The sequence below is a fragment of the Trichormus variabilis 0441 genome (assembly GCF_009856605.1).
GTDB lineage: Bacteria > Cyanobacteriota > Cyanobacteriia > Cyanobacteriales > Nostocaceae > Trichormus > Trichormus variabilis.
Genome location: NZ_CP047243.1, coordinates 173014 through 230684, shown reverse-complemented (window position 1 = coordinate 230684; position 57671 = coordinate 173014). Strand labels below are relative to the sequence as shown.

At 40.3% G+C, this 57671-nt stretch carries 52 protein-coding genes, 2 pseudogenes and 1 riboswitch (2 of these 55 only partly in view); of the genes and pseudogenes, 29 read left to right on the top strand and 25 right to left on the bottom strand.

From position 1 onward, the window contains the following. The 5 genes from GSQ19_RS27450 to GSQ19_RS27430 form a co-directional block, all read left to right on the top strand. Positions 1–136, top strand: partial view of a hypothetical protein gene (locus tag GSQ19_RS27450; RefSeq protein ID WP_011316496.1) — the end only. It extends 197 nt beyond the left edge of the window; 136 of the gene's 333 nt are visible here — the last part of the coding sequence; its start codon lies off the left edge, out of view; it ends in the stop codon at positions 134–136. Positions 137–184: 48 nt separating this feature from the next. Beyond that, positions 185–1786, top strand: coding sequence for an iron uptake porin (locus GSQ19_RS27445; RefSeq protein WP_011316495.1), 1602 nt, complete (start codon positions 185–187; stop codon positions 1784–1786). Between the two features lie 37 nt (positions 1787–1823). Then, on the top strand, positions 1824–3284 hold the full coding sequence (locus GSQ19_RS27440; protein WP_011316494.1) for a hypothetical protein: 1461 nt from the start codon (positions 1824–1826) through the stop codon (positions 3282–3284). A gap of 706 nt (positions 3285–3990) precedes the next feature. Further along, positions 3991–4260, top strand: a complete 270-nt coding sequence (locus tag GSQ19_RS27435) for a DUF7219 family protein (protein ID WP_011316493.1) — start codon at positions 3991–3993, stop codon at positions 4258–4260. Between the two features lie 143 nt (positions 4261–4403). Further along, positions 4404–5594: a histidine kinase gene (locus tag GSQ19_RS27430; RefSeq protein WP_011316492.1), complete on the top strand. Its 1191-nt coding sequence runs from the start codon at positions 4404–4406 to the stop codon at positions 5592–5594. A 72-nt stretch (positions 5595–5666) separates the two neighbouring features. Here GSQ19_RS27430 and GSQ19_RS27425 read toward each other — a convergent pair whose 3' ends face one another. Beyond that, complete coding sequence (locus GSQ19_RS27425) at positions 5667–5990, bottom strand: YnfA family protein (RefSeq protein WP_011316491.1); 324 nt, start codon at positions 5988–5990, stop codon at positions 5667–5669. 547 nt (positions 5991–6537) lie between these two features. On the opposite strand from GSQ19_RS27425, the gene GSQ19_RS27420 reads away from it, so the two are divergent. The 13 genes from GSQ19_RS27420 (at position 6538) to GSQ19_RS27365 (ending at position 18964) form a co-directional block, all read left to right on the top strand. Further along, positions 6538–6867 (top strand): TrkA C-terminal domain-containing protein, encoded by a 330-nt coding sequence (locus GSQ19_RS27420; RefSeq protein ID WP_011316490.1) that lies wholly within the window; start codon positions 6538–6540, stop codon positions 6865–6867. A 5-nt stretch (positions 6868–6872) separates the two neighbouring features. Next, complete coding sequence (locus GSQ19_RS27415; protein WP_011316489.1) at positions 6873–7418, top strand: hypothetical protein; 546 nt, start codon at positions 6873–6875, stop codon at positions 7416–7418. 15 nt (positions 7419–7433) lie between these two features. After that, entirely contained in the window at positions 7434–7808 is a 375-nt protein-coding gene (locus tag GSQ19_RS27410) for a hypothetical protein (protein ID WP_011316488.1), read from the top strand. Between the two features lie 59 nt (positions 7809–7867). Continuing rightward, entirely contained in the window at positions 7868–8413 is a 546-nt protein-coding gene (locus tag GSQ19_RS27405; RefSeq protein WP_011316487.1) for a pentapeptide repeat-containing protein, read from the top strand. A gap of 136 nt (positions 8414–8549) precedes the next feature. Continuing rightward, positions 8550–10109 carry an ATP-binding response regulator gene (locus GSQ19_RS27400; RefSeq protein ID WP_011316486.1) on the top strand — a complete coding sequence of 520 codons (1560 nt, stop codon included), beginning with the start codon at positions 8550–8552 and terminating at the stop codon, positions 10107–10109. Between the two features lie 292 nt (positions 10110–10401). Continuing rightward, positions 10402–11523 (top strand): sensor protein KdpD, encoded by a 1122-nt coding sequence (locus GSQ19_RS27395; protein WP_011316485.1) that lies wholly within the window; start codon positions 10402–10404, stop codon positions 11521–11523. A 214-nt stretch (positions 11524–11737) separates the two neighbouring features. Then, entirely contained in the window at positions 11738–12769 is a 1032-nt protein-coding gene (locus GSQ19_RS27390) for a tyrosine-type recombinase/integrase (protein ID WP_011316484.1), read from the top strand. Positions 12770–12772: 3 nt separating this feature from the next. Further along, complete coding sequence (locus GSQ19_RS27385) at positions 12773–13240, top strand: hypothetical protein (RefSeq protein ID WP_011316483.1); 468 nt, start codon at positions 12773–12775, stop codon at positions 13238–13240. Further along, positions 13237–13911, top strand: a complete 675-nt coding sequence (locus tag GSQ19_RS27380) for a hypothetical protein (protein WP_011316482.1) — start codon at positions 13237–13239, stop codon at positions 13909–13911. The genes GSQ19_RS27385 and GSQ19_RS27380 overlap by 4 nt, the downstream gene beginning before the upstream one ends. A 90-nt stretch (positions 13912–14001) precedes the next feature. Next, positions 14002–14256: a hypothetical protein gene (locus GSQ19_RS27375; RefSeq protein WP_104010082.1), complete on the top strand. Its 255-nt coding sequence runs from the start codon at positions 14002–14004 to the stop codon at positions 14254–14256. A gap of 534 nt (positions 14257–14790) precedes the next feature. Next, positions 14791–14925 carry a hypothetical protein gene (locus GSQ19_RS30355; RefSeq protein WP_255449115.1) on the top strand — a complete coding sequence of 45 codons (135 nt, stop codon included), beginning with the start codon at positions 14791–14793 and terminating at the stop codon, positions 14923–14925. A 226-nt stretch (positions 14926–15151) separates the two neighbouring features. Then, complete coding sequence (locus GSQ19_RS27370; protein ID WP_011316480.1) at positions 15152–17707, top strand: TonB-dependent receptor domain-containing protein; 2556 nt, start codon at positions 15152–15154, stop codon at positions 17705–17707. A 66-nt stretch (positions 17708–17773) separates the two neighbouring features. Continuing rightward, complete coding sequence (locus GSQ19_RS27365) at positions 17774–18964, top strand: MFS transporter (protein ID WP_011316479.1); 1191 nt, start codon at positions 17774–17776, stop codon at positions 18962–18964. A gap of 49 nt (positions 18965–19013) precedes the next feature. Here the strand turns inward: GSQ19_RS27365 and GSQ19_RS27360 are convergent, their stop codons facing one another. Both GSQ19_RS27360 and GSQ19_RS27355 read right to left on the bottom strand, forming a co-directional pair. Beyond that, entirely contained in the window at positions 19014–19859 is an 846-nt protein-coding gene (locus tag GSQ19_RS27360) for a M56 family metallopeptidase (RefSeq protein WP_011316478.1), read from the bottom strand. Beyond that, positions 19859–20278, bottom strand: coding sequence for a BlaI/MecI/CopY family transcriptional regulator (locus GSQ19_RS27355; RefSeq protein WP_011316477.1), 420 nt, complete (start codon positions 20276–20278; stop codon positions 19859–19861). The genes GSQ19_RS27360 and GSQ19_RS27355 overlap by 1 nt, the downstream gene beginning before the upstream one ends. Before the next feature lie 688 nt (positions 20279–20966). On the opposite strand from GSQ19_RS27355, the gene GSQ19_RS27350 reads away from it, so the two are divergent. The 8 genes from GSQ19_RS27350 (at position 20967) to cydB (GSQ19_RS27315) (ending at position 29709) form a co-directional block, all read left to right on the top strand. After that, positions 20967–21467: a DUF2231 domain-containing protein gene (locus GSQ19_RS27350; protein WP_011316476.1), complete on the top strand. Its 501-nt coding sequence runs from the start codon at positions 20967–20969 to the stop codon at positions 21465–21467. Next, positions 21464–22069: a DUF2231 domain-containing protein gene (locus tag GSQ19_RS27345; RefSeq protein ID WP_011316475.1), complete on the top strand. Its 606-nt coding sequence runs from the start codon at positions 21464–21466 to the stop codon at positions 22067–22069. Before GSQ19_RS27350 ends, GSQ19_RS27345 begins: the two co-directional genes overlap by 4 nt. Next, positions 22066–22962 (top strand): cytochrome c oxidase subunit II, encoded by an 897-nt coding sequence (locus GSQ19_RS27340; protein WP_011316474.1) that lies wholly within the window; start codon positions 22066–22068, stop codon positions 22960–22962. The genes GSQ19_RS27345 and GSQ19_RS27340 overlap by 4 nt, the downstream gene beginning before the upstream one ends. Before the next feature lie 32 nt (positions 22963–22994). Then, positions 22995–24674, top strand: coding sequence for a cytochrome c oxidase subunit I (gene ctaD, locus GSQ19_RS27335; protein WP_011316473.1), 1680 nt, complete (start codon positions 22995–22997; stop codon positions 24672–24674). Between the two features lie 121 nt (positions 24675–24795). Further along, on the top strand, positions 24796–25416 hold the full coding sequence (locus tag GSQ19_RS27330; protein ID WP_011316472.1) for a cytochrome c oxidase subunit 3: 621 nt from the start codon (positions 24796–24798) through the stop codon (positions 25414–25416). Between the two features lie 103 nt (positions 25417–25519). Further along, complete coding sequence (locus GSQ19_RS27325; RefSeq protein WP_011316471.1) at positions 25520–27070, top strand: GMC oxidoreductase; 1551 nt, start codon at positions 25520–25522, stop codon at positions 27068–27070. Between the two features lie 174 nt (positions 27071–27244). Beyond that, positions 27245–28687, top strand: coding sequence for a cytochrome ubiquinol oxidase subunit I (locus GSQ19_RS27320; protein WP_011316470.1), 1443 nt, complete (start codon positions 27245–27247; stop codon positions 28685–28687). An 8-nt stretch (positions 28688–28695) separates the two neighbouring features. Continuing rightward, positions 28696–29709: a cytochrome d ubiquinol oxidase subunit II gene (gene cydB, locus GSQ19_RS27315; RefSeq protein WP_011316469.1), complete on the top strand. Its 1014-nt coding sequence runs from the start codon at positions 28696–28698 to the stop codon at positions 29707–29709. Positions 29710–30124: 415 nt separating this feature from the next. Here the strand turns inward: cydB (GSQ19_RS27315) and cydB (GSQ19_RS27310) are convergent, their stop codons facing one another. Both cydB (GSQ19_RS27310) and GSQ19_RS27305 read right to left on the bottom strand, forming a co-directional pair. After that, on the bottom strand, positions 30125–31138 hold the full coding sequence (gene cydB / locus GSQ19_RS27310; RefSeq protein WP_011316468.1) for a cytochrome d ubiquinol oxidase subunit II: 1014 nt from the start codon (positions 31136–31138) through the stop codon (positions 30125–30127). Beyond that, the gene (locus GSQ19_RS27305; protein WP_011316467.1) at positions 31138–32568 is read right to left on the bottom strand and encodes a cytochrome ubiquinol oxidase subunit I; all 1431 of its coding nucleotides are present in this window, start codon (positions 32566–32568) and stop codon (positions 31138–31140) included. Before GSQ19_RS27305 ends, cydB (GSQ19_RS27310) begins: the two co-directional genes overlap by 1 nt. 410 nt (positions 32569–32978) lie before the next feature. Between GSQ19_RS27305 and hypB the strand changes: the two genes are divergently transcribed. Further along, positions 32979–33890: a hydrogenase nickel incorporation protein HypB gene (hypB, locus tag GSQ19_RS27300; RefSeq protein ID WP_011316466.1), complete on the top strand. Its 912-nt coding sequence runs from the start codon at positions 32979–32981 to the stop codon at positions 33888–33890. A gap of 119 nt (positions 33891–34009) precedes the next feature. Here the strand turns inward: hypB and GSQ19_RS27295 are convergent, their stop codons facing one another. The 13 genes and pseudogenes from GSQ19_RS27295 to GSQ19_RS27235 form a co-directional block, all read right to left on the bottom strand. Beyond that, on the bottom strand, positions 34010–34237 hold the full coding sequence (locus tag GSQ19_RS27295; protein WP_011316465.1) for a FeoC-like transcriptional regulator: 228 nt from the start codon (positions 34235–34237) through the stop codon (positions 34010–34012). Positions 34238–34265: 28 nt separating this feature from the next. Then, positions 34266–36602, bottom strand: coding sequence for a Fe(2+) transporter permease subunit FeoB (gene feoB / locus GSQ19_RS27290; RefSeq protein WP_011316464.1), 2337 nt, complete (start codon positions 36600–36602; stop codon positions 34266–34268). After that, positions 36599–36802 (bottom strand): annotated as a pseudogene (locus tag GSQ19_RS27285) (FeoA family protein); the annotation flags it as partial. The gene feoB and the pseudogene GSQ19_RS27285, both read right to left, overlap by 4 nt. A gap of 327 nt (positions 36803–37129) precedes the next feature. Beyond that, positions 37130–37501, bottom strand: a complete 372-nt coding sequence (locus GSQ19_RS27280; RefSeq protein WP_011316462.1) for a FeoA family protein — start codon at positions 37499–37501, stop codon at positions 37130–37132. Positions 37502–38006: 505 nt separating this feature from the next. Continuing rightward, the gene (locus tag GSQ19_RS27275) at positions 38007–39050 is read right to left on the bottom strand and encodes a 1,9-bis(guanidino)-5-aza-nonane synthase (protein WP_011316461.1); all 1044 of its coding nucleotides are present in this window, start codon (positions 39048–39050) and stop codon (positions 38007–38009) included. A 256-nt stretch (positions 39051–39306) separates the two neighbouring features. Then, positions 39307–40554, bottom strand: coding sequence for an ornithine--oxo-acid transaminase (gene rocD, locus GSQ19_RS27270; protein ID WP_011316460.1), 1248 nt, complete (start codon positions 40552–40554; stop codon positions 39307–39309). Positions 40555–41261: 707 nt separating this feature from the next. Then, on the bottom strand, positions 41262–41483 hold the full coding sequence (gene psb35, locus GSQ19_RS27265) for a photosystem II assembly protein Psb35 (protein ID WP_011316459.1): 222 nt from the start codon (positions 41481–41483) through the stop codon (positions 41262–41264). Positions 41484–41935: 452 nt separating this feature from the next. Continuing rightward, positions 41936–42937 (bottom strand): ABC transporter ATP-binding protein, encoded by a 1002-nt coding sequence (locus GSQ19_RS27260; RefSeq protein ID WP_011316458.1) that lies wholly within the window; start codon positions 42935–42937, stop codon positions 41936–41938. Between the two features lie 51 nt (positions 42938–42988). Next, the gene (locus GSQ19_RS27255; protein WP_011316457.1) at positions 42989–44068 is read right to left on the bottom strand and encodes an iron ABC transporter permease; all 1080 of its coding nucleotides are present in this window, start codon (positions 44066–44068) and stop codon (positions 42989–42991) included. After that, positions 44068–45270 carry an ABC transporter substrate-binding protein gene (locus GSQ19_RS27250; protein WP_011316456.1) on the bottom strand — a complete coding sequence of 401 codons (1203 nt, stop codon included), beginning with the start codon at positions 45268–45270 and terminating at the stop codon, positions 44068–44070. The genes GSQ19_RS27255 and GSQ19_RS27250 overlap by 1 nt, the downstream gene beginning before the upstream one ends. 114 nt (positions 45271–45384) lie before the next feature. Beyond that, positions 45385–46257: a (2Fe-2S) ferredoxin domain-containing protein gene (locus GSQ19_RS27245; RefSeq protein WP_011316455.1), complete on the bottom strand. Its 873-nt coding sequence runs from the start codon at positions 46255–46257 to the stop codon at positions 45385–45387. 39 nt (positions 46258–46296) lie between these two features. Next, positions 46297–48426, bottom strand: coding sequence for a TonB-dependent receptor plug domain-containing protein (locus GSQ19_RS27240; RefSeq protein ID WP_011316454.1), 2130 nt, complete (start codon positions 48424–48426; stop codon positions 46297–46299). 211 nt (positions 48427–48637) lie between these two features. Continuing rightward, entirely contained in the window at positions 48638–49048 is a 411-nt protein-coding gene (locus tag GSQ19_RS27235; protein WP_011316453.1) for a DUF1636 family protein, read from the bottom strand. A gap of 396 nt (positions 49049–49444) precedes the next feature. Further along, a riboswitch (cobalamin riboswitch) is annotated at positions 49445–49587 on the bottom strand. A gap of 155 nt (positions 49588–49742) precedes the next feature. Between GSQ19_RS27235 and GSQ19_RS27230 the strand changes: the two genes are divergently transcribed. Further along, positions 49743–50831 carry an IS630-like element ISAva6 family transposase gene (locus GSQ19_RS27230; protein WP_011316452.1) on the top strand — a complete coding sequence of 363 codons (1089 nt, stop codon included), beginning with the start codon at positions 49743–49745 and terminating at the stop codon, positions 50829–50831. A gap of 131 nt (positions 50832–50962) precedes the next feature. Here the strand turns inward: GSQ19_RS27230 and GSQ19_RS27225 are convergent, their stop codons facing one another. The 3 genes and pseudogenes from GSQ19_RS27225 to GSQ19_RS27215 all read right to left on the bottom strand — a co-directional run. Then, positions 50963–51202: a hypothetical protein gene (locus GSQ19_RS27225; protein WP_011316451.1), complete on the bottom strand. Its 240-nt coding sequence runs from the start codon at positions 51200–51202 to the stop codon at positions 50963–50965. 62 nt (positions 51203–51264) lie between these two features. After that, positions 51265–51477 (bottom strand): chlorophyll a/b-binding protein, encoded by a 213-nt coding sequence (locus GSQ19_RS27220; protein WP_026101665.1) that lies wholly within the window; start codon positions 51475–51477, stop codon positions 51265–51267. Positions 51478–51611: 134 nt separating this feature from the next. Then, positions 51612–51875: pseudogene (locus GSQ19_RS27215) on the bottom strand (hypothetical protein); the annotation flags it as partial. On the opposite strand from GSQ19_RS27215, the gene GSQ19_RS27210 reads away from it, so the two are divergent. Further along, positions 51874–52203, top strand: a complete 330-nt coding sequence (locus tag GSQ19_RS27210; RefSeq protein WP_011316449.1) for a hypothetical protein — start codon at positions 51874–51876, stop codon at positions 52201–52203. The pseudogene GSQ19_RS27215 and the gene GSQ19_RS27210 overlap by 2 nt on opposite strands. A 6-nt stretch (positions 52204–52209) precedes the next feature. Here the strand turns inward: GSQ19_RS27210 and GSQ19_RS27205 are convergent, their stop codons facing one another. From GSQ19_RS27205 to GSQ19_RS27190, 4 genes are all read right to left on the bottom strand, one after another. Further along, the gene (locus GSQ19_RS27205) at positions 52210–52992 is read right to left on the bottom strand and encodes an ABC transporter ATP-binding protein (RefSeq protein WP_011316448.1); all 783 of its coding nucleotides are present in this window, start codon (positions 52990–52992) and stop codon (positions 52210–52212) included. Then, positions 52989–54044: a FecCD family ABC transporter permease gene (locus GSQ19_RS27200; RefSeq protein WP_011316447.1), complete on the bottom strand. Its 1056-nt coding sequence runs from the start codon at positions 54042–54044 to the stop codon at positions 52989–52991. The genes GSQ19_RS27205 and GSQ19_RS27200 overlap by 4 nt, the downstream gene beginning before the upstream one ends. A 97-nt stretch (positions 54045–54141) precedes the next feature. Beyond that, complete coding sequence (locus GSQ19_RS27195; protein WP_041457344.1) at positions 54142–55146, bottom strand: ABC transporter substrate-binding protein; 1005 nt, start codon at positions 55144–55146, stop codon at positions 54142–54144. Between the two features lie 39 nt (positions 55147–55185). After that, positions 55186–57671, bottom strand: the 3' portion of a protein-coding gene (locus tag GSQ19_RS27190; RefSeq protein ID WP_011316445.1) for a TonB-dependent siderophore receptor. The gene runs 46 nt beyond the window's last position; only the last 2486 of its 2532 coding nucleotides appear in the window; its start codon lies off the right edge, out of view — the gene reads right to left on this strand; it ends in the stop codon at positions 55186–55188.

Below are 57671 nucleotides of genomic sequence, written 5' to 3'. Positions count from 1 at the left end.
TTCAATAGAAATCATCCACACAATTAAATCATTAGATAATGCCCAGGAACAAGTACCTGATATTGATCAACAAATGACCACTGAAAGCAGAAAGCAAATTGAGATTTTAGAAAAAATCTGGAAGAAGTCTGCTTAGTAGTGAGCCACTACGTCTCTACATAAACCAGGTGTGAGGAAAATACAAATGTCTCATCTATTATGGAAAACTCTGGTGTTAAGTCCAGTGGGTTTAGCAACAACTTTGTTAGTCATAACTAATGGCATTGATAGCGTCAAAGCTGATGAAAATCGCATTTTAGAACAAGTCAATATTTACAGCAGTGAAGCGAACAATCAAAATCCCATGTCTCAAGTGACATCAGTTTCCCAGTTTTCTGATGTACAGCCAACGGATTGGGCATTTCAAGCATTGCAATCTCTAGTTGAACGCTATGGTTGTATCGCTGGGTATCCCAATGGAACTTACCGAGGAAACCGCGCCTTAACCCGTTATGAATTTGCGGCTGGTTTGAATGCTTGTTTAGATAGAGTCAATGAACTAATTGCGACAGCAACCTCTGATTTGGTGACAAAACAAGATTTAGCCACCCTCCAACGTTTGCAAGAAGAATTTTCCGCAGAATTAGCCACTTTACGTGGTCGAGTAGATGCTGTAGAAGCACGTACTGCGGAGCTAGAAGCAAATCAATTTTCTACTACAACTAAGTTAGTCGGTGAAGCAATTTTTGCTGTTACTGATAGCTTTGGCGACGACGACGACAACAACACCGTCTTTCAAAACAGGGTACGTCTAAGTTTGCAAACCAGCTTCACAGGTAAAGATATTCTCTACACCAGGCTTGCTAGTGGTAATGCGGTGGGATTAACTTTACCAAATGGCACATTTGAAGGTACTCAAACTTTTAACATATCGCCCAATACCAGTAACGGTGTTGCTATAGATTGGCTGTCATACTATTTCCCCGTTGGTAATTCCCAAGTATATATAGCAGCAACAGGCGGTATTCACAGCGATTATGTTCCTACTGTTAACCCCTATTTTGAGGATTTTGACGGTGGTAACGGTGCTTTGTCTACCTTTGCATCTGAAAGTCCGATTTATCGCATAGGTGGCGGTGCAGGTGCAGGTGTGAACTTGGCTTTTGGTAGTGGGAACAGTAGTTTTAAACCTTCATTAACCTTGGGCTATTTAGCTTCCGAAGGGAATAACCCAAACCCCAGTGCAGGTTTATTTGAAGGTAATTATGCCGCTTTAGCACAGTTAAATCTGAATGTGGGCGATCGCCTCACCTTAGCCGCCACCTATGTTCATGGGTATCATGGGGCAAATAGTGCTTTATTTGATGCTGGCTTGGTAAGTAGTGCTGTAGTCGGGACTGCACAAGCTAACTTTGTCGGTGGTGGTAATCCCTATCAAAGTAATTCCTACGGTTTAGCTGCGGCTTTCAAACCCAGTGACAGACTTTCGATTAGTGGTTTTGTGCTTTACAGCGATATTACAGACTTAGTAGCCAATAATGATGGTGAAGTTTGGAGCTATGGAGTAGGAGTAGCTCTACCAGATTTGGGTAAGAGGGGTAACGTTTTAGGGTTGTTTGCAGGTACTCAACCGTACTTGGGGAGTGTAAGTGGCGATCGCCCCTATCACATTGAAGGTTTTTACAAATATCGCCTCACTGACAACATTTCTATCACCCCTGGTGTGATTTGGTTAACCAATCCAGGTCAAGTCACTAACAACAATGATGCCGTGATTGGCACATTAAGAACTACCTTCACTTTTTAAAATTTCACAACTTCATTAAAATAAAATCAAAGGACTTATGAGACAGAAAGAAACAGTATTTGTCATTCCTACCCATCGCTTAAGAGATGTAGCCCAAACCATTGAAAAGTATGACGAAAATTTTTGGGCTAATGGTCATGCTACTAAAATTATCATCTTTGATGATTCCAGTATTGCCAACTACGAAAAATACTATCCACTGCTGGAACAAACCAAAACTGTAAACGATGTATTTTATGTTGGGCCTCATGAAAAAGAAAAGTTTATTACTTTCTTAAACGAGAGATTGCGAGATAGAAAACTAGAGTCACTTGTTAAAAACCTATTTCGACCTAGTTACGGTGGAAACCGCAACTTCACACTGATGTACACTCTCGGACATTTAATGGTCAGTGCAGATGATGATATGCGACCTAATGCACTAGTAGAAACCAGTCCAGAATCTTTATCACCGGATGAAATTTGTCGCGGTAAACTAATCAAGTCTAATCAGGAAGGTGGGTATATTCATAAATCTTTTGATTTACTTACTGCCTTTAATGATGTTTTAGGTAAAAAAGCCAGTCATGTACCAGAAAACTACGAAGCAGGAGACTTTTTAGTTGACACAGCGATGGATTTAGAAACTAATACGACAAAAGGTTACTTTACAGAAAACTCTTTGTTATTACAAAGAGGAAGAGTATTAAATAACTCGGTTGTCAAAATTGCTCAAACATTTCGCACAGGTACTAACGATATTGATACACTTGACTTTGTGCATATGTATCTCAACGATGAGAATCAAATCAGTCCTTATGACCTGAACGATTATTATATTCTCACTAATTTTAGACCTGTTGTTACTAACAAAAATTGGCGAATGGATTGTGGTGTTGCTGGATATGATAATCACTTAGGATTGCCACCATTCTTTCCAACTCGACTCAGATTTGAAGATTATATCTACAGGCTTTGGATACAACAAGAGGGTGTTGTAGCTGCACACGTTGATGCTGTCCAAAATCATATTCGCAACAATTATATGCGTAATCCTTTAGCCAGTGAGATTTTTAATGAAGAAATATGCAGCCTACTCAAAAAGAAAATTAAAAGCAGTGTATATCATATTGATGATTTAGGAATCAAATTTGACTACTCTGGTGAAGTGACTTTACTTGATTCGGAAGAGATTTTGGAAAAAATATCTGCCATTCACCAGGACATAGTTAAAGCTTCTTTGTCTACACAAAACGATGAACGTAAACAGTCTCTGCAATTGTTTGCTAATAATCTATCGAGGGTATTTTATGGCTTTGAAGCAGATTTCTTTCAGCAAAATGTCTCTAGAATTGTCGATGATGTCATTAGTCAATTTCATGCTTCTCTAGAAATCTGGCCGACTCTAGTGGAAATTTGTTACTTACACAAAGACAAGAAAGATTTGCCTCAAATCAGAGTTAAAAATCAAAAAGTTAAGTCAAGAAACGGATATAAAGTTGGTGAGATCGTAGCCTAAATCTATAGTGCGAAGGTAATTAAGCTCGATTTTATCCATAGATGAGAGGTTGTTTGCAAAGTTGCTGGCTATGATTTGAGATACTGACTGATTCCCCCTGGTCATTCTTAAAAAAGAGGGAAGAATCAAATTCCCTCTTTTCAAGGAGAATCTGAAAGTATTTGCGACATCATAAAGAAATTTTCCAACATTTCTGACCTCCATCACAAAAATCAGCAGTTTGATAGTGCAAGTAGTGTAAGTTTCATTCAATTACAAGCAACTGTGCTGTAGCCAGATGAAAATACCAACAACTTCAATTGTTATTATCATCACATTCAGGTTTTAGCAATGCCTAAAATAAAAGAAACTCAATCTCTTATTTTATCCATCCTAATTCCAATATTTTTTATTAGTGGTATGAGTTTGTGGATATTAAAAAGTTATGATTTCAGCAATTTATATAACTCAATATCTACACCTAATAATTCCCATAACCTGAAACTAAATTAAAAAAAATAGTAGTTTTAATGGTTGCTTCTCAGCTTTGCTTTTCAATTTTATTAGAGCAGTAGATTACACTATTGTTAGCCAAAACTTACAATAGCTTAATCATAAATAGGCAAATGGAGATAATACAGAAGTGCTTGTGTAAAAGTTGGAAACTTTATTTACGTCGATTGTTATGTAACTTGTATTTGATTATTTACGCTAGGAAGACTCAGTTATGCAAAAGCTCAATGACGGAAACAAAGAAAGCTTTCTCTACCCTCGCAGTCGCTACTACGGTTCAGTCAAACCAGAAAATTTGGTATTTAATGCCAATCTTCAAGAATTTGCTCAAAAAATTAGCTACATCGTCAATTTACAAACAGGCGGAAAACTCTCTTCTGAAGTTGCCTACGAACGCATTGAGACACTTTGGAAACAATTAGAACTCAGTAAGAAGGAATTAGGGATTAGTACAGAGTTGAATCAGCATTCTGGTGGATTGTAATAAGTTTTTGCAGTGTAGTGTAGTTACTCAGAGCGATCGCTTCAAATTAGATACATTAAAAGTACAACAATTAAAAATTTTTAAGAAAGTTTTAAACATTGAATAGGAGTAAGATTTATTTTATTGACGTTGATACTGCAATCATGTCTAACCCCTTGCCGATTTCAGCCAATAGTACCTATACTCATCCTTCCCGTTATGGCAAACATAAAATCCTTCTTGGTATGGCTCCTGGTGTGGGCAAAACCTATAGGATGTTGGATGAAGCCAACCGACTCAAACAACAAGGTAAAGATGTAGTTATCGGCTACTTGGAAACTCACGGGCGCATAGATATAGCTGCCAAAGCTATTGGCTTGGAGATAATTCCTCGCAAAATTGTACAACAGGGTGAATTAATACTCACTCAAATGGATACAGATGCCATCCTTGCGCGTCAACCTCAGCTAGTTCTAATTGATGAACTAGCGCACACCAACATCCCTGAATCTGGTCGAGACAGACGCTACCAAGATGTGGAAGCAATAGTGAAAGCAGGTATAGATGTTTACTCTACAGTTAACATTCAACACTTGGAAAAATTCAGCAATCTAGTTACCCAAATGACGGGAATTGTTGAGCAAGAGTGTATTCCTGATTATTTATTAGAAGTCGCCAACGAAGTGGTGGTAGTAGATGTCACACCTGAAACCTTAGAAGAAAGATTATTGGATGGAAAGATTTATCCACTGGATAAAATTGAGCGATCGCTGCAACAATTATTCCAGCATCGTAATTTGGTACTATTACGAGAACTGGTACTGCGAGAACTAGCTGATAAGATTGAGCAAAAAGCAATCAAAGAAGCAGGTTATACTTCACTTGCACAAGCTTGCTGCGTACACGAACGCATACTAGTTTGTGTTTCCACCCAGCCACACTCCCTGCAACTAATTGATAAAGGAGCCAAAATGGCCGATTGTATGAAGGCTCCACTTTATGTTTTATTTGTTAGCGATCCCCAGCATTTTTTAACAAAAGAAGAAGAACTTCATATTCAAAGCTGTAAAAATCTTTGTCAAAAGTTTAATGGTGAGTTCGTGCAAGAATCCAGTCATAACGTTGCCGAAAAAATTGCTCAGGTTGCAGATTTTTACAGAATTACACAAATAGTTTTGGGTCAATCTTGTCACAGTCGCTGGCAGAAAATTTTTAGAGGATCTTTGATTAGCCAACTGATGCATATATTAGCTCACCGACTACCCAATGCTGCAATCCACAACTCCAATAGTAAACAAGCGATTTGCGATCGGACATCGTTTTCCCAAATCGACTTTCATCTAATCTCAATTTAACAGTAACCTGTAGCATAACTGAAAGAACTAGGCTAAATGGTGTTACACGTTAGTTTCGGTGATTTAAAGTTACTAACGATAGTGACTGAACAAAATTACAACCGTTCCAAGTAAGCAGATTGTAACGCCAAGTAAGTCCCACTTATCTGGTTTGACACCTTCAGCCAACCACAACCAAACAACAGATGAAAGAATGTAAACACCTCCGTAAGCAGCGTATACTCTTCCGGCATTTGAAGCGTTAACTTTGGTGAGAGCAAAAGCAAAAACGATCAGAGCTAAGACTCCTGGAACAATCCATAAGATGCTCTTTCCCAGTCTTAACCATACCCAGAAGGTGTAGCAACCGAAAATTTCTCCCAGAGCAGCAATTAAAAAGAAGACAAGTGTTTGCATCTTTAGTAAGGGTTTAAGATATACATACTACACCATGTCTTAACAATACGATTACCACTAGTTTAAATACTAAGTTATTTGACACAGCATTTTGAAATTTAGACACAATGGTTTAGAGCTAGAAAAATTAGAAGAGTTCAAATGGTAAGGCTAAAAGTAATGAATTTGGTCTGCCTACTTCTAATTTTTAAATAAAAATTAGTTTTTTCTAAAACCTTGTCTAATTCTAAATCGCGCTCAAACGTAATATTTCCATTCCCCCACTTCCAGTCCAAGTTAGTATGCTTTGGCTGAAACTTGGTATGAGTAATATTTCCAAATGACGCATAATGGCAAAATACAGTTTTGTTATTTTTACTTTTATATTCAAACTGTTTAGTAGTTGATATATCAAATTTATATTTCTAAATATAGACTGTTTAGATAGAAAATAAACAGATGTTTATTTTTTATTTAGCGTTTAATTTTTTAAAAATATATCTAGTTACGCATATTTTTCTACATAAAATGATGCACAATAACACTATAGTCAAATAAAAAATGTTTTGTGTTTAACCATCAAAGTGTAGTTGAACCAAGCCTATTTGGTGTTTTAATCCAACCCAATAGTATTTACTGTGGCATTCCTTTAAACGAAATTCAGTTACCTGAAAAGTGTAGTTTTTTAGGGATATTAAGAAAAGAACAGGTCATTCCTGCACAAGAAAACCCTGAAATTTATTCTGGAGATTACATCTTGGCGATAGCTATACATCCCATGATGGTTCCAGCCCTAAAAGTCACTTTAAAAAAAATCCATTCTGTTTATTATTCACTTAATGCTTGCTTACTAGAAGCTCGACCAATACCTACTCAACCTTCTTTATTTCGGCGATAGCAAGTATGTTAAATAATTGTAGTTCTGCACATTTTTTAGATATGGATATTTACTTTTTGTCAGATCATGCACCAGATCCGGAGATGATTAAAGACTTAGGCGCTCTGATTACAACCCAGATTAGAGGTGATATCAACGGTATTCAGGCTCAAAACAATCTCATATCTTTTAATGAAACCCTTTTTATAGGTGGACAAAAAATTCAAGCCAAGCATACAATTCCTGCCGAATCAATTGTGATTGTCGAAGCTCCACCTATATTACAAGCAGATTGGTTAGCAGCAGGAGTTTCTACACTTTTAGTCACTCAAATGAAGGAACAACCTGGCCCTTGGGGTACTACTATCTTTAAATATTGTGGGCTAGTACAGATTCATAAGATTGAAGTTGTTACCTCACCTTGGAAGAGCAAAAGTATTGGTGTAGAAGACATCCCAATATTACCAGAAGATAAACAGCAGTTAGTTAAGTCTTCTAATTTATTTTCAATGGCAAATTTGTTTCAAAAGGTGGGATGGAAACCTATTAAACAGCATTTATCTCCTTGGTAAATAGAGAATTTCGATATGCAGTTTTCGGAAATACCACAATTTTATGCCTCCACAGAAACAAGTATAAATCAATCCACATTGATGGTAACTCAACCAATAGCAGCAACACATAATGAGGCAAAAAACAAGGATGGAGATATACCTGTTGCTATAGTATTTTTAGCTCCTATTTGCTTTATGGCAGTTTGTGCAATTTACTTATCTATTATTTCAAGTTTCCTGAAGAGCGCAGAAAATAAAAATAGTTTATTAAACATTGAGCATTTAAATCAATGTCCCTGTAAAAAATGCAAATTTTTTCATGAAAATAACTATTTAAAATGTGCCGTAAGTCCCTCGATTGTTCTTACCAAACAAGCAATCAATTGCTCGGAATACCAGCCTCGGTAGAATGCCTTAACTACAAAATTTTAGGAACATCTAAATTCTCAATCTAGAACTTGGTTCGGATGATGATTTACTTTATACGTCCTCTTATTCCTTTAACATTGCTCTTAACTCCTAGTTTGATTAGTCAGGTCAATGATTTTTTCCGTCAAAATGCGATTAAACAGCTTCAAGAAACAAGGCGATGCTTTAGCTGTAACTTATCGGGAATAAATTTGTCAGGAGGAAACTTACAAGCAGTTGATTTGCGCTCAACAAACCTTCAGGGAGCTAATCTGAAAAATGCCAATCTTCGGTATGCAAATTTACAGTGGGCAGATTTGCGAAATGTAAATTTACAAGGAGCCGATTTGACTGGAGCAAACTTGAGTTTTAGCTTGCTAGTTAATGCAAATTTACAAGGAGCAAATTTGGAAGGCTCTAACCTAAAAATGGCAGGATTGAGAAATAGTAATTTCAGCTATGCAAATCTTATCAAAGCATCTTTAAGCCAGAATCTTCAAAATAGCCATTCTGTGAATCTGTGCAGAACAATGCTACCTGGTGGCACAATGATGTCAGGAGATTGCAACAATATGCCCCCTCAAAAAACTGGGCTATTAAAATAAACTCAGGTATTTAATACCTAAATTTAACTTATATAGGAATCCGCTTTAATTCCTGAAATTATTTGTGTACGCACGGAACAGAAAAGAAGGAATTTAGAGGTGTACGGATTTTTTCAAAAATCAATAGCAGTCCTATATGTTAAATGTTTTGTTAATTGATGACAATATAAACGATCGCCTTTTGGCGATTTGCTCCCTGAAGAAAGAATTTGCTGATTTACAGATCGCAGAAATTAAAAATCCACAGGAATTAGCACAGGCACTAGAAAATGGTGTTTTTGATGTAGTAGTTACCGACTATCAAATAAGCTGGATTGATGGCATCTCTATTCTGAGAACTATCAAGCAGCACTATCCTAATTGCCCAGTTGTGATGTTCACCAGTAGCGGTAGTCAGGAAATAGCAGTTGAGGCGATGAAGTCTGGGTTGGATGACTACGTACTTAAGTCACCCAAATCTTCTTCTCGTTTAGCAACAGCTGTACGGTTAGCGATAGAGCAAGCAGAGACTCGCGCTAATGCCGAGGCAGCAAATCGATTAAAAGATGAGTTTTTAGTCACACTATCCCACGAATTGCGAACACCGCTTAATGCTATTTTGGGTTGGGCGCAAATCCTTCTCAAACAAACGCCAAATAGCAGCACAACAAAGCGTGCTTTGGAAACTATTGTTCGCAACGCCAAAACCCAAGCGCGAATTGTTGAAGATATTTTAGATATCTCTGGGATTATTACAGGTAAATTTTCTCTTCAGGTTGCCCCTGTTGATTTGGTGGCAATTATTAACACAGTAATTGCATCTGTAAATCCGGCGATCGCCACAAAAGCGATTCATTTAGAAGCTAAGTTAGCTCCCCTCGACGGACAAGTCTTAGGAGATGAAACACGATTACAACAAATTTTTGGGAATTTGTTGTTGAATGCAGTCAAGTTTACTCCTGAACACGGTTATATTTTGTTACAAGTCAAGCAAGTAAATATAGATGCGGTAATTACAGTTAAAGATACAGGAATTGGAATTAATGCCGAATTTCTGCCATTTGTTTTTGACCGCTTTAGTCAGGCAGATAGTTCAACAACCCGGTCTTACAGAGGCTTAGGATTAGGATTAGCGATCGCTCGCCAGCTTACAGAACTGCATGGAGGAACGATTGAGGCAACCAGTTTAGGCGAAGGGTATGGTGCTACCTTCACAGTTAAGTTACCATTGATGTCAAAACAATTCCTAGAAACTAATTACTTAACTGAAGTTACGTATATTGACTCAAATAACATTCAAGATGATTGTCAAGTACGGAATAATAAGCTGTGCCTTACAGATTTACGAATATTAGTAGTTGACGACGAAGTAGATACTAGAGATTTACTAATTTCTATTTTAGAGCAGGAAGGCTCTGAGGTTATTACTGCCGCTTCAGCACAGGAAGCAATGGTAGCTGTTTGTAATTCTCAATTTGACCTGTTTGTATTTGATATTGGTCTGCCTCAAGAAGATGGGTATACCCTATTGACTAGAGTGAGACAGTTGGAACAACAGCATAATAGAGAAATTCCAGCGATCGCCCTTACAGCTTATGCTGCCAAAGAATACCAGCAACAAGCTCTGGCGGTTGGTTTTCAAAAATACCTTGCTAAACCTGTAGAGCCTGATGAGCTAGTTGTTGCGATTTCTAGTTTACTTGAAATCAATGAATGACTATTTAAGAGTAAAAAAATGCTTTTCAGCTTCAGCCCGTGTTGTAAAATTGAGAAATCTGTAAAAATATGCACGAGCAAAAGTAAACTTTCCTATAGAATATTATTTTGTCTACCAACTCCATCAATAGCGTAATTAGCTCCTCAGCAGTTTAAAATAATTGCTGACCAATATACTTATAGGAGATTCTTTAGGTATTTTTGGCGAAACTAGAGTCACTTTCCTAAAAATGAACGAAATACTCTACTCTTTGTGCAATAAATCGTTAAAAACCTAGTTTAATCACCTATTCATGTCCAATAGCTCTACAATCTCTCCTGACATCTCTTACATTCGTCCTTACCGACGTGGAAAGCATAAAATATTCATCGGTATGGCTCCTGGTGTGGGCAAAACCTACAGGATGCTGGAAGAAGCACATCAGCTTAAACAAGATGGTATTGATGTTGTGATTGGCATCTTAGAAACTCATGGACGCAAAGAAACAGCCCAAAAATCTATAGGGTTAGAGGTAATTAAGAGAAAAGTCAGCATTAGAGAAAACGTTACTTTGGAGGAAATGGACACAGATGCGATTTTACAGCGTTCTCCTCAACTAGTGTTAATTGATGAACTAGCTCATACTAATGTTCCTGGCTCTCAACGAGAAAAACGTTATCAAGATGTGGAAGTTATTTTGGCCGCAGGAATTGATGTTTACTCCACCGTTAACATTCAACATCTAGAGAGTCTAAACGACTTAGTAGCAAGAATTACAGGTGTTGTGGTGAGAGAACGTATTCCCGACCGCCTGCTTGACGAAGCTGATGCTGTTGTAGTTATTGATGTTACTCCAGAAACTCTAGAAGAGCGATTGCGAGAAGGCAAAATTTACGCTTCTGAAAAAATTGAGCAATCCCTAAAAAACTTTTTTCAGCGTCGTAATTTGATTGCTTTACGAGAACTTGCTCTGCGAGAAGTAGCGGATACAGTAGAGGAAGAAGCAAACACTTCTACATTAGAAGGGCAGAACTGTAATGTTCACGAACGAGTTTTAGTTTGTGTGTCTACCTATCCTAATTCAGTGCAATTACTCCGTCGGGGAGCTAGGATTGCTAATTACATGAATGCACGACTTTATACTATTTTTGTTGCTAACCCTGAACGATTCCTCACTAAAAAAGAAAGTTTACATATTGATACTTGTGAAAAATTATGTAAAGAATTTGGTGGTGAATTTTTGCACATTAAAAGTCACAACATTGCTCAAGAAATTGCTCAAGTTGCAGCTAGGTATCACATTACTCAAATTGTTATTGGTGAAAGCCAACAGCCTCGATGGAAAAGATGGTTTAAAGGCTCTTTTACGCAGAGACTAGTAGACCTAATTCGACATCAAAACATTGATTTACACATTATCGCTACTGAGAAATGATGAGATAATTATAAAATAATCAAAGTGATAAAACTGTCCGATTAAGGCGGCTTAATACGGACAGTTTACTTACCCAAACCTTGTAAACATTTCTAACAGTTCAAGTTAGCGCTAAAATTTATAAGCATTTTGGCGATGAGGTAAACAGATTTTACCTTCAATCACTTACAATGCTTGGGTGTTAGTTCCACAGTGCTTTTAGGCGATCGCTGCTATGGTAAACAATCCTCAGCTTGACAACCTACCGCCAATCAAGTTGATCCACATTCAGGATCAAGCGCCATCAACCCTACAAGAGCAATCTAGAAGCAGGGGAAGAAAAACATCTTTACCCACAGACATACGCTGGATAAAGGTGCTGGAGTTTCTCCGCAGCACCAACCTTGCACCTAACAGCCGAAAATTGTACGAACGTGAACTAAAGCGATTCTTGGCATGGACGCAACTGCACTATCACGAACTAAGCCCACGTCACCTGGGGTTGTACAAGGAATATCTGCGGGATGAAGTAAAAACTGATGCAGGCAAACCCCTGTCAAAAGCTAGTATCAATGCAGGGGTTGCCGCACTTAAAAGCTTTTTCAATTGGATGTGCTACACATATCCTGAAATAATTGTTACTAATCCTACACTGGGGATAAAGCTAGAGAAAGTACCATTGCCACCAGCCCAAAGCCTAACTGACGAGCAGATGGAGCGCGTTTGGTCAGCTTTAGAATTGTTGGGAGAGACAAAAGGGCGCGATACAGCGCTTGTTCACATACTCAGCCACGGACTCCGCGCAGGGGAAATTGTACAGTTAAATGTTGGTTCATTTGATGGCAAGCTGCTGTTCTTGCCAGATACCAAAACCAATGAACCGCGCTTAGTACCATTACGGAAAGAAAGCCGTGACGTGTTAGAGGCATATTTGCGATCGCGCCGCGAACAGGGGGAAGAACTAAATAGCCTCACCCCGTTGATGATTTCACATCACGCTTCATACAAGGGCGATCGCTTGAGTTACCACGGGATATACTTTGCGGTGGAAAAAATCGGTGAACTGGCTGGCATTGAAGATTTGCACCCCCACCAATTTCGGCATACCTACGCCACGGAGTTGTTACTGTTGGGTGTAGACCCCAGCCATGCACGGAAATTGACCGGGCATCAAAGCGAGAAGGCGTTCAGGCGCTATACTTTGCGGAGTGAACAAGAAGCAGCGATCGCTGCTTATTACAGAGCAATAGGTGAAGAAAGGGAGTAACCCATGCCCAAGCCGCTAGATCCCAAATGCCAACTATGCGCCAAGTTGCCAACATCTAAAGCTAAGGTGCTGCATGGGCCAGAGGGTGATGGCTGCTGGAATCCGAAGGTTTGCCACAATCGTCGTTCCTTCTACCGGAATCGAAGTAAAGATGATTCTCTTGAGATTGAAGCGATCGCTGTTGAGCCACCAGAAACATATTTTGCCGTACTGTATTTATATAAAGAACCGGGGGATAAACCCTTGCACGCTTTAGGTGCAGAGTTATGGCTGGGTCAAAAGCCTGTCTGCCGCCTGGAGCCGATTCACTGTTTTGGACTGACGGCTGGTAAGATTCGTGCTTACACCGATAAGGTGTTACAGGCGTTTGCGGCGGAGTATAGTGTTACGCTGTACCAATATAAGGAGATGTTCGAGATTGCACCGACACATTGTCCAGTCCGACCCTGCCCCTTGCATCCTGAACCATGACCATTTATCGTCAGCTGACCATTTGGGATATTTTTGATGAGATATCCGAAGCCCCGCCGACATCTTCACTTGCGGCGGTGTGGGAGTGTTTAGATACGGAGTTAGAAACTTTATCAGTAGAGGCACAACTAGCAACCGCCGCCACCGCTTTCTCGCAAATTGCAGATATTCTTAAAATCCGCGCCCAGTTGCTATTAGAAGATGTCCGCGCTCAGACTGATACTGATGGCCCGGTAATTAGTACAGATATCTTTGCTGGTTTAGTGAGAACAACTATGCAGCTTGACTTGGACGACTTAATCGAAGAACCCCCACCGCAGACTTTTAGACCGCATGGGCCACATCAGTTTACTCATCCTGCCGGGAGTGCTGATTCAGTAGCTGCACCTGTGGAGAAGGAGAATGTATTGGCGATGCTGGAAATACAGACAGTAGAGGATATTCATCGGCTGGCGGGTGATGAGGACGTGGATAAGTGGCGAGGAGCGATCGCTCATTATCTTACAGAAGTAAAAGGTGAGATTGCCCTACCGAAGCTACAACGCAAGTTGAAAATGCCGATGGTGGAGGTGTGGTTGGGATTGCTGCTTGGTGGGTTTGGATTAGAGCAGTGTGGGGAGTTTTACGAAAATGACAATGTTTGGGTGAGGGTAGATTCTTCTAGAGGTTGACCTGCACACATGAGATTGTCAAGGTGATCATCAAGGTAAATGCTGCAAAAGGTTTGAACAGTAAGCCTTTACTTTACCTAGACGAAACACGTGAGCAATACAGGTAAAGGGAAGAAACTGGCATTTTTCAACTGTGACCAACAGATGTGGTCGCAGTTCATCGCTCGTTGTCAGTCCCAGGATACGACAGCAACAGCGATGCTGACTAATTTTATTGGGCTATACCTAGATGATTCGCTCAATGATCCTGATCCCATTGCTGATGATGATTTGGAGAAAAACTTGCTGGACTCGCAACTACAAAAATTGCAGTCAGCGAGCGCAAAAGTTAGGGATGTCTACTGAAGAATTGTTATCTGCCTCTGTAGAAGATTTGTTGAACTACTGTCCATTAAAGAATTATTTGTCAATTTTAAAAAATTAATGTCAGGCAGTGTCAGAGGCTAAAAAGCTTATACATCAAGGAAGTTACGCTTTTCACCGCTCTTATATTCTTTGAAGGCTTTTAAATAATTAAATGCCTTTTCTTTAAAAACCGACTCCTCAAAATTTAAACAATTAAATGCCTTTTGTTATGTTCGTCTCAACAGACTACTGACTTTTACTGTTATTCAGGGGAGCGATCGCTCTATTAAGTGGGGTGGAGCATCGTCGCTTATTATCTGCCTACCTCAATGTTATTGTGTCCTTTCATCATCTAGCACCACTCGTGAAAATCGATAACCACAAGTATATTTATCAGTAAAAGTGACACTAATTCTTTAAAACTGAAATATACAAGGCTAAAGTATTAGCCTAATTGCATAGGGCTAGAAAAATCGAACGTCTGGACATTAATTATTTAAAACTGACAAATAATTCCTTAATGGACATGAGCGTATGAGTGTCACAAAAGAGCGAAAAAGTTCAGGTTCTCACGCAATTTTGGTGATGGGTGTTAAAGCAGGAGGCTGTCCTAATGAAAAAATTTCACTCACAATGTTTCTCTACCGTTCCAGCGTTGTAAATTGGTAAAGGTATTGATTACTAAAAAATTTACAGCAACAGCTTTCATCTTTATCAGAAATTGCTCTAATCTCCATATATGCAGAAACTAAGGTGTTTATAGTCCCAGATAAAAATATTGATATTCTTTGACAGATTGTCTTTTGACAAGCCTACAACATGAAGTAAACAATATCACTGGAAGTCTGGATGTAACACTTAAGAGTTGCGTTCTCAGTCTCGCGGTGTGGTTTTTGTGGAGTGTGGGGCAGCCTTGAAACTAAATCAGTATATCTATCTAGGTATAGCAAGTACGATTTGCTTGCTGATAACTCAGAAAGCAAATGCACAAGAGAAGCCGATAAACACAAAGGATATTGGATTAATTACAAATATTCCTCGACTGAGTGATATTGAGCGTCCACAAACGAGTGTTAGAGATTGGCTAGCACAGTCAGCACCAACCCCTCCACAAATCAAGATTACTGGTGTGCGAATCAATCGCACAGACGATACTTTCGAGCTAATTCTGGAAACTCCAGATGGAGAAATATCTGCACCAGAAACTCTTCAAGAAGGCAATATATTTATTGCAGATATCCCCAATGCAATACTAGCTTTACCAGAAGGACGGGAATTTCGGGAAGACACACCAGTTGATGGTATTTCTTATGTGACGGTAACACAGGAGGAATCTAACAACACGGTGCGTGTAACGATCGCATCCCCAGGAAATCTACCAACAATCCAGGTGGTGAATCAATCCAATAATTTAACGATCGCCGTTACTCCTACTTCCCCAGATATTGAATTGATAGTAACCGCCCAAAAACGCCCCGAAGACGCGCAAGATGTCCCCCTTAGCTTGACGGTAATTCCTCAACAAGAAATCGAAGACGCTCAAATTCGTTCTTTCCAAGATATCGCCAACAACACACCCAACTTTAGTTTTCTCCCCACCACTGCGGGGAGTGCTGATTTTGGTTACTACAGTGTGCGGGGGTTAAATAACTTTAACTTTTTAGCCAATCAAGACACCGTTGGCTTTTACATTGATGATGTTCCCTTCGATTATGGCGGCTTTTTAGATGTTGGTTTGATTGATTTAGCACGGGTAGAAGTTTTGCGAGGCCCCCAAAGTACCCTCTATGGTAGAAGTAGTCCGGCTGGGGTGGTGAATGTAATTTCTCGCCCGCCAAGCAATCAGCCAGAGATGCAAATTAGCGCCCTTTACGGTAGCTATAACAGCCGGGAATTGCAATTATCCCTCAGTGATGCCATTATTCCCGATAAACTGGCATTTCGACTAGCAGGCGCATACAACGCACGAGATGGCGTATTTGACAATATCTTTCTGAATAAGCCAATCGGAGAGCGATCGCAACTCACAGGACGCGCTCAAATTCTCTGGACACCCACACCAGAGTGGAATATATCGTTTAACGCCTATGCCAGTGACAACGATAATGGCAATCCTACCTTTTCTCGACAAAACGCACAAAACCCTTTTCAAGTTTCCCAAGAAGTTGATGGTTTCAATCGCCTCAGCACTAATACCCAGGCGCTAAAAATTAGCTACAACGGCAATGGATTTCGGGCTACGTCTATTACCAGCAGGCGATTTAGCAATCAAAATACCTTGGTGGGTGACAATTTCCCCGGTGATTTGCTACAGCAAATTATTGGTATCAATTCGACCCTGTGGTCACAGGAATTTCGCCTCCAATCCCCTGAAAGTGCCGACCGTTTGCGGTGGTTGCTTGGTGGATATTACGAGTCACGGAATTTTAATGTTCTAGATGACACCTTTAAATATACTGATGCTGGTGCAGTAGCCTTTGGCGTACCAGCCCCAGGAAGCGATCGCGTTTCCGCAGAACAAAATCGTCAAACCTACGCCATATTTGGACAAATTGACTACAAACCAATTGCACCACTAACTTTGTTTGCAGGTTGGCGCTATGAAACTGCTGACGCTGAACTCGACCGTCGCCGTGTTTTTGTCAATCCTGATGGTACAGTCAATCCACCCACCGCAGAAGTACGCAATGCTACCCTTAATAGTGACGCATTTATCCCCCGCTTTGGCTTACAGTATCGCTTCAATCCCAATTTAATGGCTTACGCCACAATAGCTAAAGGCTACAGACCAAGTGGATTTAACTACCGTGCAGATACAGAAGATACACGCCGATTTCAAGAAGAAACCACCTGGACTTACGAAGTAGGCTTAAAATCTTCTTGGTTAGATGACCGACTGAGTGCAAATCTATCTATTTTTCAAAGCGATGTTGATAACTACCAAGTGCTGCTGACCGATGATTTTGGCTTTTTTAGAAACGTTACCAATGCAAATGTCAAAGTCACAGGTTTAGAATTTGAACTCAAAGCCAAGCCTTTACAAGGACTAGATTTAATTGCTGGTATTGGCTACGTGGACAGCAAATTTAAAAACTATAGAAATCCTTTCACAAATGGAGACTTTAGCAATAACCGCGTTCCTTTCGCACCGGAATTAACCTACAATTTAGCCGTTCAATATCGTAGTCCCGGTGGTATTTTTGCCCGTGCAGAATTGCGCGGTTATGGAATAACTTACTTTGATGATGCTAACCAAGTGAAGCAAGACCCCTATGCACTAGTAAATGCCCGGATTGGTTATGAGGGCGAAAAATATGGCATTTATCTATATGCAAATAACTTGTTTGATACTCGTTATATTACCTCTGGTTTCCTATTCCCACCACCTAATGTAACTGCGGGATTTGGCGACCCGGTAACTTATGGTGTGCGAGTAAGTGCGAGTTTTTAATCTTGATTTTGGAGGCGACAGTAAACATTATTTCTGTCGCCATTTTGCCCTTTTCTAAGTGCTAATATGTTTCCTAAACTGATTTTACTCGCCACACTTTATATCTGTCAGTTTATCCCGACGACATTCTTTATTCAAGCATTACCCGTTTTCATGCGACAACAAAAAATGTCGCTGGATTTGATTGGATTTCTAGGTTTATTAATTCTACCATCAGGATTAAAATTTCTTTGGTCTCCATTCATTGACCGCTACCGTTTAGGCAAACTAGGGCATTATCGCGGTTGGATTATTTGCTTTCAGTTATTGTTGATTTCAACCATGTTAGTAACGGCTTTTCTGGACATTCAAGATAATTTAAACGCATTACTAACTTGTATGTTTCTAGCATCTTTATTTTCAGCAAGTCAAGATATTGCTACTGATGCGTTGGCAGTCAATTTACTCGAACCTCAAGAACGTGGATTAGGGAATGCAATTCAATCTGGAGGGAATATTTTCGGCGCAATTCTTGGTGGTGGGGTAATGCTCATTCTCCTAGATAAAATTGGCTGGCGATATAGTTTAATTACTATGTCGATATTTATGCTGGTAAACTTAGTTCCCATATTAATTTATAGAGAAAAAAGTCAGCATCAACTAGAAAATTCAACCTTTTTTAGGTCATACTTTCAACCATTTGCTAGCTTTTTATCACGTCCAAAAGCATTACCTTGGCTTTTTATTGTCCTGCTATATATGATGGGTGATAGTGTAACTAGTCTGATGATTCGCCCACTTTTGGTAGATAGGGGTTTGTCTTTACCAGATATTGGTTGGGTTTTAGGAATAGTTAGCTATAGCGCCCGTATTGTTAGTGCCTTGATTGCAGGATTATTAATTGTCAAGTTAGGGAGGACAAAATCTCTAATTATATTTGGCTTAATAGCAGCCCTAAGCACACTTCTATATATTATTCCCGCCATTGGTGTGAGTAGTTTACTTGTAATTTATACAGTTTGTATTTTAGTTAATGCAACCCAAAGTATGGCATATACTGCTTTACTCAGTGCCATGATGGATAAATGCGAAAAAAATACAGCCGCTACTGATTACACAATTCAGGTTTCTGTGATGTTTTTAGGTGGAATTGCTGCGACAGTTGTGAGTGGAATGTTGGCAAGTACAATGGGCTACACTTTTATATTTATCATTAGTACAGTAGTAAGTTTGTTAAGTGTATTTTTGATTACAAATAAATATAGAGTTAGTGCTTGAAATGGTCTAAATTACTCTTAAAAAGAACTCAAATACTGACCTAATTTCTCTAATTATGAAACGGAATCACCAGTAATGGCACAAGCACCAAAATTAACCACACCCAAGACCAAGGTTTTGGTGTTCCCATAGAATTTGGTTGCTGCAAAAGCGCATCTATTCTCTGTGTGACATGATTGGTTGAGATATGCTGGGCAAAAGCTGCACAAAAATTTGACTCTAATAAAATTGGCGTATTGACAACCAAAAGTAAAGCTTCTGCCAATAACAGACTATCAACTGTCTGACTTGCCCAATAGTCAGCGCGTATTTCTCTTAAAAGTAACAACTCTTGCCATAAAGATTCGGTGTGAGGTAGCCACGAGGTTAATTGACGTAGCCACCCGAAAAAGAAAAACCAATAGGTATCACGGTAGTGGCGATGTCCATCTTCATGGGCTAGTACAGCTTTGACATGGGGGACATCTAATGTATCTAATAATCCCTGACTGATAATTAACTCAGGTTTCCAAAAACCAACCAAAGCACAATAAACAACAGGCGCATTTAGTAACCGTGCTGGTGTACCGTAGACATAAATTATGGGATAGGTGCGAATTTGTTTTAGCATCCGGTTTCCCTCCCATACCAACTTTAGCCATAAGACACCTGCAAATCCTAAGAAACTGATAGCCAGTCCGTAGCTAACCCAACCTTCCCACCCCCAAACCATAATATGTCCATGAGGCCCCATGCAAAACACTGCAAATGTTGTAGTTAACAGAAGTAATGGCGGTAGGAGAAATAGCAACAAGGCGCGGGGAAAACGTTCCGTCCAGTTTCCTATAGGGGATAACCACTGACTTCTCAAGTACCAAGCTAGGATTAACGCCATTACTACCATTAGCAGGTGCATTATTTTTTCTCCCTGAGTTCACGAACTGCTTGGATTTTTTGGGCGATCGCCTCAAACTGTGCCACACTAGCTTCATCCAGACTGTCAGCAAAAGCAGCTACAATCTCCGGCTTCCCCAATGCGAGAAATCTCTGCAACTGTTCATAAGCTTCTAAAGACTGGGCTTCTGAATAAGAAATCAAAGGTCGCCAGATATATTGACGTTGCTGTTTTACACATTCTAGCCACCCTTTCTTAGTGAGGCGATGCAGTACTGTGGCCACTGAGGAATAAGTTAACTCCCGGTCTGGATCAGCAGTAATACGCTCATGTATATCTTTAACAGTGGTAGCACCCAGAGAGTAAATAATGTTTAAAATCTCTGCCTCTAAAGGGCCTAATTTTAGTTGTTTGGGACGGTAATTTGGCAGAGGATTCATCTTGATTTTTAGTGTATTCTCACTCTTATTAACCAGAATTTATTCATCATAAATTCGCCTGCAAACTTCATAAATAACTTTGACGAATTGTCAGACTTGAATCTGAAAAACTGTCTTTTGACATTTTTCACAAACTGACTTAAGGTCGGAGGGGATTTTTAGCGTCAGTTAGCTACTCTTTTACGCCTAAAAATCACTGTTTAGGCAGCAGGGTAGATGAAATCACATCGATAATCTTACACTGATAAGGGAGTAATTAGAATCTTGATTAAACCTCCAATTATCCAAAAATTAAGGAATATGTGGATTTTGACTCAATCAATAAAATTTACCAAATATTCAATCTTTTTTGAGCAAATAATCATTTTGATACCAGATTATTTAAGACCAATATCAAGTAGTTTACCTATTCTATAGTGATATTTTTATCAATGTCAAAAGACAGGATGTCAAACAATTTTAGGTTTGGAATTGTGGATTGAAGCCAAGGATAAATCTACTTAACTTATCCTGTCAAACAATAATAAGTCAAAAGACAGTTTGTCATTTTAATCTCTGACAGTTTGTCAAACTAAAAAATCTATAAAAAAGTTAAAGAATAGCTGGATAAATCATTATTGAAGACATTATTTGAAGAATATAATTGTTAAGTTTAACTAAGTGCAGGATATTTGCACAGGAAAAGACCATGTTTGAATATCTTCCACCTTTGAACGACCACAACTTACCTTACCCAGATACCATCCATCCGATTGTTGTCCACTTCGTAATTGCAATGGTCTTGTTTGCCGTATTTTGTGATGTAGTGGGTTACTTTAGCCATAACGCCCGTCTTTTTGAAGTCAGTTGGTGGAATATGTTTTTCGCCACCATAGCCATTTTTATTGCGATCATCTTTGGTCAGATTGAAGCAGGTTTAGCCGAACCTTACAACGCAGTTGAACCAGTCCTAAATTTACATACCCTAATTGGCTGGTCGCTTTCAGGAATCATCGCCGCAATTACAGGGTGGCGTTATGTGATTCGGTTACGTGACCCAGAAAAAGTACCAGTTCCCTATCTGGGAGTAGGATTAGTATTAACTGGTTTAGTGTTATTCCAAGTGTATCTAGGAGATGAATTAGTCTGGGTGTATGGACTGCACACAGTACCAGTTGTAGAAGCTGTAAAGGCGGGTGTTTTGCGATGAATGCCCAACTAATTGAACAATTGCAAGGGCAACTAGGCGCAAACGGACTACCTTACACTATTCCCATTCATCCCAACTTAGTCCATCTCACCTTGGGTTTATTTATCATCGCCATTGCCTTTGATGTTGTGGGTGTATTATTCCCCCTGGAAAAGCCTGTCTTCAAATTTTTAGCCATTCCCGCCACTCGTACCGGCTTCTTTGATGTGGGTTGGTACAATATGCTGGCTTCCGCCATCATCACCTTTTTTACCGTGGCCGCAGGTTTTTACGAAATCATGTTGGCACAAGCACCAACAGATTTAAAAAGTGCTTGGGGATTCCAAGCGATGGAAACAATGCTGTGGCATGGTGTTGGTGGTGTCCTCCTCTTAGCATTGATAATTGGAATGACTGTCTGGAGAGGATTTCAGCGTTATGTATGGCGAAAAGATAGCAGTCAACAAGTGCAGTGGAGTTATCTAGCGGCTGGATTTTTCATCATGTTTATTATGTTCGTTCATGGCACATTAGGAGCGCAACTGGCGGCAGAGTTTGGCGTACATAATACGGCAGATCAATTACTGAAATTGGGTAAAGATATTAATGCGGTATTGAAATGAAAATTCGGAATATCTTGATTTTAATTGGCTGTGCGATCGCCCTCACAGGTGCAAGCCTCTGGATGGGAGAACAAGCCTATTCCTGGTTCCCCCCCCAAGCCGCCGCCGAATCCAAACTTATAGATGAACTATTTAGCTTTTTAGTCACCTTGGGAACCTTCATTTTCCTGGGCGTAACTGGAACCGTCATCTATTCCATAATTTTTCATCGCGCAGGTAAATATGACACCAGCGATGGCCCCCCAATTGAAGGGAATATCACCTTAGAAGTAGTTTGGACAACAATTCCCATTCTCTTAGTGCTGTGGATTGCTACCTACAGCTACAACATCTATGCAGAAATGGCAATTCAAGGGCCGATGGAAGCCATGCACATACATACAATGGCATCAGCCCATGCAGCAACAATGGAATCTACAACCGAACCCGTTGAAAAAATAGAAGTCCTTGCCAAACAATGGGCTTGGGTTTTCCGCTACCCCAATCAAAACGTTACCAGCACCGAATTACATTTACCAGTTAATCGACGCATTAGTTTAGCACTCCAATCAGCAGATGTTCTCCACGGCTTTTACATTCCCGCCTTTCGACTAAAACAAGACATAGTACCCAAACAAACCATCGACTTTGAATTTACCCCCATTCGCCCAGGTAAATATCGACTGCGCGACTCCCAATTTAGCGGTACTTACTTTGCAGCCATGCAAACTGATGTAGTAGTCGAATCAATAGAAGATTACAACCACTGGCTGAAATTAGCCGCAACCCAAAAACCCGTCCCAGCCAATAATCAAGCCGCTAACGAATACGCCCAAAAAATCAAAGGCGGATTCACCACAGGCTATCCCACAGTCGTACCCGCACCACCGCCTCTAGTCAACTTCCCCTCTTAAACTCAATTTCTCTGCGCCTCTGCGTGAAAATTATGACAAATACCCAAATCGAAAAACCCAAAATAACAGAAACACAGCACCATCCCCCCACCACCTGGAAAACCTACTTCACCTTCAGCACCGACCACAAAGTCATCGGTATCCAATATATCGTCACCTCCTTTCTCTTCTTCCTCATCGGCGGTATCTTCGCCATGATTATTCGCGGCGAACTAATCACCCCAGAAGCCGATTTAGTTGACCGCACAGTATACAATGCCATGTTCACCATGCATGGCACAATCATGCTGTTCTTGTGGACTTTTCCTGTCTTAGTTGGTCTAGCAAACTACCTTGTCCCGCTAATGATTGGAGCGCGAGACATGGCATTTCCCCGCCTGAATGCCGTCGCCTTCTGGATGGTGCCAGTATTTGGAATTATCCTCATGGCTAGTTTCTTCCTACCCGGTGGCCCAGCCCAAGCCGGTTGGTGGTCTTATCCCCCAGTGAGTCTGCAAAATCCTACAGGTAATCTCATTAACGGTCAATTTCTCTGGCTGATAGCTGTAGCCATATCGGGTGTATCCTCAATTATGGGTGGTGTTAATTTTGTGACAACAATTGTCAAAATGCGCGCCCCAGGAATGACCTTCTTTCGGATGCCGGCTTATGTTTGGGCAGTGTTCAGCGCCCAGATTATCCAATTGTTTGGATTACCTGCATTGACGGCAGGCGCAGTTATGTTGTTACTTGACCTCAGCATTGGTACAGCGTTTTTTGACCCTGCCAAGGGCGGTAATGCAGTTCTCTTTCAACACTTCTTTTGGTTCTATTCACATCCAGCAGTCTACGTAATTATACTACCTATTTTTGGCATTTTTTCCGAAATATTCCCAGTTTATAGCCGTAAACCTCTGTTTGGCTATAAAGTAGTCGCCGTTTCCTCTCTATTAATTGCTGGTGTGAGTGGTTTTGTCTGGGTACATCATATGTTTGCCAGTGGTACACCAGCCTGGATGCGGATAGTGTTCATGATTTCCACAATGTTTGTTTCCGTCCCCACCGGGATCAAAGTGTTTGCTTGGGTGGCAACAATTTGGGGAGGTAAACTGCGTCTCGATACCCCGATGCTGTTTGCTTTGGGTGGATTGATTATGTTTGTGTTTGCTGGTATCACAGGCATTATGCTTTCCGCAGTACCAATTGATATTCATGTTAATAATACTTATTTCGTAGTTGGTCACTTTCATTACGTCCTCTACGGGACTGTGACAATGGGGATGTTTGCCGCCTTTTATCACTGGTTCCCCAAGATGACTGGGCGGATGTATTACGAAGGCTTGGGTAAGCTGCATTTTTGGTTATCATTCATCGGGACTAACCTCAACTTTTTACCGATGCACCCATTAGGCTTACAAGGGATGTTGCGGCGGGTTTCTTCCTACGACCCAGAATATGCTTTTTGGAATGTGATTGCTAGTATTGGTGGCTTTTTGTTGGGGATGTCTACATTACCCTTTATTTTGAACATGATTGGTTCTTGGGTACAGGGTGAGAAAGCACCGGATAATCCTTGGCGGGCTATTGGGTTGGAGTGGCTGGTGGCTTCTCCGCCGCCGGTGGAGAATTTTGAGGAGATTCCTGTGGTGATTTCGGAACCTTACGGGTATGGGAAGTCTGAACCGTTGACGGCGAATCTGGAAAAGCAAGAGTTAGCAAGAGATTTGAATTAATTCATACTTTAAACCTAGTGCGATGTTCGTAGTAAGGACTCCAGTCCTTAATTTTGTTTCCAGGAGAGGAGAGGACTAAAGTCCCCACTACAAACCAAAAAAAATTAGTGAAAATTCAACTATGACTGTGAATAGTTCTATTAGTCGAGAAGAGTTGCAGGAGTCTTTGGAGACGAGGACTGTTGAACATACTCACGATGAAGCAGCCAATAGTATGTTTGGCTTTATCGTATTTTTACTTTCGGAAAGCATCATTTTTCTGAGTTTTTTCGCGGGATATATCGTTTATAAAACCACAACTCCTGATTGGCTACCGCCTGGTGTTGAGGGATTAGAAGTTAGGGAACCGGCAATTAATACGGTGATTTTGGTTTCTAGTAGTTTTGTGATTTATTTCGCGGAACTTGCCCTTAAACGCCATAATATGTGGGGTTTTCGCCTACTTTGGTTAACAACAATGATGATGGGTAGCTACTTCTTATATGGTCAAGCAGTTGAATGGAGTAGCCTGCATTTTACTGTCACATCTGGTGTATTTGGGGGAATGTTTTATCTATTAACAGGATTTCACGGTTTGCACGTTTTTACTGGTGTGTTATTGCAGTTAATTATGTTAGTGCGATCGCTTATTCCCGGTAATTATGACAAAGGTCATTTTGGCGTAGATGCAACTTCCCTATTTTGGCACTTTGTTGATGTAATTTGGATTATTTTATTTCTCCTCATTTATATCTGGCAATGAGTAATAAATCCTTACCTTTGCGTCTTTGCGCCTACCCTGCGGGAACGACTCCGTCGAATGCGTGAGATTTTCCTATTCTTATCTTCAGAGAGAAAAATTTTATATGATTATTGACGATCAACACTACGATATTATCATCGTTGGCACCGGTGCTGGTGGCGGTACATTAGCATATAAACTCGCCCCAACAGGCAAAAAAATCCTCATTCTAGAACGCAGCAATTTTCTCCCCAAAGAAGAAGAAAACTGGAGTGCTGTTGAAGTCTTTAAAAAAGAACGTTATCACACTCAAGAACAATGGTACGACAGCACTGGCGAACCTTTTCGTCCCCAAATTAACTATTGGGTAGGTGGAAATACAAAAGTATATGGTGCTGCACTGTTGCGGATGCGGGAACGAGATTTTCAAGAGGTTAAACATCAAGATGGGGTTTCAATTGAGTGGCCTTTGACATACCAAGACTTTGAACCCTATTACACCGAAGCGGAAAAACTCTACCATGTCCACGGTAAATCAGGCGATGACCCAACAGAACCACCCCGCAGCGAACCTTATCCTTATGCAGAAGTAAGTCACGAAGCGCGGATGCAAACAATTGCTGATGCTATCTCCCAACAAGGGCTACATCCAACACATTTACCTTTAGCACTCAAGAGTGATTGTATCCGATGTCATACTTGTGATGGTTTCCCTTGTAAAATAGATGCCAAAGCTGATGCTCATACTGTGGGAATTAACCCAGCTTTGTCACATTCTAACGTCACCTTAAAAACCTCAGCTAAGGTTGTGCGTTTACACACTAATCCATCTGGTATGGAAGTAAAAGCTGTGGAAGCAGAAATTGATGGACAATCCTATCTATTTTTTGCAGATATCGTAGTTCTAGCTTGTGGTGCGGTAAATTCGGCGGCGTTGCTGTTACGTTCAGTTAATGACAAACACCCAAAGGGACTTGCTAATAGTTCCGATTTGGTGGGACGTAATTTTATGAAACACCTGATGACGGCGATGGTGCAACTAAGTCCGACACCAAACCCGACTGTGTTTCAGAAAACAATTGCTGTGAATGATTTTTATTGGGGAGAATTAGATTTTCCTTTCCCGATGGGTCATATTCAAAATACAGGTAGTATTCTGCAAGAAATGATTCCGTCCGAAGCATCGCCTTTGTTATCGCTGATGTCGAGGTTAGTACCTGGGTTTGGAATGCGACAGTTAGCCAATCATTCTATTGGTTGGTGGTTACAAACGGAAGATTTACCTAACCCGAAAAATCGGGTGCGGGTTGTGGGTGATAAGTTGTATTTGGATTATACGCCTAATAATATCGAGGCACACGATCGCCTAATTTATCGCTGGACTGATGTGCTAAAAGCTGTAGATCGCAGTTCGGAAAACCCGGTGTTTCGTCGCGGTATTTATCCCCGTAGTGATAGCCCGATTCAAGTTGTGGCGAATCAATGCGGTACTTGTCGGTTTGGGGAAGATGCAGCTACATCTGTGCTTGACATTGATTGTCGCACCCATGATGTGAATAATCTCTATGTTGTTGATGGTAGCTTCTTCCCTTCTAACTCTGGGGTAAGTCCGGCTTTAACTATTATTGCCAATGCGTTGCGAGTTGGCGATCGCTTGATTGCACGCTTGCATTAAGGAACTTTAGTTTGTCTAAACCCATACCTCTAAAGCGGAACCGCTTTCGGTAGAAGCAAAGAAGGACTTTTGCGAGAAGTATATTATGAAAAGGTAGAAATCTTCCGTTACCATGCAACTATTACCCCAAGATGATATGCAAGTCAAGATTGAAACAAATTCAGAGGTTAGTTGATGGATTTTCTATCGGACACCGTTGCTTTGTCGCGGATGCAGTTTGCACTGACGGCGATTTTTCATATGCTATGGCCTGTTCTCACCACTGGGATGGGGATTTATCTGGTTATCGTTGAAGGAATGTGGCTAAAAACACGCAATCCTGATTACTATCACCATGCTCGTTTCTGGGCCAAGCTATATGTGTTGAATTTCGGTATTGGTGTAGCATCTGGCTTACCAATGGAGTTTCAATTTGGTATGAACTGGGCCCCATTTTCCGAAGCGGTAGGCGACTTTTTTGGCAGCATTTTAGGCTTTGAGGCTTCGATGGCATTCATGCTAGAAGCCGGATTTTTGGGTATCATGCTGTTTGGCTGGGAAAGAGTAAACCCAGTGATTCACTATTTTGCCACGATTATGGTTGCTTTTGGTGCAAACCTATCTACCTTCTGGATTTTAGCGGCAAACTCTTGGTTGCAGACCCCAGCCGGTGGGGAAATAGTAAATGGGAAGTTTGTTGTTGATGATTACTTTCAGGCAATTTTAAATCCCTTCATGGTCAACAGTGTCTCTCATATGTTTTTGGGAACACTGGAAACTTCTCTGTTTGTGATTGGGGGAATTAGCGCCTGGTATATTCTCAACAACCGTCATCAAGCTTTCTTTGCGCGATCGCTCAAAATTGTCTTAGCAACAGCGATCGCTGTCACCCCATTACAAATCTATGTCGGACACCTCAGCGCTGAACAGGTAGCTGACTATCAGCCTACAAAACTCGCAGCGATGGAAGCTAAGTGGGAAACCTCTCCAGCCGGACAGCCTGCGCCCTGGAGTGTAGTTGCATTACCCAATAATCAGACTGAGCAAAATGACTGGGAAATCTCAATTCCCAACGGCTTAGGCTACATTTTGGAATTTAAGAAAAATCTGTCTAAACCCGTTCTGGGATTGAAAGAGTGGAAACCTGAAGATCGCCCCCGGATGGTGGGTTTGATTTATTACGCCTTCCGCATCATGAGCGGTATCGGCTTTTTCTTGGCTGGCTTGATGGGTATCAGTGTGATTCAATGGTTGCGAGGTAAACTCTCACCAGAAGCGATCGCCAAGCAAAAATGGCTCCTGCGAATCTGGATTTTAGCGGCTCCATTGGGCTATATTGCTGTAGAATCAGGCTGGATTGTGCGTTGTGTCGGGCGGCAACCTTGGGTAGTTTATGGGAAAATTCGCACAGCAGATGGCGTTTCCCACTTACCAGCTAGTGAAGTTTTAACATCCTTGGTAATTTTTGCAGGAATTTATACAGCCCTGTTTATTTGTGCCTTATTCTTTGGTAGTCGAATCATTCGTCAAGGCCCCAATTTGGAGCTTCCGGTTCCAGGTATTGACACCAAACCAGGCGTAGAAACTACTCCGGCTGAATTTGTTCCCGATCAGCGTCCTGTGGAAGCACAGCAATAGGTAATTGTATGGAGAATTTAGAACACTTTTTAGCCCAGGTATGGTTTATTATCTTGGCTCTGTTTTTGTTTCTCTACGTCATGTTAGACGGGTTTGATCTAGGCGTAGGTATCTTGTCCCTAAGCAGTTCCAATGAGGAGCGACGGGACATTTTAATGACGAGTTTGGGTAATATTTGGGATGCCAATGAAACCTGGCTGGTGTTGATGGGGGGTGCATTATTTGGAGCATTTCCTCTGGCTTATGGCACCATTTTGAATGCGCTCTACATTCCCATTTTTGGGATGATATTTGGTTTGATTTTTCGGGCTGTGGCTTTTGAGTTTCGAGAACATTCGACAAACAAAGTATTTTGGAACGTCGCCTTTGGAGTTGGAAGTTTCATGGCGGCGCTGTTTCAAGGATTTGCCTTGGGGAGCATTTTAGAAGGCATTAAGGTGGATCAATCCGGTCACTTTATCGGTAGTATGTGGGATTGGCTCGATTGGCGATCGCTCTTAGTTGCCTTGACATTGATTCAAGGTTATGTATTGATTGGCTCTACTTATCTCATCTTAAAAACTGAGGGAGAACTGCAAACATCCCATTACCGCACAGCAAAAATTGCTGCTTGGACAACCCTTATAGGTGCAATTTTAATCACCATCGCCACCCCTGTTGTGTATGAAAATGCCAGGGCAAAGTTATTTCACCAACCAGAAGTATATCTATTTTCACTCATTCCTGTGTTAGGTGTGCTGCTGATTGGGTTATTGATTCAAAGCCTGAACCGCAAAGCAGAAACCACTCCTTTAGTTTGGACAGTGCTGCTTTTTCTACTTACCTTTGTAGGTTTGGGATTAGTTGTTTTTCCCTATATCATCCCTCCAGGTATTACCATTTATCAAGCAGCCGCAGCACCTAGCGCGTTAGTGTTCATGATTATCTTCATTGGATTTTTGATTCCCATTATGTTGTTCTACAACATCTACAATTACATTGTGTTTCGCGGGAAAGTTGCAGGCACACATTATGGAGAATAGGTGATACCAATTTGAGAAATAATTGTTGATTTTTTTTCCAAAGTCCCAGATGGTAGTTTCTTCCTATCTGCATACAAAACCTAATTAGATCGCAAATATTAATAAATAAGGGATACAAAGAAATTTGTATCCCTTAACTTTATAGCAGGTATGTATGCACCTCTATATTTTAATAGGAAATACTTGAAGCAAATATGATTTTTATCATCAGATGACAATGACCATAATGTCAAAAGACCAACTGTCAAACTTGTAGAAAAGTTAACGTTAATACTTTTCCATGATCAAAATCGCCAATATACTACTTAATCTCAATAATTTCGGTTGTGATTACAAAGTTAGTTAAAATAAGACATAATGCACCGAATTGGTGCATTATGGCTAAATTATACTTTTTCTCAGACTGAATTAGATATTATTCCCCATAATAACTACTAACTACTTTGCCCCGAAATACCCTATATAGATAGGCATTGTAGAAAAGCATAATCGGTACAAAAAAGCCAATGAAGGTAATCATCAAAACTTGAGAACTAAAGGAAGAAGCTGCCTCAAAAATGGTGATTTGGGTGGGAATAATGTAAGGAAAGACGACAAAAGCTAAACCTACAGTTGTAATTAAGAATACCACAACTGCCCAAATAAAAGGTGTCATCTCCTGACGAGCATTGATGCTGTAAATTAATCGGCTAACTGCTAAAAGAGCCAGTATAGGAATTAACGCAAAGATAAATACTTCTGGTTGATGAAACAAGCGATCGCGTATATTTTCATAGAACACTGGAACAGCAGCAGTAATCAAAATTGCCCCGATAACTGTCGCCCAAGTTGATAATATAGCTGTGCGATAGTAGGTTTTTTGTAGTTCACCTTCTGTCTTGATAATTAGATAGGTTGCACCAATCATCACATAGCCTTGCATGACAGTTAAAGCTACTAGAATTGATGGCAAATTTAACCAATCCCAAATTCCACCAATAAACGCACCTGTACTATCAACTTTGATTCCAGCTAAAACCCCACCCAGAATTAATCCTTGGGATAATGTAGCTAATAAACTACCACCGCCGAAGGCAATACTCCAAAAAGTTTTATTGTGGGAATGTTCTCGAAATTCAAATGCAACCGCCCGCAAAATAAATCCAATTACCATGCAGCTAATTGGAATATACAGGGCATTGACAATTGTCGCATAAGCCAGAGGAAAAGCCCCAAATAAAGCCCCTCCAGTACACACTAGCCAAGTTTCATTAGCATCCCAAACACTACTTAAAGTGTTAATCAAAATGCCTTTTTCTTCCTCATCCTTCCGCCTTAAAGTTAAAATTCCCACTCCTAAATCAAAACCATCAGTAATCAAATAAATGGAGAGAAATAAGGCAATAATACCAAACCAAACTATCGGTAATATTTGTTCCAATGTATCCATTAAACCTCTCCTTCCTGAATATTTACTCCTACAACTTCACTCACAAATTCTCTTTCATTACTACCTATTGGTAGTGGTAATTCCAAATTTGGCCCTTGGCGAACAATGCGACTACCAAAGTACAAAGCAGAACTAAATAACAGCAAATAGATAACTATATAAGCTATCAATGAAGTGAGAACCGTATTTGCTGGGAGATGAGAAACTGCATCTGCTGTACGAATTTTTCCGTATACAGTCCAAGGTTGTCTTCCCACTTCTCGCACTATCCAACCAAACTCCACAGCCATATATCCTAAAGGCGCAGCAAATATCCAACCTCGCATCAACCAACGTTGTTGAGTGATATTTTCTATGGCAAGTTTACCGCGCCACCATTGAACAACACTGAACAACATTAACCCACATAAAAAGAAGCCAATTCCCACCATGATGCGGAAAGAATAGAAAATAAGACTGATAGCATGGGGTCTATCTTGTGGTTTCCACTCTTTCAAGCCTTGTACTGGTTCAGAAAGAGTGGGTTTCATTTCTAAGATGTAACTCAAAGCATGAGGAATATTCAGTTCCCAATGATTTTTCTCTCCAGCTATATCAGGTGCAACTAATGCTGTCCAAGGTGCAGATTCTCCGGCGGGAATAGTATCCCAAATTGCTTCTATTGCAGCTAATTTTGTGGGTTGGTTGTGATAAACTTGTTCACCACTGATATGACCAACAAATAGTTGTAGAGGAGTGACAAAAATAGCTAGAGCTAGAGCCAGTTTGAAAGATTTACTGAAGAAAGCATGATGGCGATTCTTGAGAATATACCATGCACTAATTCCGCCAATTACAAATAGTGCAGTTTCTAAAATCGCCAAAACCATGTGAAACCAACTACTTAATGCTGCTGGATTAAAAATGGCTTGGATAAAGTCATGGACGATGAATTTACCATTCACCATTTCGCCACCAGCAGGTGTTTGCATCCAAGAATTAGCGACAATAATCCAAAAAGAAGATAGACTTGCACCAACAAAAACCATGATTGTTGATAGCAAATGTAACCAACTAGGTACACGATTCCAACCAGAAATCATGATGCCTAAAAAGGCTGCTTCTAGCATGAATGCCATTGTGCCTTCAAAGCCTAAAATTGTGCCGAAAAAGTCACCAACAGCTACAGAAAATGGAGACCAATTAGCACCAAATTCAAATTCTAAAGCAACTCCAGATGCGACTCCACACCCAAAATTAAGAATGTAGATTTTTGACCAGAAACGTGCATGACGGTAGTAATCAGGGTTTTTTGTGAGCAACCAGAGAATTTCTACTACTACCAAATAACCCGCCATACCGATGGTTAAGACAGGCCATAACATATGAAATACGCTAGTCACGGCAAATTGTATACGCGACAATATAATGGGGTCTGACAAAAATCCCATAACTACCTTTTCGTGAATAAACAAAATTTAGGGCGATGAGTTGTAGATATAGCCCATATTTCTATTTATTACTTTTTTTATTGTTTCGTCAAAAGACAAATTGTCAGATTGAAAATGAATTTTTTAATTCTAAATTCTGGTATATAAACTATCTTAATTGTAAATTCTATTTGTTATCAACAATACTTTTATTCCATTCTAAAAATGTTTAATTATCTTGTTCTTATAGCTTTTCTCGGTCTCATGAGATAAACCCTAATTTATTTACTGTTCCCTGTTAAGAGTTCCTTAAGAATAAAAAACTCTGTGCCTCACTAGCTTGCTAAATGCTATGTTTGCATTTAACAAACTTTTTTTTCAGGAGATAGTTGATACGCTTTTTCAAACCATGAAACGTAAATAAAAAAATTATGTGTGTAACCTGCGGTTGTTCTGATGATGCTGAAGTCAAAATCATCAACACTGAAACAAATGAAGTAGCAATAATTAGCTCCCAAGATGAGCATCATTACCACACTCATACTTCACCTAAAGATACAGCGATCGCCCATTCTCACAATCATGATTCTCATCATGTTCACACTCACACTTTACCAGATGGCACTGTAGTTACGCATTCTCACAGTCATAATTCCATCTCAGAAGCATCTCAGATTCATGCTCAAGTACACAGCACAACTATATCTTTAGAACAAGATATCTTAGCAAAAAATAATTTAATAGCAGCCCAAAATCGGGGATGGTTTAAAGGTCGCAACATCATTGCTTTAAATCTAATGAGTTCTCCAGGTTCAGGAAAAACAACACTATTGACTCGCACTATTAATGATTTAAAACATCAGTTGTCTATCAGTGTTATTGAGGGAGATCAAGAAACGATTAATGATGCTAAGAAAATAAAAGAGACAGGCTGTAAAGTAGTACAAATTAACACAGGTACAGGCTGTCATTTAGATGCAGCAATGGTAGAAAGGGGTTTGCAACAATTAAATCCACCTTTGAATTCAGTCGTGATGATTGAGAATGTTGGTAACTTAGTTTGTCCAGCATTATTTGATTTAGGCGAACAGGCAAAAGTTGTCATTCTCTCTGTGACTGAAGGCGAAGATAAGCCAATTAAATATCCGCATATGTTCCGCGCTAGTGAGGTGATGATTCTCACCAAAATTGATTTACTACCTCATGTGCAGTTTGACGTTCAGCGTTGTATAGAATACGCCCAGCAAGTCAATCCTCAAATTCAGGTTTTTCAAGTTTCAGCGTTAACTGGAACTGGGTTAGAGAGTTGGTATAAGTGCTTATCACAAAGGGTTAGTAACTGAATCAAAATATCTATCTAAATCTACTCATATCTTATTAAACAAGAACTTATACTGAAGATATGAGTAGGTTTAACGGTTAGGAATAATTCGTGAGCATAACTCCAAAGTTAGCCAAAATTTTAGGTATGCACTACAACCCATTCATAAAATTCAATCGCTTCTGGTTCACAACTGTGACATCCACCACACTTTTTACCATCCTCCATTTTGCGGACTCGACCTTTACGGATTAGCTTACTCAGCATTCCTCGTAAAGCGTCTCCATCCATGCGAAAATGCAGTTGCATATCTGCAAGAGAGGCTTTTTTGTGTTGGGTAAGGAATTGTTGTAGTTCACTTAAAATCATGGTTTTATCCTTTGCTAATGACTAATGACTAATGACTAATAACTTCTCTTGTACGTGTAGTACCTGCCATCTTCAGTCCGAAAATAGCGATCGCCATAACAAAAGCTAATCCCACTACCCAAGCAATAGAAGAACTGGGATGTTGTGTAAATGTCGCCAGTTGGTAATATAAAACCGCCACCCAGTAAGCTAAACCAGTAGTCCAGCATCCAGCAAATACCGTCCACCCCAAATTAGTCTCCCGGTAAAGTGCAGCCGTCGCAGAAACGCAGGGAAAGTACAACAGTACAAACAACAGATAGGCGAAAGCCGCAGATGTACTACTAAACCGTTTGGACATTTCGCCGTAAGTGCTAACAGATACACCTTGAGCTTCTGCGGCTTGCTTTTGGTCTGTCGAAACATTGGCTGCACTTAAACCAAGGGGGTCAAATAGTTGACTAGGAAGTTTTGCCAAATTCTCTGGAATGCTAGCAAATGCTTTACTAATACCACCCCAAAAACTATATTCTTCCGGCAATTCTTGCTCTGCTGTGGCTGCTTTTTCTGCTTCTGCCAATCCCGTATACAGAGAGTTCATCGTACCAACCATCACTTCTTTCGCAAATACGCCTGTCATTAAACCAACGGTAGCCGGCCAGTTATCTTGAGTAATTCCCATTGGTGTAAATACTGGTGTGACTGTGCGACTCATGGCGCTGAGAATCGAATCTTTGCTATCTTGCTTGCCGAATGTGCCATCAGTACCAACAGAATTCATGAAGCCCAGGACGATCACCATAATTACAATAGCAATGCCGGCTTTGGTGATGAAAGCTTTGAGGCGATCGCCTGCACGCAACAAAACACCTTTAATCTTGGGTATATGGTATGGAGGTAGTTCCATGATAAAGGGGGCGGCTTCCCCTTGGAGAATGGTATTTTTCAAGATCAGTCCGGTGAATATGGCGGCTAAGATACCCAATAAGTAAAGACCTAAAACCATATTTTGACCGCCAACGGGGAAGAATGCACCAATAAACAGGGCGTAAACTGTTAATCTGGCGCTACAGGACATGAAGGGATTCATCATCACTGTCATCAGGCGATCGCGTTTATTTTCTAATGTCCGCGTCGCCATAATTCCTGGAATGTTACACCCAAAACCCACAATCATTGGTACAAAGGATTTACCGGGAAGCCCAATTAAACGCATCAACCGATCCATCACAAAGGCAGCCCGTGCCATATAGCCAGTATCTTCTAACACCGACAGACACAAGAACATCATGCCAATTTGGGGAATAAAAGTGGCTGTGGTTTGGATACCACCACCTGCGCCCTGTGCTAATAGTCCAATCAGCCATCCTGGTGCATTGATGTTTTCCAGCAGTTTACCGAAACCATCAACAAAAATCGTGGCAAATGAGATGTCAAAAAAGTCAATAAAAGCACCACCGACATGAATTGATATGGTGAATATCACGTACATGATGAACAAGAAAATCGGTATTCCCAACCAGCGATTGAGTACAATTTGGTCGATTTTGTCGGAAATGTTAGTTTTAACTTCCCGACTGCGTTCGGCTGCACCTTGAATTAAGTTACGAATAAAGGTGTAACGACTATCGGCGATGATGATATCTAAGTCATCATCGAGGGTTTGATGGACTTGTCGTCGGTGTTCTACAACTATCCTTTCTAATTCCTTACTCCTCAATTCTGGTGCAACTCGATCCTCGTATTCCAAAAGTTTTAAGGCTGTCCACCGGGGATCTACTGTGCGCTTGGGACTATGTTCTGTGATGAAAGGGACTAATTGCGCGATCGCATCTTCAATTACAGCTGGGTAAGCAACGTAAGTCGATGGTACTAATAAGTTAACGAGAGACTGATTAATCGCATCTTGTAACTCAGGTACTCCCTTACCTGATGTTGCACTCATGGGAATCACCGGACAACCAAGACGCTGTGAAAGTAGGGTGGGATTTATCTTAATTTCCCTGTCTTTAGCCACATCCATCATGTTCAACGCCACAATCATCGGTAAGCGCATTTCCATGATTTGGGTTGTGAGATACAAGTTGCGTTCTAAGTTGGAAGCATCAACAATATTAATAATCACATCCGCTTCACCAGCAAGCAGATAATCTCGCGCTATCAGTTCATCAAGTCCAGTGTCACTATCTTCAGCATCCAGAGAATAAACTCCTGGTAAGTCAACAACAGTAATATTTTTACCATTGTGGATATATTTGCCTTCTTTGCGTTCCACTGTGACACCAGGCCAGTTACCAGTTCTTTGATTAGCACCTGTCAAGGCATTAAATAAAGTAGTTTTACCACAATTAGGATTACCTACCAATGCAATTATCTGCTTCGTCATTGTGTTACTTCCTCTACAAATAAAGCATTGGCTTCGTCTTTACGCAGACTCAGTTTGAAACCCCGCACCTGGATTTCTACAGGATCTCCCAGAGGTGCATGGCGGGTGACAGTAAACTCTGTACCCGGTGTCAGTCCCATCGCCAGCAATTTTCCTTTATAACTACGGGCAGCTTTTTCATAACCAACTACCCGCCCCATAGAGCCTACAGCTAAATCACGTAGTTGTCTTTTTTCGCTCATTTTGTTGGTAAAAATCGGTATATTTAGTAACGCTATGTAAAATTCATAAACCATAACTGGCTGGCATTCTAGATAGAACAGCCTCATATCCGCTTAGTTATGAGACTTTATTTCATGACATATAATTGCACTTCTGATTTACAACTCTATTGCAAAACTATATCAAAACTGTGGACATATTTTCTTGTTTCCATCTTCTATACTTTAGTCAGTCCATATTTTCTGTTTCTCCCCTGCGCCCCTGCGCCCCTGCTCCCCTGCTGACAAGCGTGATGGTATATTTTTTTAGTTGGAAGTCCCTAAATTCGTACATAGTATTTTCTGTGCCATACCTACCCCTAAACCAATGCGGTTATCACCAAGTGCGATGATGACAGAACCATTGGCAATACTAATCACTTGAAGTTCAGTTCCAGGAACTAATCCCATACCAATCAGACGACGGACTGTACCTTCTGTCCCTTTGAGTTTAGCGATCGCCAAACGCTCTCCCACACTAGCGATCGCTAAAGGGAAAGATTTACCTGTGTTCACAAAAGAGCCACTTTTGGGTGTTTTTTCTTCTAATTCGGGAGTTTTAGGTGTCTCTCCAAAAAACTGAAACCCCCATCCTTTAGGCTTTTGGGGTTGGTTGTAGTTATTTTTGCTATCTGTCATCACCTTTCAAAACAGTGGGTGGGTTTGGAGTAATACAACTGGCAACAATACCAACTTTTCCCCCTGCTGCAACTCCTTTGCAAAATGTCACCAAAAAAGGTAGCAAGCATGAAGACTTACGGTTGACATAGTTTCAGAATCTTAATCTAGTTGATAGTATATATCAATTAGGAGATAAAAAAGATTTAATTCTTGCAAATAGATATAAAGTAATAATGCAGAGATAAGCTGTCTTGTCAAAAGACAACTTGTAAAATATTACAAACTATGAAAATTAGCAAGTCAACAGATAAGAAATACTAACCTTTTGCCAGCAGCCATAGCATTAGCTCAAAGATGAGGAAATCTTCATTTCCCAACAAAAACAGAGTGAGCTTGAGTTAAGTTTGACACTCTGTCTTTTGACATAGATACTACTTTAACTGGGAGCATATCAACTTTGTTAGAACAAAAGAACTAACAGGAGCTAATCTAACAAAGCTGAGATGCTCCCCCCTAAAAATCTCTACACAGTTGCTACTTTGGGCTGCGGTTTAGTAAACAGTTGAGCTAAACGATGCGGTTGGCGATCGCGCCAGTTCCCCTTATGATACGCATACCCCGCAATTAATGGTAACGCCACAGTCGCCTCAGAAAATACCATCTGTTCAGTAGCTTTATCTACCTTCCCCCAAGAATGAGCCTCTTTGAGAGTAGAACCAGACAAAGCCCCATCTCGCTCATCAGCCACAGTGACTTGAATTGTATACTTGTGCATACTCGTTTCAAATCCCAGCAATTCCGCAGCTACCACCGTATCCTGAGCAAAGTTTTTCGGTACACCGCCACCAATCATTACCAAGCCAGTGTAATTAGAAGCTAGTTTGCACTGGGTCAACTCCCGAAAGTCTCGCACTGAGTCAATTGTCACATGAGATTCTGGAGAATTCCATTGATGATGCACTAAACCAAATCCCGCCGAACAGTCACTAAAAGCAGGGACAAAAATTGGTACTTGGTGTTGATAAGCGGCTTGCACCACAGATTGACCATAGTTACCCCGACGTTCTAAATAAACCGCCATCTGCTCAATAAATTCCCGTGAAGAATAGGGACGCTTCTCTAAATTCTCGGCGATTTCGGCAATAGTCATGTCACATACCCGCAGTTGATCCTCATCAATATAGGTGTCATATATGCGGTCTATGCGTTGCTGTCTTAAAACCTCATCATCAGCAAAGGGATCGCCGACATAATGACGATAACCCAACGCTTCAAAGAAATCTTGGTCAACAATGTTAGCTCCGGTAGAAACAATAGCATCTACCATATTGTGAGTAATTAAATCGTGGACTATTCCCTTGAGTCCAGCACTAAATAAAGACCCAGCTAAACACAGAATAATCGTGCATTCTTTATCTTGCAGCATTGCGTCATAAATTTTTGCTGCCCGCCCCAAATTTCGACCTTGGAAAGCTGTCTTACTCATTGCTTCCACTAAGCCAACAACATCAAAAGCTTTAATGTCAATTGGTTGCACGGTCTCTTGCAAAAGTTCTTCACGATTCATGGTAGATTGTCCTTTTTATTGAAAATTAAAATCATCCGGTCTACTTACACAACTAGAAGGCAAATTCTGCCAACGTACTAGGTGCTTCGCAGTGGTCATACCAGGACAAACCGGGATCTGATTGCCGTCTTTTATTCAATTTGACGTACAATTCCCAGATACTCATAAGTTGGGTGAAAAGATTGTTCAATTTTGCTACTAATGACTGCTCAAACACTACAAATCACCCCTCAGAAATCAATTTACGCCAAACTAATTAAGTGGTGGTTAAAACTCGCTCAATTTTCTCTAATGCCCAATCTATTTCATCTTCGGAAATAACTAAGGGTGGAGCAAAACGAATGACATTATCTCTAGTCTCTTTAGCTAATAACCCCTCTTTAGCTAAAGCTTTACAAAAACGCCTTGCACCACCAGCTTCGGGGTACAATTCCATACCAATTAATAAACCTTTGCCGCGTACTTCTTTGATATATGTACTTTCTATTGATTGTAATTTCTCTATAAAATATTCCCCTAGTTTTAAGGCTTTTTCTGGTAATTTTTCTTCTATAAGAACATCAAGTGCTGCAATGCCAATAGCAGCAGCTAAAGGATTTCCCCCAAAGGTACTACCATGATCCCCTGGTTGAAATATACCCATCACTTCCTCTGTAGAAATAAATGCAGAAATGGGATAAAATCCACCAGATAAAGCTTTACCTACAGTTATGCCATCTGGCTTAACATTCTCATATTGATGGGCAAACATTTTACCTGTTCTTCCCAAGCCCGTTTGGATTTCATCAAAAACCAGTAAGACATGATGATGGCGACAGATTTGTTCAGCTTGCTTTAAAAACCCATGAGGCGGAACAATAATACCTCCCTCACCCTGAATTGGTTCTACCAAAAATGCCGCAGTGTTAGGAGTAATAGCTTGTTCTAATGCTTGAGCATCACCAAAAGGAATAACTTTAAACCCAGTAGTTAAAGGCCCAAATCCATCTTGATATTGTTCTTCTGTAGAGAAACTGATTAAACTAATAGTGCGTCCAGAAAAATTATTACTACAAACGATAATTTCTGCTTGATTTTCTGGTATGCCTTTTACTTTATAAGCCCATTTACGAATGGCTTTAATAGCTGTTTCCACAGCTTCGGCTCCCGAATTCATGGGTAGCACTTTAGGTAAGCCAGAAATTTGACAAAGCTTTTGATAGAATTTTCCTAATTGGTCATTACGAAAAGCTCTAGAAGTCAGTGTAACTTGTTGAGCTTGTTTTATCATTGCTTGAAGAATTTTGGGATGACAATGACCCTGATTTAATGCTGAATAAGCTGAAAGAAAATCGAGGTATTTTTTACCTTCTATATCCCATACCCACACACCTTCTCCTTTGGTAATAACTACATCTAAAGGATGGTAATTATCAGCACCATATTGCTGTTCTAGCTCAATATAATCCTGGGTATTCATAGTGTCGAAGCTGGAAATTTCCAGACTTATGTTTGCTGCCTGCATATTTACTCCTGATAGTTTTGAGGTATTGAAATAAAACTAGAAAATATCTAAAAGATTACCAGTCAAATGAGACATTCAACGGGTATGAGCAGAATTTGAAAGAATTAGCTTTGTCTTTGGTTTTATAGTTCCCAATTTCAGGATGCTATTGACATCAAAGCCAAGACTTTACTCCTAAAATTAGTCAGTTAAGTCAAGGACAAGCAATATTATTCAAAGTTTGTGGATTTTTTCTAAATATCTCAACTAGCCAGTAATTATTGACCAGCTATCTGCCCATCTTCCAGATACGCAACTTGTGTAGCACAGATGACTGCCTACTTTTAGTGAAGAAAACCAGTTGCCCACTCTGTCTGAATGTAAAATTTTGCTGGCATAATAACCAAAGGTATAAACTGTAAAATTTCTAATGTTGGTTCTATATTTATCCGCACCTAGCAAATGAAAACAAAAGATAATGAACAGATGCTCTCTATTTTAGCTGAGAAACTTTTGTCTCTTTCACATATGCCTTTAAGAGCCTAATTATACGTTTGTTTCTCTTTTACTTTGGGTGAATATATCACTAGAAATTAACGAGATAACTTAGTATATCACTGTTTACTATAATAGTAATTATTAAATCTAATTTTGGTGAAATTTTTTAGACAAACACCTGTTTGTTGCCACCAACTCATCTGGCTGTGTACTTTTCTCTTAGTTTGAGATTATTTACTAGATGGATTTTGTTTATTGATATTTTTAGTAAGTTGTAAAATCCAGGCTGGAGTTTCAGTATTTTCCCAACCAGCAGGGCGTTTAGAAATATACCAGGCGATTGAACCAACAATTGTGGCTAGCAGGAAGCCACCCAGTGTTATTGCTAACAAAGAAATTTGAAAAGATTTTGTATAAGTAGGATTAGTTGCTATTTCGCTCAAAAGTAACATTTAAGAGTTAATCTCCTTGCCATACATCGGGTCTTGCATCACGTAAGCTAACACGAAAATCTATACCGTTCAATCCCACACAGGGGCATACGAAAAATCTTGTCCTACAATTGTTTTCTTTACTCGTGTGTGTTTTAGGCTTTACTACACGAATGGCACGCTCGTTAAACGCCAGCCCCTACTCTAACTGGTTTTTGGGTGTGGGGTGTGGGGAATTGAGAAGATGTTGAACTCCTTGACGCAACTAAAATCTAACTTTGTTAAACACTACACCTTATCCCTAATACCATTTCACAATACCCTACGGGTACTCTGCGAGTTCTCTTGAGAGTACGCGTAGCGTCTGTCTACGACACGCTTCGCGAACGTTAGAGAAGCAAGCTACGCAACGCTCAATTCTTCCACACGCTACTTGATTGCAGATGAAAGTATATTTATACTAGTAGCAACTACTATAATAAATTTATATATTTAATTACATCGTACAGTGAATTATAAATATTTACGGTCTGGCTGTTGGTAATTTTCCACATCAATTTTCTTGAATTTGATATTACTTCTATTGAAATTGGTAAATTATTTTCACTTTGAAAGACTTGAAATCCTGCACGTTTCAAAGCACGCATCGTCCACACCGCAGCGATACCCTCACCGATAAAATTAATATTGCCTTTTTGGTGTGTATGTAAATGAAACTCACCAGAAAAAATATTAAACTCTACACCTTCACTGCGGAAAGTATCAGCAAAAGCACCACTTAATACCAAATCTTCTGGTGCGCCAATGTGTAAAATTCCCTCAGATGTTAATAACCAAACTTGGTCAGCTAGACGCAAAGCTAAATCTAAATCATGGGTAGAAAGTAAAATCGCTTGCTGATTTTCTCGTGCTAACTGGCGTAACAGTTGCATAATTTCCACCCGCCGTGGTAAATCTAAAAATGCCGTCGGTTCATCTAGCAACATCACCATCGGCGACTGTGCTAAAGCACGTGCAATCATAATTTTTTGACGTTCACCATCACTGAGTTCGCTAACTTGACGCGCAGCTAAATTTAATGCACCTACAGATTTTATTGCCCAATGTACTATAGCCTCATCTTCAGGCGTTAATTTTCCCCACCAGTCAGTATAAGGATGTCGTCCCAAACTCACCAGAGTATAAGCCGATAACATACCCACATCCACCCTTTCCGTCAGCACCAAACTCAACCGCTTGGCTAAATCCTGCGGTGCTAACTTATAGATATCATCACCCAAAAGCCGCACCTGACCCGCTAGAGGTGGTTGCATTCCGGCGAGCGATCGCAGTAAGGTAGACTTACCCGCACCATTAGGGCCAAGTAAACACACCAATTCCCCAGCTTCCAGACACACAGAAATATCCCTCGCCACACACCGCAACCCCTTCCCCGACTTATAACCAATACATAAATCCTGAGTCCTCAAAATCATCAACCCCACCTCAAAAAAACTCTCCGCGTCCCTCCGCGCCTACCTCTGCGTTTAAAAAGACTTACCAGAACTACGCCTTAAAATCACCCAAGTAACCACAGGAGTTCCAATCAAAGCCGTAATTGCATTTAAAGGTAAAACCATCTGACTCACCGCAAGTTGAGAAAATAAATCAGCCACCAAAGCCAAGATTCCCCCCATAATCATCACACCAGGGATTAAAATCCGATGATCAGAACTCATAAATAGACTGCGACACAGATGAGGAATAGCCACACCCAAAAATGCGATCGGCCCGCAAAAAGCCGTAATGCCACCTGCTAAAATAGAAGCACTACCAATAATAGAAAACCTAGCTTTCTCCACCGTCAAACCCAAACTCCGCGCGTAAGCTTCCCCCAACAACAGCGCATTTAAAGATTTCGATTGCAACACCGCCACCAATAAACTGCAAACTATCACCGGAATTAACACAATTAACTGTTTCCAAGTCACCCCAGCGAAGCTACCAAAAGTCCACATAATATAACTTTGAATCCGTTCTCTAGAGCTAAATTGCAATAAAATACTCACAATTGCACTCGTAGCGTAACCAAACAATAAACCCAAAATTAACAGCGTCATCGTCTCTTGTACTCGACGCGCCACCACTAACATCAAACCCAAAACCGCAGCCGCACCAAGACTAGCAGCTATCACCAACCCAAAATCAGTAATGATTCCTAAATCATTTAATAAATTTGGTGTAGCCACACTTGCAGTTAACACCACCAAAGCCACACCCAAACTTGCACCAGAACTAATTCCTAACACAAAAGGCCCCGCTAAGGGATTTTTAAACAAAGTTTGCATTTGCAAACCACTCACACCCAAAGCTGCGCCAGCTAAAGTTGCAGTCACAGCTTTCGGAAGTCTAAATTTCAGAATAATATTTGCCCAAGTCGCTTTTTCTGGTTCTTGTCCCAGTAAAATATTGATCACTTCCTGAATAGGGATAGAGACAGAACCTAAAGCTAAATCCAGTAAAAATGCAACAACCAACCCAATACTTAAAAGTAAGAATGCTAAAGTTTTGATAGAGGTAGATTTAAAGAGTATTAATAGGTTAGACGGCAGATATTTAAATAACATTATTTATTAAATTTACGATAATAAAACAATTGATGATTCGGTAATATTTCTGGATGCAGGATTTTAATTAAATCTGCAAGCACAATATCAGGGTTACTAATTCCCCCTTCCCAGTAATCATTACCACCATTCGCATTCACCCGCGCATTGTTATTATAAAGATTGCCTGTTTTCACAGCTTGAAAATCAGCATAACGATTATCTTCTGTTATTAAATCCTTGACATTTTGCCAACCTTGGCTAAAATTCAACCAATAATCAGCATTAGCTGCACGTTCTAAAACCACTTCAAAAGAAAGAGGTAAACTACCATTAGATTTATCATCACTCCACAAATAATTTCCTCCAGCATCAGCCAGATATTTAGCAACATAACTATTACCAGCCGGCATAAACCAAGTACCTTTAAAGTTAAAACCAACAAATACACTCGGACGGTATTTCACAGATTGAGCTTTTGCAGCTATTTGTGTATATTTTTGAGCAATTTCACTAAATATCTTTTCTGCTTTGGCTTCTTGATTAAAAAACAAAGCCGTAAATTTTAACCATTCACTTCTCCCCAATGGTGTATCTTCCATATACTCAGCATTTATCCCCACCTTTAAACCAGCTTCTGTGAGTTTGCTATAACTGTCAGTTTGAGAATTCCCTGTGCCGAAGGTTGTTACTAAGTCGGGATTTAAGGCTAATAATTTTTCGATATCTACATTGGAATTATTGCCGACTTGGGTAATATTTCCGGTTTTAATTCTCTCAATAACTTCAGGCGTATTGACTTGTTTAATATTACTCACTCCAATTAATTTATCAACTACATCTAATTTAGCTAAGTGGGGTAAATGTGTAGTTGATAAAGAAACTATAGAGTTAATAGGAACTGTAATTACTTGCGCCTGCTTAAATCCTTGGGGTGTGGGTGTTCCGCATTGGACTAGAACATATTGAAACTGAGTTTTAGCATTTTGCCAAGGATTTTTGATGGTGACTACTTTGTAATGTTTGTGATATTCTACCGCCAAACCTCTGGCGTGGGTGATTTTGATTTTATTGGGAAAGTAATCTTGGTTAGGGTTATACTTGGGGGTACAGGTGTTAGTTGATGTGTGAATTGTGGTTTGATGACAGGCGATGATCAGGGTGGCTATGAGGCATAGTTGACAGAGGAAAATGATTGGTTTTTGGTGGGGGAGTTTTATCATTTTTATCTCACGCAGAGACGCACCGAAAAGTCGGAGCGGAGGTTTCCTCCGTTGGCGTAGCCCGCCGCAGGCATCTGAACTTTTCAAGACAGAGGCACAGAGAGTTAGAGGAGATTATGGGGTTTGGGGTGGGTAGAGGTTTTCGGTGATTTTGTTACCTTTAATGAGGTGTTCGTTGACGATATTTTCGGCAACGTTGGGGTTAACGCGAGTGTACCAAGTTCTATCATTGGAATAAAAAACAACTGGGCCGAGTTGACAAACTTCTAAACAGCCAGAGGTTCTAACTTCAATGTCTAAACCTGCATTTTCTACTGCTGATTTTAAAGCATCAAATGTAGGTTGCCATTTGCGAGAAGGTAGACAGCGTGTAGAGGTACAAACGGAAATATAGGCATGTTTGAGAGGATTTTTGCTAAATGGTATGGTTTTTTTACCTAATACATAAATATCTCGCAAATCTTGATAAAGAGCTAACTTATCTAGATTCGGTTTACCCTCCGGTAATAAATTTTCTCCATCTACCAAAGGATTAGGTAATAAAATCGTCATCAATTGTTCATTCGCACCATTCCAAAACTGAATCCCCCAACTTCTGGGATTTCCTTCTAAATTAAACCGCCGATAAAAAGCCGCACGAGAAACTAAACGTTGCTTCCTCACTTCCACAGGAGTTTTACACAAAGGGCCACCAAAATTAGTATCAATACATAAATGTAAATGCCACCCCTCAGTAGCCACCGTCAAATATCCATCATAGAGAATACAAAGCTTTGGTGGTGCATTAAATTCTAATTCTAAAACACTACCTTGAACAATATGAGCAATCCCAACCTGCTGCCAATTTTGTTCAAACAAAGTATAAACTAACGATGCTAAAACATCACTCCCACAATCAAAATATTCATACTCAATAAAACCCCCCGTAGCTAAATCTTCTTTAAACACCTCATTAACTGGTGTCACCCAACAATTAAACTCACTCATTTCTAACTCTCCTCTGCGCCTCTCCGTGAAAAAAACTCTTTAGAACCGAGAACTCAACCCAACCTGAAAAACCCTCCCCCCATCAGGATAACCAGGAAACAACTGATAACGCTGATCGAACAAATTATCCAAACTCCCAGTTAAAGTTAAACTATCACTAATAGGCATACGCATCTTCAAATCAAAAGTCGTATACCCCGAAAGAAACTCCGTATTAATATTATTAGTGGGATACCCATTTAAAGAATTCATCAACACACCAAAATACCAACCTTGAGGATTTTCATAGGAGACACCCAAATTTAATTTATCCGCACCCGCAAACCTTAATTCCTTATCAATCTCCGCCGGATTAGCACTTTCTAAAATACGCGGATTATTCGCTGTATAATTAACAAAAGCATAAACATTCCTTGCTAGTTGTAAATTTAACGAAGCTTCAATTCCCGTAGTTTGTACTAACCCGATGTTTTCCCAAGTACCTGTATTACCATTTACAGGCGGAATTAAGCTTTTGAAGGCAATTGTATCTGAAACCCTGTTACTAAAAAATGTCAATCTCAACAAACCAATATTCCCTAACTTTTGGTCAATCCCCACATCAAAACTATCTCCTTGTTCTGGCTTGAGGTCAGGATTACCAATATTAGTAGGATTAGTATTAAATAAATTGGCGATCGTCGGCGCACGGAAATTTCTGATATAGTTGGCTCTGATTGTAGTTGCATCTGAAAGTGCGAATTTTGCTCCTACAGATGGTGAAGTAAACGAACCATTGACCAAACTACTAAAATCTTGCCGCACTCCTAAATTCATACTAAAACTAGGAGAAAAGTTAACTTCATACTTACCGAAAATTGCACCTTGTCCTATAGCATCATCATAATTTTCTCTGGTGATGTTTGTCCCATAATTAAATGTGGTGTTACGTACATTAGTATTACGATAGTCAAAGCCATAAACTAAGGTCTGATTCTTCGCAACATTCCAATTATGGGTAACTTGAATACCATAGGAATCCTGTTTGGTATCAAAGCGATTTTGAGATGTGATTGCACCACTACGATTATCAAAACGAGTGTTGAGAAAATCAGCGTAAACTCTCGCTGTTAAGAGTGAATCATCTCCGCTTCCTAATTGAGAATTCCAGGTTAAATCAGTAAGAACTTGGTCTGTGTATTTGCGGTTATTCTCGGTGAGAGAGTTAAAAAATCCCTGTCCAAATTGGGGGAAAGGAATGGGTACACCTCCAGGTACTCCCTGTTCTTTACCTAAATATAGAGTGGAGAGGGTTAAGGTGTTGCGTTTACCTAAATTTGCCTCTAGTTTGACGTTAAAGTTATTAAAGAGTGCGTCATTATTTCTTCTCGTTCCCTCAAAGTTAGCTTCAGGAATACGAAAGCGATAATTATTTTGTGCTTGAGTCCGGTTATATCCAACTACCCAAGAAATATCACCTGATTTTCCACTATTTTGAATACTTTGTTGGTTCAATCCATAGGAACCAAAATTAACTTTAGTTTCTGTGGTAATTTGCTCTGTAGGACGACGGGTAACAATATTAATTACCCCACCTATTGCATCTGAACCATAAAGAGTTGAACCACCTCCTGGTAAGACTTCAACTCTTTCAATATTATTAGTGGTAAATTCTGACAGGTCGAAACCACCACCACCTAAATTATTAATTGGTCTACCATCTAATAAGATTAAGACTTGTCCGGTGTTAGAACCGCGAATAAATTGACCACTTAAAGCATTTACTTCTGTCCCAACTGTACCGTCACCTAAAATACCAGGAAGAAATCGCAGTGCTTCTCTGACGGTTCTTGCACCTTGCGCTTCCATTTCTTCGCCGGTAATGACATACACCGGACGGGTGGAATCTTTGACTGTTCCCTCGCGGCGAAAAGGGGAAAATACAGGTTCATTTAACAGTTTGTCAATAACTGTCAGTTCAATGTCGGGTTCGGTTTCTGTTGTATTTTGAGATGTTACTTCTGCAACTGGTTGTAAGTCTTTGGCGGAACCTTCCTCTTGTGGAAACTCGGAAATTTGTAGAACTTCTGTGGCTATAATGCTGGAACTTTTCCACAGCATCCCTGCGGTGATAGTCAAACTAGAAACGATAAGTTGAGTTCCCCATCTGGCAATAAACTGAGTACGCATTGGTAATTTAAGCCACCTGTATAACTAAAAATTGATTGTCAGCAAAGATTTGAGCTTTTTTGGTAAAAAACTTTCAGCCAGTAGGAAACCTGCAATATTTTGATAATGATTATTATTATTATGTAAATGGTGTAACTTACAAGCTTGTTTCAAAGGTTCGTAGTAAGGACTAAAGGCTTTACTACGAACTTGATGTACTACTGGTAATTAATTAACAGCAATCCACGGTTAATTTTGCCCACTTATTTAGGGGTGGGATTTTTGCTAAAATTCCTGTTTTTAAACGTTCTGGACGTTCTGACCAAGGTAGTAAACCATCAGGGTTGACGTAGTATTGAGTTGCACATTGCAGTATTGCAGATGGACTATCATCAACTGCTAAATTGCCGAAAAGATAGGTTAATTTCCCTTCTCCTGTAAAGGCGATAGTACAAGCATGGTTGCAAGCACTCATACATTCAACTCCTTGAATGGAGAATTTATGTTGCAATTCCCAATTTTGTGCAAGTGCTTGGAGTTGTTGCAATAGCTGCTGTCCACCACTTTCACCAACTCGCTTGCCATCTTGCCACACACTGGCACAGGTCGTGCAGACAAATAAAGTATGTTGTTTTTTGCTCATTGATTTTCAGGCGTTGCTGATTGATAGCATGAATTAGCCTTACGCATTTACCGCTAGGCGTTGCTGTACTCCTACACTGTGGGTTCGTGGTAGCGTCTATAAAAGAGAAGCTAACGCAACGAGGAAGCTTAGACGCATTCGCTGTTAAGCGTTTGGTGCAGGTAGGCGTAAAGTTACCTCTAGCTTGGGTAAAGTAAATATGCAAAGCGAAAGATAAAATACAACTGTGTTTTCCAGTTTGTATCTATAACTTTCCGTGTAAGTATTGATATCTGTATGGAAATATCTACAGTCTCATAGAAAGTAGTGTGTGGCGTATATATGACGCTATGAGACAGTTATCCTCTTTAATGGGCAGAGTATTGATTGCGTTATTCATCTGTACCTCGCAGATAAGAATGTGTTGTACTTTCGGCGGGCATTCTGACTTTGAGGCATAAGCCCCATTACAGCTGCGGGACAGCGCCGGATTCACACCGGACTTTCCCCGTTACCTCTGATGGCTGACCCCCACCAGAACCGAGTTGCTATTGAGAAAATAGTACCACAGCAATGATGCTGAAATTCAGCCGCTACTTAAAACGTAAAGTAATCCCCACTGTACCAAAATCAGCAAAAGCTAGGGCGATCGCATAACTAATACTGAATAGGGAAAGGTAGTATCATTTGAAGCAGAGGGAAAAAGGCTAGAAAAATGGTACGTCCCAGGATAAAACTAACAGAGCATCTATCAACAGAAGAAATAGAACAAAGTTATCGCCGATGTGAAGATGCACAAGAGAAAACCCGATGGTTAGTGATTAAATTGCTCAATCAACAACCACAGTTGTCAGCGCAAAAGGTAGCAGAGATTGTGGGATTCTCAGGGGACTGGGTGAGAAAAATCGTGCGGCGATACAACAAGCTAGGAGCAAACGGAATCATCAATCAACAGAAACTGAAACCAGGAGGAAAAAAACTTGCACTCACAAACGAGCAACAACAGTGGTTGCGCCAAAGGTTAGCTTCACCACCAGAAGATGGGGGGTTATGGAGTGCGCCAAAAGTAGGGGAATTGATCCGAGTACAGTTTGGAATTACACTCCATGTCACTACAGCTTGGGATTACCTCAAAAGGCTAGGATTTAGTCTGCAACAACCACGACCTCTGCATACTGAGGCGGCAACTTTTGTTCAAAGACAGATGTTTAAAACTGAGTTAACGGAGTTTGTGCGATTGTTACGTTTCCTCCATCCGCACAAATCAGTTGAAGTTTGGGCAGAAGATGAAGCTCGATTAGGCCTCAAACCCATCGTCCGTCGAGTTTGGACACCAGTAGGTCATCGTCCCAATGCTGTGCATCGCACTCGTTACCAATGGCTTTATACTTATGGATTTGTCCATCCAGCTACTGGCGAGAGTTTTTTCTTGATTTTACCCAGAGTCAACATTGCTGTCATGCAAATGGCTTTAGATGCTTTTGCCGCTGAAGTCAATCCTCATCATCACAAAATCATTGTTTTGCTTGTTGATCAAGCTGGTTGGCATACCAGTAAACAATTAATGTTGCCAGCTGGTATCATTCTGTTTCCTCTGCCTGCTTATACACCTCAACTCCAACCGACTGAGTGTGTTTGGTCGCTTCTACGTGAAGCTGTTGCTAATCAGATGTTTTCTACTCTCGATGAACTAGAAACTGTGTTAATTTCTCGTTGTCAATGGTTAATGTCTCACCCTCAAATTGTTCATGGCAAGGTTGGGTTTGATTGGATTTGCCAAATTCGACCTCAGTTATTCAATTAATACTTCCTTTCCCAATTTAGTATAAGAATGAAGGCTAATCGCCAGACATACCCAAATACTAAAAGAAGTCTTGGTTGCTATAGCCAAGACTTCAAGTGAATTTATTCAATTGAACACGCTTACACAATTGCTTATCCCAAATTACTGAAGAAAGTTCCCCAAAGGATTCCTGTGACTCCTACAGCAATTAAAAGGTTAGTGAAAAACTTGCCTAATTCAATTTCTTGTCCAAGTGCTTTGTCATCTTGACCTGCGGTGAAAAATAATGACCAAGCTTGGTTGGAATTGATTTTCTCAAAGTTGGTGAAATCAGGTCGAAAAACAACGGGGCCAATTAAATCTTGTTTAGGGAAATCAAAATCAGTTCTCATAACTCTCCTGGATTAATATTTTATGCGTTAATTGAATGAAATTTTTGAATAGTCGAAATTATTTACAAGCTTGTCAGCCATCCAATCAAGCCGTGTCCTGTGACAACTTCTACAGCTATGAGTGAGACAAAACCAATCATGGCCAAACGCCCATTGAGTTTTTCGGCGTACTCTGTAAAACCTGCTCTTGGGGTTTGATCTACATAAACCTTTGGTTCAATTGCAAAGTTGTTGAGTTGACCGAGTTCGTTCATAGTGAAGCCTTTGCTAGTCATGTCTTTTTTCTTTTGCTGGTTTATATAACTAAATATAACACTATGTAAATATTTTTTGCAAGCACTTGACATATTCAAAAAAACGGTTAACCGTACTAAAAATAGTCGAAGATACCGTATATGTGTTCGCGTAGCGTCAAAAATCCTACTATTGGATTGGTATCTTTCCAAAGATCGGCTACCTCGAACTGGAGTGCTTTCTCATCAGTAAGTACAGCCTCTGTATGCAATTCTGCCTCTACGCGTAGACGCGTTGGCGTTGGCGTAGCCTCTCGTAGAGAAGCGGCTTGTCGCTAGACATCGCTGGCTTCGGTCGTCATTAAGTCGCGCATCACGCGGAACACCGCTTCGGTAAAGTCTCTTGCATCATACAAATCTGCAAATCCGGCTTTAACCATGACTTTTTCTAAGAATGAGCGATGTTCATCAGCGATCGCAGTTCGAGAACCTTCAATCTCCGTTGGGTCAACTTCAGGGGTTGTTGTAATTAAGAATAAGAAAACAGGAAAATCACTGCGTTATGTAATACCAGCAGCAGCTCGTTCTCTACTTGATAACTGGAATCAAGATTTGGGCGATAGCGTTCGCGTAAGCGTCCGCTCTGCGGAAGCGCTGCTGCTTTCAGCAGATCGCCAGCGATATGATGCAGTTATGAATACTTCTAGTGATTCTCTGTTTCGTGTCGATAAAGACAAAAAAACAGACGAGAAAAGCCCCAAGGTTTGACATTTATCATCTGCTCTCAATTCCCCTATCTAGGAAGAAGCTAATACGTAACTTATCAATGCTGGGATCATGTTCCACTTTTGACCCCACACCGAACACCTCTTGTATTAAAGCAGGTTGGAGCAATTCTTTCGGCACTCCCGCAGACTTGATTGTTCCTTTGTCCACCACGTAAATGCGATCGCAATAACTAGCAGCCAAATTCAAATCATGTAACGCTGCTATTGTAGTCACACCCAACCCCTTCACCAACTCCAAAAGTTCCAACTGATAGCGAATGTCAAGGTGATTAGTCGGCTCATCGAGAATCAAAAAACCCGCCTGTTGTGCTAAGGCTCGTGCTACCAATACCCGTTGCTTCTCACCGCCAGAAAGGGAAACAAAGGAACGCTCACAAAACTCCAGCATTCCCACCTGAGATAGTGCTTCCCTGACGATATCGCGGTCTTTAGCTGTTTCTCGCTCAAACATTCCTTGATGGGGATTTCTACCCATCCACACCATTTCCTCGACCGTAAAATCAAATTCCGTTGGTGTCTCCTGTAAAACCACTGCTGTCTGTTGCGCCATCTCACGGGGACTCAACCGCCAAATATCTTGTCCATTGAGAGTAATTCGTCCTGTATCTGGCTTAAGAACGCGGTAAATACAGCGCAATAGGCTAGATTTCCCACTTCCATTAGGGCCAATTAACCCGACAAACTCACCGGATGCGACTTCCAGATTAATATCCCGCAAAATCGGCGTTTTCTCAATACGACAAGACAAATTCTCAACTACCAGTCTCATCGTCCCCCTCCTAATATTTTTGGAGAAAGCTGCATCAACCAAATGAAAAAGGGAGTACCGAAAAGTGCCGTAATAATACCGATAGGTAATTCCTCTGGGGCAATAATCATGCGTGCTAATACATCTGCCAAAATCAGGAAAATTCCCCCTAGTAACAGGCTTACAGGTAGGACGCGGCGATGATCTGAACCAACGAGTAAGCGGACGCTATGAGGTATCATTAAACCCACAAAACCAATCGCCCCACTTACAGCCACCATCACCCCAGTTAAGAGTGATGTTACCAAAAATAACTGCTTACGGAAGCGATCGCTATCTGTTCCCAAAGTCATTGCTGTTTCTTCACCGATGAGTAAAGCATTGAGCGATCGCCTCTGCAATAATAAGTACACCATCCCGATTCCCAGAGATCCCATCGGTAAAATCAAATCAGCCCACTTTGTCCCCGACAGTCCCCCCAATAACCAAAATAATACTCGCCGCGCCGCATCACCACTACCAGCTTTCAACGTCAAAAAACTGGTAACGGCAGAGAATAAGTAAGATATCGCCACACCAGCTAAAATTAACCGAGTCGAAGAAATCCTTCCCTGACGCTGCGCCAACAAAAAAACCACGACAAACGACAACATCGCCCCCAGAAACGCCCCCACAGATACCGCATATATCCCCAGTGAAGCGAAAACCCCAAACAAAATAACCAACACAGCCCCCACCGACGCACCAGAGGAAACGCCAAGGATATAAGGATCAGCCAGGGAATTTCGCACCAAAGCCTGCATTGTCACACCCACCACCGACAGTCCAGCACCGACAAAAAAAGCCAACAGCACACGCGGGAAGCGAATTAACCACACAATTTGCACCTGTGCAGGTGTCCAATCTCCTGTTAAATTGGGGAATAATTGGGCAAGTGCTATTTGCCAGACTCTTAAAGGCGGGATTGGTACTGGCCCAATCATCACAGCTAACGTAATGGAGATAATAAGTATAATAATTAAGCTAATTATTAATAGTTGATAGCGTGTTTTTTGAAATCTCCTTAGTTTCATTCTTTTGGTTAAAAAATTACATTTGGTGCTTGTCCAACAACAAGAGTGATAATTTCTCTGCGTACCTTTGCGGTTAAATTTCCACCCTCCATTATCCTCACTGTTTAAACTTCTCTGGATACAAAGCCTCGGCTAACTTCCTCACCCCCTCAACATTACGAATTCCTGGCATTGTATAACTAAAACCCAGGATAATAAATTTATCTTCCTGCACTGCTTTGAGTTTGGCATAAGCAGGATTAGATTTTAGTAAACGTCGCTTTTCTTGGGCCGATGACCAACTAGCATCAATCAACACAATTACATCAGGTTGACGGTTAATTACATCTTCCCAATTAACTGTTACCCAAGCTTGTTTTTTTTGAATATCTTTAAAAATGTTTTCCCCACCCGCCAATTCAATAATATGATTGGGCATTCCCCAGTTAGAGACAGTCAGTGGAGGATTTTCGGAATCATACCAGAATATCCGCTTTTTAGTAGTGATTTTACCTAGCTTGGCTTTAGTGATTTGTAATTGCGATCGCAATTCTTTAATCAGCGTTTGCGCCCGTGCTTCCACCCCAAATATCCGCCCAATATCTAATATTTCCTGATAGAGATTATCCATCGTCACCCTATCTGGTCTGAGTTCAGGTTTTTCACATTCGATAGGTAATAAATAAGAATTAATTCCTAACTTTAATAACTCTGTACGTGCGCCAAGGGTTTGATTATCAAATGCACTATCTTCAGTAGTAAACACAAAATCAGGTTCAACACCTAAAAACACTTCCCGCGAGGGATACTTTGCAGCCAAAACAGGAATTTTTCTATATGCTTGTTCATACTCTGGTAAAATCGGATTATCTAAATAAGCTGTACCCACCATCTGTTTTTCTAACCCTAGAGCCAGCATCACTTCAGTAGCAGATTGAGTCATGGTTACAGCTCGTTTGGGAGGTTGTTTATAAGTGATATTCAAGCCACAATTATTGATAGTTACAGGTGTATATTCTGTACTAATAGATGTTGTGACATTGGGTGATACAACCTTTCCCTCACAACCAAAAACTGACCCCAACAGCAGCGAAACCAGGACAATTAAAAAATGCTTTTGCATTCCCATGAGTAAAAAATTGTGGTGAATACAACCTATTAATTAAAACTCAACCGATATCGTTCCCAACACAGTAAATGGTGCGGCTGGGTCGATATTATAACCATCTAAATCATAATATTTCACATTAGAAATATTCTTAAAATTGAGAGCATATCTGAAGTTATTCCGCCGATAAAAAACAGAAGCATCAGCGCGGACATAACTCGGAACTTCAAAAGTATTGGGTAATCTTACCTCCTGTTCTCCAACATAATACAAACCCAATCCCAAACCTAAACCCTGGAGACTTCCTGTTTGAAATTCGTAAGTCGTCCACAATCCTAAACTATGTTCCGGTACACCAACTAATCTATCTCCCACAGGAATTCTATTATCTTTTGTCACCGTACCATCAATATAGGCATAGTTAGCAATTACTTTCCATCCTGGTAAAATCTCCCCAGCAATATCAAATTCAATCCCCTTACTTTCCTGTTCTCCTGTTTGCACACTAAATCTAGAATCTACTGGATCTGGTGTTAAAACATTTTGCTTAGTCACTTGGAAAAATGCTAAAGTCGCCGAAAGCTTATCATTGAGAAAATTCTGCTTAACTCCTACTTCAAATTGTTCAGTATTTTGAGGTTCAAATTGCTCATTTGTGCGGCCACGTGCTTGAAATTGCGGCGAAAATCCGTTTGTCCAATTAAAGTACAAGGAAGTAGTTTTCGTAGGTTGATAAACAAGTCCAACTCTAGGAGAAAATCTACTATCAGACTGCTCATTTAATAATTCATTCGTAACTCTATCTTCCCGACTGTATTCGTTAAAATCGAAGCGTCCACCCAACAAAATTTTGAAGTTTGGCGTTAATTCAACCAAGTTTTGAGCAAACACACCCACATTTTGAGAAACAATTCTCCTTCCAAATGGTTCACCACCAACTGAAATAGGAGTTCCACCATATTGGGGGTTAAAAATATCTATTGGTAATTCCTCATCTGGGGCAAATATATAATTAAATAAGTTATAGGCTAAATCCACACCAAATAAAACATTGTGACGAATTGAACCTGTAGAGAATTTACCAGAAATTTGATTTTGGAAAGTTATATTTTTGTGTTCCTCTTCCGATGCGGTAATAAACCGATTCAGGGTACGTCTATCATCTTCTAAAGAACCATAATATGTGTATTTAGCATCATCTAATTTTGCTCCCAGGACATTAAACCCTTGACGAAATGACCAATCTTTACTAAATTCGCTATCAAGAGTGTAGGTAAACGAATTAAAAGTAAAATTACCATTAGCAAAATTTGGCTCTCCTAAAAACCGACTTCTCGGAAGCCTCAAAGATTCTGGCTGAATGGGTAGTCCTTGGTCAAATACCAGATTATATTTTTGATGTTCAAATTCAAAAGTTATTTTGGTCTTTTCTCCGACTTTCCACTCGATTACCGGAGAAATAAAGAAGCTATCATTTCTGACAAAATCGCGGAAACTATCAGCATTTTCGTAAGCAACATTCAGCCGATATAATACTGATTTGTCATCTGTTAAAGGGCCTGTAATATCTAAAGTAGGACGAATAAAGTTATAACTACCGTAGGTCAAACTAGCATTATAGTAAGGTGTTTCTAGTGGCTTTTTCGTCACCGTATTTACTAACCCACTTCCACCAGCATATTGTGTGGGACTACCTCCATAAAGTACGGCTGCTGGCCCTTTGAGAAACTCGACTCTTTCGATATTCGCCACATCACGAGGACTAAAATAACCGTAGTCGGGAAACCCATTTCTGAGAGTTTCAAAGTTAGTTAAAAACCCTCTAATTCGATAACCTTGGGAAGACACACCCCCATATCCCCGTTCTGGTTGGACACCGCTAACGTTATCTGCTAATTCCGAAAGACGCACAACATTTCTATCTTCAATTACCTGACGCGGAATAACTTGAATTGATTGGGGAATATCTCGCAGTGGCGTATCAGTCCTGGTTGCGGTGATAGCATCGGGTACGGAATAGGTGTCACGTTCTCCTGTCACCGTCAATTCAATGGGTTCATTTGCTGGTGTTTCGCTAGTAGGTGATATAACTGGTGTGACGATGAAAATTAAACCTGCATCGCTGTCATCTAACTCAACTTTTGGTATAGCGGTTTCACCCGTTACTTTCACCCGGATACTATTTGCATCTTGATTTGTAACTACTACTTCTGTAATTCCTGCAAATGGTTTTTCTTGACGAAATGAATTTCCATTAGGTAAACTCAATTGCGCGTTAGGAATATCGATAATAAAGTTATTCCCTTCACTCTTGTTAGTAACTTGCAATTTATCAGATGCAGGAGTTTCTAAGATTATTTCTAAGCTGTTAGGAGTTTGATTGAGGCGTACTCCTGTCACTTGAATAACTGTATTTTGTTGCTGGGCGAATAATTCTTTAATGCTGGTGTGAGGAAGCTGTATCTCACTTAATTGGGGTATGTCTTTGATAGCTATTTCTTGTGAATAGGCAGGGAATGTATTAAAAATTGATATGGTAT

Coding starts and splice junctions, on each gene's coding strand:
- GSQ19_RS27445 (WP_011316495.1), top strand. CDS start 185: ATGTCTCATCTATTATGGAAAACTCTGGTGTTAAGTCCAGTGGGTTTA.
- GSQ19_RS27440 (WP_011316494.1), top strand. CDS start 1,824: ATGAGACAGAAAGAAACAGTATTTGTCATTCCTACCCATCGCTTAAGA.
- GSQ19_RS27435 (WP_011316493.1), top strand. CDS start 3,991: ATGCAAAAGCTCAATGACGGAAACAAAGAAAGCTTTCTCTACCCTCGC.
- GSQ19_RS27430 (WP_011316492.1), top strand. CDS start 4,404: ATGTCTAACCCCTTGCCGATTTCAGCCAATAGTACCTATACTCATCCT.
- GSQ19_RS27425 (WP_011316491.1), bottom strand. CDS start 5,990: ATGCAAACACTTGTCTTCTTTTTAATTGCTGCTCTGGGAGAAATTTTC.
- GSQ19_RS27415 (WP_011316489.1), top strand. CDS start 6,873: ATGTTAAATAATTGTAGTTCTGCACATTTTTTAGATATGGATATTTAC.
- GSQ19_RS27410 (WP_011316488.1), top strand. CDS start 7,434: ATGCAGTTTTCGGAAATACCACAATTTTATGCCTCCACAGAAACAAGT.
- GSQ19_RS27405 (WP_011316487.1), top strand. CDS start 7,868: ATGATGATTTACTTTATACGTCCTCTTATTCCTTTAACATTGCTCTTA.
- GSQ19_RS27400 (WP_011316486.1), top strand. CDS start 8,550: ATGTTAAATGTTTTGTTAATTGATGACAATATAAACGATCGCCTTTTG.
- GSQ19_RS27395 (WP_011316485.1), top strand. CDS start 10,402: ATGTCCAATAGCTCTACAATCTCTCCTGACATCTCTTACATTCGTCCT.
- GSQ19_RS27390 (WP_011316484.1), top strand. CDS start 11,738: ATGGTAAACAATCCTCAGCTTGACAACCTACCGCCAATCAAGTTGATC.
- GSQ19_RS27385 (WP_011316483.1), top strand. CDS start 12,773: ATGCCCAAGCCGCTAGATCCCAAATGCCAACTATGCGCCAAGTTGCCA.
- GSQ19_RS27380 (WP_011316482.1), top strand. CDS start 13,237: ATGACCATTTATCGTCAGCTGACCATTTGGGATATTTTTGATGAGATA.
- GSQ19_RS30355 (WP_255449115.1), top strand. CDS start 14,791: ATGAGTGTCACAAAAGAGCGAAAAAGTTCAGGTTCTCACGCAATTTTG.
- GSQ19_RS27365 (WP_011316479.1), top strand. CDS start 17,774: ATGTTTCCTAAACTGATTTTACTCGCCACACTTTATATCTGTCAGTTT.
- GSQ19_RS27360 (WP_011316478.1), bottom strand. CDS start 19,859: ATGCACCTGCTAATGGTAGTAATGGCGTTAATCCTAGCTTGGTACTTG.
- GSQ19_RS27355 (WP_011316477.1), bottom strand. CDS start 20,278: ATGAATCCTCTGCCAAATTACCGTCCCAAACAACTAAAATTAGGCCCT.
- GSQ19_RS27350 (WP_011316476.1), top strand. CDS start 20,967: ATGTTTGAATATCTTCCACCTTTGAACGACCACAACTTACCTTACCCA.
- GSQ19_RS27345 (WP_011316475.1), top strand. CDS start 21,464: ATGAATGCCCAACTAATTGAACAATTGCAAGGGCAACTAGGCGCAAAC.
- GSQ19_RS27340 (WP_011316474.1), top strand. CDS start 22,066: ATGAAAATTCGGAATATCTTGATTTTAATTGGCTGTGCGATCGCCCTC.
- ctaD (WP_011316473.1), top strand. CDS start 22,995: ATGACAAATACCCAAATCGAAAAACCCAAAATAACAGAAACACAGCAC.
- GSQ19_RS27330 (WP_011316472.1), top strand. CDS start 24,796: ATGACTGTGAATAGTTCTATTAGTCGAGAAGAGTTGCAGGAGTCTTTG.
- GSQ19_RS27325 (WP_011316471.1), top strand. CDS start 25,520: ATGATTATTGACGATCAACACTACGATATTATCATCGTTGGCACCGGT.
- GSQ19_RS27320 (WP_011316470.1), top strand. CDS start 27,245: ATGGATTTTCTATCGGACACCGTTGCTTTGTCGCGGATGCAGTTTGCA.
- cydB (WP_011316469.1), top strand. CDS start 28,696: ATGGAGAATTTAGAACACTTTTTAGCCCAGGTATGGTTTATTATCTTG.
- cydB (WP_011316468.1), bottom strand. CDS start 31,138: ATGGATACATTGGAACAAATATTACCGATAGTTTGGTTTGGTATTATT.
- GSQ19_RS27305 (WP_011316467.1), bottom strand. CDS start 32,568: ATGGGATTTTTGTCAGACCCCATTATATTGTCGCGTATACAATTTGCC.
- hypB (WP_011316466.1), top strand. CDS start 32,979: ATGTGTGTAACCTGCGGTTGTTCTGATGATGCTGAAGTCAAAATCATC.
- GSQ19_RS27295 (WP_011316465.1), bottom strand. CDS start 34,237: ATGATTTTAAGTGAACTACAACAATTCCTTACCCAACACAAAAAAGCC.
- feoB (WP_011316464.1), bottom strand. CDS start 36,602: ATGACGAAGCAGATAATTGCATTGGTAGGTAATCCTAATTGTGGTAAA.
- GSQ19_RS27280 (WP_011316462.1), bottom strand. CDS start 37,501: ATGACAGATAGCAAAAATAACTACAACCAACCCCAAAAGCCTAAAGGA.
- GSQ19_RS27275 (WP_011316461.1), bottom strand. CDS start 39,050: ATGAATCGTGAAGAACTTTTGCAAGAGACCGTGCAACCAATTGACATT.
- rocD (WP_011316460.1), bottom strand. CDS start 40,554: ATGCAGGCAGCAAACATAAGTCTGGAAATTTCCAGCTTCGACACTATG.
- psb35 (WP_011316459.1), bottom strand. CDS start 41,483: ATGTTACTTTTGAGCGAAATAGCAACTAATCCTACTTATACAAAATCT.
- GSQ19_RS27260 (WP_011316458.1), bottom strand. CDS start 42,937: ATGATTTTGAGGACTCAGGATTTATGTATTGGTTATAAGTCGGGGAAG.
- GSQ19_RS27255 (WP_011316457.1), bottom strand. CDS start 44,068: ATGTTATTTAAATATCTGCCGTCTAACCTATTAATACTCTTTAAATCT.
- GSQ19_RS27250 (WP_011316456.1), bottom strand. CDS start 45,270: ATGATAAAACTCCCCCACCAAAAACCAATCATTTTCCTCTGTCAACTA.
- GSQ19_RS27245 (WP_011316455.1), bottom strand. CDS start 46,257: ATGAGTGAGTTTAATTGTTGGGTGACACCAGTTAATGAGGTGTTTAAA.
- GSQ19_RS27240 (WP_011316454.1), bottom strand. CDS start 48,426: ATGCGTACTCAGTTTATTGCCAGATGGGGAACTCAACTTATCGTTTCT.
- GSQ19_RS27235 (WP_011316453.1), bottom strand. CDS start 49,048: ATGAGCAAAAAACAACATACTTTATTTGTCTGCACGACCTGTGCCAGT.
- GSQ19_RS27230 (WP_011316452.1), top strand. CDS start 49,743: ATGGTACGTCCCAGGATAAAACTAACAGAGCATCTATCAACAGAAGAA.
- GSQ19_RS27225 (WP_011316451.1), bottom strand. CDS start 51,202: ATGAGAACTGATTTTGATTTCCCTAAACAAGATTTAATTGGCCCCGTT.
- GSQ19_RS27220 (WP_026101665.1), bottom strand. CDS start 51,477: ATGACTAGCAAAGGCTTCACTATGAACGAACTCGGTCAACTCAACAAC.
- GSQ19_RS27210 (WP_011316449.1), top strand. CDS start 51,874: ATGACTTTTTCTAAGAATGAGCGATGTTCATCAGCGATCGCAGTTCGA.
- GSQ19_RS27205 (WP_011316448.1), bottom strand. CDS start 52,992: ATGAGACTGGTAGTTGAGAATTTGTCTTGTCGTATTGAGAAAACGCCG.
- GSQ19_RS27200 (WP_011316447.1), bottom strand. CDS start 54,044: ATGAAACTAAGGAGATTTCAAAAAACACGCTATCAACTATTAATAATT.
- GSQ19_RS27195 (WP_041457344.1), bottom strand. CDS start 55,146: ATGCAAAAGCATTTTTTAATTGTCCTGGTTTCGCTGCTGTTGGGGTCA.